Annotated in this window: 36 protein-coding genes; 19 read left to right on the forward strand and 17 right to left on the reverse strand. The window is 51.6% G+C overall.

Annotated features, from left to right (window positions below; all coding sequences use genetic code 11):
- A partial coding sequence (locus PKH29_05785; GenBank protein HNX14347.1) for a hypothetical protein occupies window positions 1-290 on the forward strand: 290 nt, incomplete at its 5' end.
- Window positions 291-606: 316 nt separating this feature from the next.
- On the opposite strand, the gene PKH29_05790 is transcribed toward PKH29_05785, so the two are convergent.
- The 3 genes from PKH29_05790 to PKH29_05800 form a co-directional block, all read right to left on the reverse strand.
- Complete coding sequence (locus tag PKH29_05790; GenBank protein HNX14348.1) at window positions 607-2,508, reverse strand: hypothetical protein; 1,902 nt, start codon at window positions 2,506-2,508, stop codon at window positions 607-609.
- A 245-nt stretch (window positions 2,509-2,753) separates the two neighbouring features.
- The gene (gene prmC, locus PKH29_05795; protein ID HNX14349.1) at window positions 2,754-3,584 is read right to left on the reverse strand and encodes a peptide chain release factor N(5)-glutamine methyltransferase; all 831 of its coding nucleotides are present in this window, start codon (window positions 3,582-3,584) and stop codon (window positions 2,754-2,756) included.
- Window positions 3,581-4,603, reverse strand: coding sequence for a DUF1385 domain-containing protein (locus PKH29_05800; GenBank protein ID HNX14350.1), 1,023 nt, complete (start codon window positions 4,601-4,603; stop codon window positions 3,581-3,583). Before PKH29_05800 ends, prmC begins: the two co-directional genes overlap by 4 nt.
- Before the next feature lie 190 nt (window positions 4,604-4,793).
- Here PKH29_05800 and PKH29_05805 point away from each other — a divergent pair, with 190 nt between their 5' ends.
- From PKH29_05805 to thiI, 6 genes are read left to right on the forward strand one after another with little or no spacing between them, the layout of a single operon-like run.
- A complete protein-coding gene (locus tag PKH29_05805; protein ID HNX14351.1) occupies window positions 4,794-5,459 on the forward strand; it encodes a thymidylate kinase in 666 nt (221 codons plus the stop codon).
- A 12-nt stretch (window positions 5,460-5,471) separates the two neighbouring features.
- Window positions 5,472-6,365, forward strand: a complete 894-nt coding sequence (locus PKH29_05810; protein ID HNX14352.1) for a phosphatidylglycerol lysyltransferase domain-containing protein — start codon at window positions 5,472-5,474, stop codon at window positions 6,363-6,365.
- Window positions 6,362-6,907 carry a DJ-1/PfpI family protein gene (locus tag PKH29_05815; protein HNX14353.1) on the forward strand — a complete coding sequence of 182 codons (546 nt, stop codon included), beginning with the start codon at window positions 6,362-6,364 and terminating at the stop codon, window positions 6,905-6,907. Before PKH29_05810 ends, PKH29_05815 begins: the two co-directional genes overlap by 4 nt.
- A 27-nt stretch (window positions 6,908-6,934) precedes the next feature.
- Window positions 6,935-8,071, forward strand: coding sequence for an endolytic transglycosylase MltG (gene mltG / locus PKH29_05820; GenBank protein HNX14354.1), 1,137 nt, complete (start codon window positions 6,935-6,937; stop codon window positions 8,069-8,071).
- Window positions 8,072-8,096: 25 nt separating this feature from the next.
- A complete protein-coding gene (locus tag PKH29_05825; protein HNX14355.1) occupies window positions 8,097-9,218 on the forward strand; it encodes a cysteine desulfurase family protein in 1,122 nt (373 codons plus the stop codon).
- A gap of 45 nt (window positions 9,219-9,263) precedes the next feature.
- A complete protein-coding gene (gene thiI, locus PKH29_05830) occupies window positions 9,264-10,448 on the forward strand; it encodes a tRNA uracil 4-sulfurtransferase ThiI (protein ID HNX14356.1) in 1,185 nt (394 codons plus the stop codon).
- Here the strand turns inward: thiI and PKH29_05835 are convergent.
- Window positions 10,438-10,854, reverse strand: a complete 417-nt coding sequence (locus PKH29_05835; GenBank protein HNX14357.1) for a hypothetical protein — start codon at window positions 10,852-10,854, stop codon at window positions 10,438-10,440. The two genes, thiI and PKH29_05835, sit on opposite strands and share 11 nt — an antisense overlap.
- Between PKH29_05835 and PKH29_05840 the strand changes: the two genes are divergently transcribed.
- The 3 genes from PKH29_05840 to PKH29_05850 all read left to right on the forward strand — a co-directional run bounded on the left by PKH29_05840 (window position 10,847) and on the right by PKH29_05850 (window position 12,999).
- Window positions 10,847-11,920 (forward strand): SpoIID/LytB domain-containing protein, encoded by a 1,074-nt coding sequence (locus PKH29_05840; GenBank protein HNX14358.1) that lies wholly within the window; start codon window positions 10,847-10,849, stop codon window positions 11,918-11,920. The genes PKH29_05835 and PKH29_05840 overlap by 8 nt on opposite strands.
- Window positions 11,921-12,041: 121 nt before the next feature.
- Window positions 12,042-12,575, forward strand: coding sequence for an RNA polymerase sigma factor (locus PKH29_05845; GenBank protein HNX14359.1), 534 nt, complete (start codon window positions 12,042-12,044; stop codon window positions 12,573-12,575).
- A 31-nt stretch (window positions 12,576-12,606) separates the two neighbouring features.
- Window positions 12,607-12,999, forward strand: a complete 393-nt coding sequence (locus tag PKH29_05850) for a hypothetical protein (GenBank protein ID HNX14360.1) — start codon at window positions 12,607-12,609, stop codon at window positions 12,997-12,999.
- A gap of 146 nt (window positions 13,000-13,145) precedes the next feature.
- Here the strand turns inward: PKH29_05850 and PKH29_05855 are convergent, their stop codons facing one another.
- Together PKH29_05855 and PKH29_05860 are read right to left on the reverse strand one after the other, a co-directional pair.
- Window positions 13,146-15,302, reverse strand: coding sequence for a pyruvate formate lyase family protein (locus PKH29_05855; protein HNX14361.1), 2,157 nt, complete (start codon window positions 15,300-15,302; stop codon window positions 13,146-13,148).
- A gap of 38 nt (window positions 15,303-15,340) precedes the next feature.
- On the reverse strand, window positions 15,341-16,177 hold the full coding sequence (locus PKH29_05860; protein ID HNX14362.1) for a glycyl-radical enzyme activating protein: 837 nt from the start codon (window positions 16,175-16,177) through the stop codon (window positions 15,341-15,343).
- 377 nt (window positions 16,178-16,554) lie between these two features.
- Here PKH29_05860 and PKH29_05865 point away from each other — a divergent pair, with 377 nt between their 5' ends.
- The 3 genes from PKH29_05865 to PKH29_05875 all read left to right on the forward strand — a co-directional run bounded on the left by PKH29_05865 (window position 16,555) and on the right by PKH29_05875 (window position 24,187).
- Window positions 16,555-19,707 (forward strand): exodeoxyribonuclease V subunit gamma, encoded by a 3,153-nt coding sequence (locus PKH29_05865; GenBank protein ID HNX14363.1) that lies wholly within the window; start codon window positions 16,555-16,557, stop codon window positions 19,705-19,707.
- Window positions 19,700-23,113, forward strand: a complete 3,414-nt coding sequence (locus tag PKH29_05870; protein HNX14364.1) for a UvrD-helicase domain-containing protein — start codon at window positions 19,700-19,702, stop codon at window positions 23,111-23,113. The genes PKH29_05865 and PKH29_05870 overlap by 8 nt, the downstream gene beginning before the upstream one ends.
- A gap of 141 nt (window positions 23,114-23,254) precedes the next feature.
- Entirely contained in the window at window positions 23,255-24,187 is a 933-nt protein-coding gene (locus tag PKH29_05875; GenBank protein ID HNX14365.1) for an alpha/beta hydrolase, read from the forward strand.
- Here PKH29_05875 and PKH29_05880 read toward each other — a convergent pair.
- Entirely contained in the window at window positions 24,159-24,602 is a 444-nt protein-coding gene (locus tag PKH29_05880) for a SpoVA/SpoVAEb family sporulation membrane protein (GenBank protein ID HNX14366.1), read from the reverse strand. The two genes, PKH29_05875 and PKH29_05880, sit on opposite strands and share 29 nt — an antisense overlap.
- Before the next feature lie 196 nt (window positions 24,603-24,798).
- Here PKH29_05880 and gpr point away from each other — a divergent pair, with 196 nt between their 5' ends.
- From gpr to PKH29_05900, 4 genes are all read left to right on the forward strand, one after another.
- Window positions 24,799-25,665: a GPR endopeptidase gene (gene gpr, locus PKH29_05885; protein ID HNX14367.1), complete on the forward strand. Its 867-nt coding sequence runs from the start codon at window positions 24,799-24,801 to the stop codon at window positions 25,663-25,665.
- A 134-nt stretch (window positions 25,666-25,799) separates the two neighbouring features.
- A complete protein-coding gene (locus PKH29_05890; protein ID HNX14368.1) occupies window positions 25,800-26,795 on the forward strand; it encodes a stage II sporulation protein P in 996 nt (331 codons plus the stop codon).
- A gap of 175 nt (window positions 26,796-26,970) precedes the next feature.
- Window positions 26,971-27,720, forward strand: coding sequence for a polysaccharide deacetylase family protein (locus PKH29_05895; GenBank protein ID HNX14369.1), 750 nt, complete (start codon window positions 26,971-26,973; stop codon window positions 27,718-27,720).
- Window positions 27,721-28,052: 332 nt separating this feature from the next.
- Complete coding sequence (locus PKH29_05900; protein HNX14370.1) at window positions 28,053-28,931, forward strand: class B sortase; 879 nt, start codon at window positions 28,053-28,055, stop codon at window positions 28,929-28,931.
- A gap of 124 nt (window positions 28,932-29,055) precedes the next feature.
- Here the strand turns inward: PKH29_05900 and PKH29_05905 are convergent, their stop codons facing one another.
- The 10 genes from PKH29_05905 to PKH29_05950 form a co-directional block, all read right to left on the reverse strand.
- Window positions 29,056-30,192 (reverse strand): sodium ion-translocating decarboxylase subunit beta, encoded by a 1,137-nt coding sequence (locus PKH29_05905; GenBank protein ID HNX14371.1) that lies wholly within the window; start codon window positions 30,190-30,192, stop codon window positions 29,056-29,058.
- 24 nt (window positions 30,193-30,216) lie between these two features.
- On the reverse strand, window positions 30,217-30,375 hold the full coding sequence (locus PKH29_05910) for an OadG family protein (GenBank protein HNX14372.1): 159 nt from the start codon (window positions 30,373-30,375) through the stop codon (window positions 30,217-30,219).
- A 200-nt stretch (window positions 30,376-30,575) separates the two neighbouring features.
- Window positions 30,576-31,151: a hypothetical protein gene (locus tag PKH29_05915; GenBank protein ID HNX14373.1), complete on the reverse strand. Its 576-nt coding sequence runs from the start codon at window positions 31,149-31,151 to the stop codon at window positions 30,576-30,578.
- Window positions 31,148-31,981 (reverse strand): carboxylating nicotinate-nucleotide diphosphorylase, encoded by an 834-nt coding sequence (gene nadC, locus PKH29_05920; protein ID HNX14374.1) that lies wholly within the window; start codon window positions 31,979-31,981, stop codon window positions 31,148-31,150. The genes PKH29_05915 and nadC overlap by 4 nt, the downstream gene beginning before the upstream one ends.
- Before the next feature lie 83 nt (window positions 31,982-32,064).
- Window positions 32,065-33,594: an L-aspartate oxidase gene (nadB, locus tag PKH29_05925; protein HNX14375.1), complete on the reverse strand. Its 1,530-nt coding sequence runs from the start codon at window positions 33,592-33,594 to the stop codon at window positions 32,065-32,067.
- A 31-nt stretch (window positions 33,595-33,625) separates the two neighbouring features.
- The gene (locus PKH29_05930; protein ID HNX14376.1) at window positions 33,626-34,534 is read right to left on the reverse strand and encodes a 2-oxo acid dehydrogenase subunit E2; all 909 of its coding nucleotides are present in this window, start codon (window positions 34,532-34,534) and stop codon (window positions 33,626-33,628) included.
- A gap of 18 nt (window positions 34,535-34,552) precedes the next feature.
- Window positions 34,553-35,647 (reverse strand): phosphotransferase, encoded by a 1,095-nt coding sequence (locus tag PKH29_05935; protein HNX14377.1) that lies wholly within the window; start codon window positions 35,645-35,647, stop codon window positions 34,553-34,555.
- Between the two features lie 87 nt (window positions 35,648-35,734).
- Window positions 35,735-36,508 carry a TatD family hydrolase gene (locus PKH29_05940; protein ID HNX14378.1) on the reverse strand — a complete coding sequence of 258 codons (774 nt, stop codon included), beginning with the start codon at window positions 36,506-36,508 and terminating at the stop codon, window positions 35,735-35,737.
- Window positions 36,502-38,439, reverse strand: a complete 1,938-nt coding sequence (metG, locus tag PKH29_05945; GenBank protein HNX14379.1) for a methionine--tRNA ligase — start codon at window positions 38,437-38,439, stop codon at window positions 36,502-36,504. Before metG ends, PKH29_05940 begins: the two co-directional genes overlap by 7 nt.
- A gap of 21 nt (window positions 38,440-38,460) precedes the next feature.
- Window positions 38,461-40,860, reverse strand: coding sequence for a glycogen/starch/alpha-glucan phosphorylase (locus tag PKH29_05950; GenBank protein HNX14380.1), 2,400 nt, complete (start codon window positions 40,858-40,860; stop codon window positions 38,461-38,463).
- A 190-nt stretch (window positions 40,861-41,050) separates the two neighbouring features.
- Here PKH29_05950 and PKH29_05955 point away from each other — a divergent pair, with 190 nt between their 5' ends.
- Both PKH29_05955 and PKH29_05960 read left to right on the forward strand, forming a co-directional pair.
- Window positions 41,051-41,869 carry a DNA glycosylase gene (locus PKH29_05955; protein ID HNX14381.1) on the forward strand — a complete coding sequence of 273 codons (819 nt, stop codon included), beginning with the start codon at window positions 41,051-41,053 and terminating at the stop codon, window positions 41,867-41,869.
- Window positions 41,870-41,993: 124 nt separating this feature from the next.
- Window positions 41,994-42,224 (forward strand): AraC family transcriptional regulator (locus tag PKH29_05960; GenBank protein ID HNX14382.1); only part of this gene is annotated, 231 nt, incomplete at its 3' end.

The following is a 42,224-nucleotide window of genomic DNA, read 5'->3' on the forward strand; positions in this document are numbered from 1 at the left end:
CCGTAGACGTCTTGGAGGACGTCGCTTTTGAAGACGCGGCTGTGGAAACAACCGATGACGCGGCTGTGGAAACAACCGACGACGCGGCTGTGGAAACAACCGACGACGCGGCTGTGGAAACAACCGACGACGCGACGGATTCAACCGACGGGACGGTGGATTCGACCGACGACGCGACAGACGATGCTGCCACTGACGAGGTCTCACTGCTCGTTGTCGTGCAGGCCGCAAACATGGTGATAACCATCATGAGCGCAAGCAGAACGACAAGTACCTTTTTGTTCATGTAAAAGTTCTCCTTTCGAAATCTCAGGCACAATGGCCTTGACTTCGCTATTATAACATAATTTAATAATTTATGAAAGGGTTTCCGAATTAATCTTATAAAAATCCTACATGCAAGAATATTTCCCCAACATTTATGAGCAAAAGGCGCATAAACCATCATTATCTTTGTCTATTCTGTACAAACGGAAGTGACGAAATTTGACGTTTTTATTGATATAGCCCTCCGTGATATGATTGCAGCAATAAAAATCAGAGAGCCCGGCAAAACGCCGGGCTCTCTTTGAAGACATTGGTAATCAGATGCGCCGTATCGGTTTATCAGGTGTAGGACTGATAATTGTTGACCCATCCCCAGGCCTGGTTGGCTTCCTTCAGGACTTTGTCGCCGCCGACGGCTGCCATGCTCTTCTTGTAAGTCGCGAAAAGCTTGTCAATCGTGATGCTGCTCTTCATAAATCCGTCAAAGAGGAAAGAGGTCTGATAGGAGGTAATCTCGCCGGAGTGCTTGACATAGGTCGGAGAATAGTTCTGAACGGCCTTGTAACCCTCGGGCAGGATGACGACGCGGCCCGCCGCAATCGCGGCCTGGGTCATCGCGGAGTTGTAAGCGATGGTGGCTCTTTGTCTTGCCAATGCTGCTGTTCTGCTTGTGCCTTCATTGAAGATAATGAATTTGGAAGCCGGATAGAGCTCGGTTTCAACGACGTTGCAGAGATTCGCGCTGCCATAGTAAACTTTCTTGGCCTCGTCGAAATACTTGCGGGTGTAGGTGCCGTCGGACTCTCTGATAATCGCTTTTCCGAGCAGGTTCTGATAGCTGTCAATCCATGCATCTTCAGAAGAATACAGAAGATCGACGAAGAAGTTGATGGTTTCAGCCGGCTGCGGAGTTCCGACCATCAGGCAATAGCCGCTTGCGCCTGCGGTGTTGGCCCAAAGCGCTTTGGTCTTTTTGCCGACCAGCTGGGTATCGACCCAGGTATCCTGGTTCATCTTGATCCATTCGCTGTAGCCGTCGCCGATCGCATCGGCATTGGCTGTTCCGAATTTATCCGTGAGCAGTTTATTGACCGTATACTGGCCCTGGTCGCGGAATCTCGCCTGATACAGGCAGAAGGAACCGACCTTGGCGGTCGCGAGCTGGTTGCGGATATCCGAGAAGCCGCTGTCAAAGGTGGATTTCGGAGTTAAGCCGTTTGCATAAAAGTAACGGATATACTCGATCGCCTGTCTGGCACCGTCTCTCAGAAGAGCGTCTTCAAAGCAGTTCGTGTCGGGGTTATAAGTGTAACCCATCGAGGAGTTCGGGTCGAACACCCAGGCATCGAATGCCGCAAAGATATTATAGGTAGAATAGAGGTCGCCGCCGAAGACAATCGGTATGACGCCGGTGACTCCCAGTTCCGAGCTTCTCTTGCCGAACGCGGTGATGATGTCTTTGAAGGTTCCGATGTCAAGGGTGTAGCCGACGTCCGCAAAACCCAGTTTCTTCAGCCAGTCATTGCGGATGCCCTGTGTCCACATGCCCATTTGCTGGCCCGGCAAACCCGCATTCCAGCCGTTCGGGACCGCCCAGATCTGGTTGCCGATCTTATAGACCTCACGGGCCGCTTTCGGCAGCATGTTCCAGGTTTTATTGTTCTTCAGGTATTCGTCCAGCGGATAAACAGCGTTTTCGTTGTACCATGCGAACATGTAAGACCAACCGTAGTTCTGGACAACACCGGTCAGTTCGCCCGCGGCCAGGCGGGCCGCATAAACGGTACCGACTTCGGTCTTGGTGATGCAGTCCTCACGGATCTTGACGCCGTATCTGGCGCTGAGGGTGTCGGCCCAGAGCTTCTTTTGCTCCAGGTTTTCCGTGGAATCGCCGAAATGCATTTCCTGGACGATTGTGATCGCCTGGGGCAGGTTCGGATAATCCGGGTTCGACCCGATCTTGGAGGATCCGGTCACTGTTGAGGTCTTGGAGGATGTCGCTTTCGACGATGCGGTTGAAGCAGCCGACGATGCGATTGACGCGGCTGACGAAGCGACGGATTCGACCGACGGGATGGTGGAATCGACCGACGAAACTGCAGATTGATTCGGTATGGACTCCACCGACGAACCCGCAGAAGACGACGGTTTTGAGGTCTCTGATGTCTTTCCGCTGCAGGCCGCAAACATGGTGAAGGCCATGACGAGCGCAAGCAGAATGACAAGTGCCTTTTTCTTCATGCGAAAAATCTCCTTTCACGACTGAGGCATTACGCCTCCGGATTGCCCGATTATAACATGTATAAACGAATGATGAAAGGAGATCGGTTTTTTTGCCATCCTAATCCTATATCGGAGTAATTTTGTGCATTTTGCGATTATAATGACGCAATAATCTCGATATTAATTGTGCATATTAGACAAATTAATCGTGATTACGCAGCTCCATATATGTACATGTCTTCCACGATGCGGCACTTCCGGTTTTATTTACCATTCCATGTTTTTACAGCCGTAATCACACGTATAATTCCCTGCGCATCTTTGCAGGAATCGGTATCAAACTCCGAAAAAATTTCCTCTGCCGCTTCAGCCTGCCCGATCCCAAGTTCCGCGCACAACGCTCCGCCGGCTTTCAGGCGCTCTTTGGCGAGAGAGGCAAGAACACGATAAAATTCCAGCCCGTCCGAACCGCCGTCAAGGGCGCATTTCGGTTCACGCTGTACCTCGCGTTGAAGCGAAGGAATATCTTCACTCGGAATATACGGCGGATTGCACAATATCAGATCGGGCTGCGGCAGATTCAATAATTTATTTTTACGCACATCCGCCCGAATGATCCGACAGTATTCATCTTCCGAGACATTTTCCCGGAGCATTTTCAAAGCCGCCGCATATTTTTCTGCAAAAAACACCTTTGCCTCGGGCAGCAATTTTCTCAGCCCCAAACCGACGCAGCCGCTCCCGGCGCACAAATCCCAGACGACTTTTGCCCTCGGAACGGCCTTTGCCCCGGCCCGGACAAGCAGTTCGGTTTCCGACCTCGGAATTAAAACGCCCCTGCCGACTTTTATCGTCAGGCCCATGAAGTCCTGCGTACCCAACAGATATTGCAACGGTTCTCCGGCGCTCCGTTTTTGGACCGCCTTTAAAAATTTAAAGGGATTTTTAACCTCAAAATCAACAGAAAGCTCTTCGGCGGAGCAGCAAAAAAACCGCTCGGCAAGCCAGCGCGCCTCGGCGGCGGCGTTCTCGACGCCGGCTGCTCTCAGCGTTTCTGCCGCCTCACGGCATAACTTTTTTGCGCTTTGCCTCATTTTGCTGATTCCGCAGGTTCGGGCCGATCGATTTCGGCTTTCACGGGCGGATCGACCGGAACGGTGATCTCGAGATTTAAAGTCGCCTGCAAAGAGGCAATGCCGACCTCGAGTATACCGTCGTCGTCCGGCTCCTTGGCTGTGATGCGCTGAAACCAAAGACCCGGGGCTGCGATGATACGGGTCAAAATATTGTCGTATTTTCCGCAGAGCTGTAAAAGCTCGAAGCCGATACCCATGATCACCGGCAGCAAAATCAGTTTTGCGCCGACCATGATCAGCCGGTCGAGCGCGGGAGAAGACGTGACGCCTTCAAATCGCACAAAGGTATAGATAATGATGCTGACGGCAAGCATTAAAAATAAAAAGCTCGTCCCGCAGCGGGGATGGAACCTCTTCTGCGCCCGCACATTCTCAACAGTCAGCGGAAGCCCTTTTTCGAAACAAAAAATCGTCTTGTGTTCCGCTCCGTGATACATGAATACATGCTTGACTTCTTTATTTAATGTACATAACAGCAGATAACTCACATAGATGACCAGTTTCAGTGCGCCCTCGGCAAGGCCTTTCCATCCGCCGAGAACGATGTGCTGATCAATGAGATTGACCAAAAACGTCGGAAGCCAGAACATCAAAAAAACCGCCGCGACGATGCCGAGCGCGCCGCCCAGCCAAATGGCCGCCGAAGTCAGCGTTTCGTCCCGTTTTTTCTGTTTCTCAGTCATCTTCCCGGTCTCTTCATCCTCGGGAAACGTCAGTTCGATTGAGCGATTCAAGGCTGAATAGCCGTCTTTCATCGATTCGATAAAGCCAACGATGCCGCGAATGACCGGTGCTCTCAGCCATTTGTGCTTATCCCGAACGCTGACGATCGGTGTTTTTTCGATAAAAAGTCCGCCGTTCGGAAGACGGACGACAAAAGCGCTCTGTTTGGTGGAATTGGCGCGCATCATAATGCCGCCCATCAGCGCCTGCCCGCCCACCGGGGCATAACAGACCTTTTTCTTCTCCTCTGACATGATTGATGTCCTTTCCGAACCGTAAAGCGGCGAAAATCACTCACGCCGGGCGGTCGCTTCTCAATTTTATCTGAATCTTACACGCTTGTCAATGGACAGGCAATGTGGTAATATAAGAAGCGGGTTGGAGTATGCACATGCCAATACGGCGTGTGCAAGTGCACCGATACGACGATCGGGAGGCCGAACGATGCCAAAGAGGGCGAGATTGATCGCATTTGAGGGCTGCGACGGAACAGGTAAAACTACGCAGGCGGCCCTGCTCACCAAGCGGTTGAAAGCAGAGGGATTCCGGGTTAAAATGCTCAAGTTTCCCAATTATGACAGCCCGTCCAGCGGCCCCGCAAAGATGTATCTGGACGGCGAACTCGCCAAAGACCCGAATGCAATCAGCCCGTATGCGGCTTCAATGTTGTATGCGGTCGATCGGTTCTGCTCATATCGCAGCGATTGGAAGAAGGATTATGAAGACGGCGTTTTACTGGTCAGTGACCGCTATACGACTTCGAACATGATCTTTCAGGGCGCGAAGCTGCATGACCCCGAGCGAAAAGCGTATCTTGCGTGGCTTAAAGACGCAGAATACGGAAAGCTTGGCTTACCCATACCCGATTTGGTGTTTTATCTTGACTTGCCGGTCGAAGTCAGTGAAAAGCTGGTCAGACAGCGCTCGGACAAAACGGGGCAGGGTGAGGACATCCACGAAATCGATTTAGATTACCAGCAAGCCGTGCATGATGCCGGACTCGAAATCGCACAAAACGAGGGCTGGACGGTCATCAACTGCGCTAAAAACGGACTGTTGATGCCGCCCGACGAACTGAGTGACATCATCCGGTCAAAGATTAAAAATTAGGAAGTTACTTATATGCAATTTGAGGAGGTCACCCTCTCACACCGTCCCGCTATCAACTCCATTGTCGCCGAGAGCGGAGAGCTCGGCTGCGAATACTGTTTCGGAAACTTTTTCATGTGGGCATGGCTCAATGACACCCGAATTAAAATCGGCAACAACTTTTTTGTCACCAAAGAATATATACCTTATAAGCGCTATCTTTGTCCTACCGGCAATCTCGAAGACGCCGAACTGCGGGATTTGATTTCGGCCTTGATTGACGATGCCAAACAAAACAATCACCCGTTTGCGATACACCGTGTGCGCAAGCAGTGCGTAGGTCGTATCCACGAGATGTACGGTGACCGGTTCGTCTTCACGCCGGATCGTGACGAGTTCGATTATATCTACAACCGTGAGGACTTGGCCAATCTGTCGGGCAAAAAGTACCATTCCAAGCGCAATTTCATCACCCGGTTCGAAACCGAAAATCCTGATTGGTCCTACGAGGACATCACGCGAAAAAACATTCCCGACTGCATGGAAATTTACCGCAAGTGGCTGTTGTTCCAAGTCGAAAATCCCGGCGCGGAAGTCGAATTAAAAGCACTGTCCCTCGGTTTCGACCACTACGAAGAACTCGGCTTCAAAGGCGGATTACTGCGCGTAAAAGGCGTTCCCGCCGCTTTTACTTTCGGCGAGCCGATCACAGAAAAATGCTTTGTGACCCACGCCGAAAAAGCCCTGCGCGAATACATCGGCGCTTACGCGATGATAAACCGCGAGTTCGCCAAAAACACCCTATCCGAATACGAACTCATCAACCGCGAGGAGGACATGGGCATCGAAGGCCTTCGAACCGCAAAACTGTCCTACCATCCGGTGATGCTTTATGAAAAATATATCATGACCGAGAGGAGCGAATGAACATGGTATATATCTTTATGGCCGACGGCTTCGAAGAACTCGAACTGATTGCTCCGGCGGATATGCTGCGGCGCGCAGGCGCGCAAGTCGCTCTGGTCGGCATCGGTAAAATGCAGATTACCTCTTCGCACGGTTTTAAAATCAACGCTGATCTAGCCGAGGATCTGGTAGATATGGCGAAAGCCGAGATGTTGGTTTTGCCCGGCGGCAGCGTCGGCACCAAAAACCTGATTGCAAACAATACCGTTAAAATCGCGGTCGAGACGGCAATTCAGAATAACATCTGGATCGGGGCGATCTGCGCAGCCCCGAGTTTACTGCAGCAGCGCGGATATCTGGACGGCAAAAACTTCACCTGTTATCCCGACTGCCAAAACGATTCGCTCGGCGGCCATTATACCGGAAATCCCGTTGAAATCTCGGGAAAGATCATCACCGCAAAGGGCGCGGGCGCAGCGCTTATGTTCGGCAAAGCGCTGACAGCGGCGCTCTGCGGCGTAGCGGCCGCCGAAAAGCTCTGCGCCGCCATGATGGTGCAGTGACACGCTTTTAATCATTCGGAGGGACTCATGAAACAGACACGCGAATTAAATTCTGCGGAAAAAGGAACTTACAAAGAACGGTGGCAGCGTTTCCGCCGCACCGCGATGGGCGATCTGACGGTTGCCCTGTTTTGGGTTGCCGGCGGCATTATCCTGGGCGCCTCGATGGTCGGATCCTTTTCAGACGTGTTGGGAATTATGAAAAACAGCACCCAGCGTGAGGTTCAGGTCAAAGCCGGCTGGTCAACGCTGGACATGGCTTTTGCGATGAAAAAGGCCGGCGTAATCAATCACCCGTGGGTGTTTGCGGTTTATACAATGCTCAACGACACGGACGGCACCTTTAAATCCGGCACCTATCTGCTTGACGGCGGCATGACCTACGATAAAATCATCAGTACCATCCAGCGCAAGCAGAGCAGCCAAACTGTCCGTCTCACCTTTACTGAAGGTATGAATGCCGCCGAGATCGGCGCTATGCTCGAGGAAAACAAGGTCTGTCTTAAGAGCGAATTCTTAAAAGCCGTCAACACCGGCGCTTATAATTATGATTTTATCCCCGCCGGCGGTGCCCAGAGCGGCAGATTCTACCGCCTTGAAGGATATCTGTTCCCCGATACCTATGATTTCTTTATCAACGAAAGCGTCGACTCGGTCATAAAAAAATTCCTGAATAACTTTAATTCAAAATTCACTGTAAAATTGCGCGAACGCGCGGCCGAGATGGGTATGACCCTCGATCAGGCGGTCACGCTGGCTTCGATCATCGAAAAAGAAGCCCCGGACGTGTTCGAGATGGCAAACGTCTCGGCGGTATTTCATAACCGTCTGCTCAAACCGCAGGCCTACCCGAAACTTCAGTCGAACGTGACGAGTTATTATGTCAAAAACGTCATCGACAAGGCACTGACTTTTACCGATCCGAGTTATACGCAGGTCTATGATACCTATGTCTGCAGCGGGCTTCCGGTCGGGCCGATCTGCAATCCGGGCGGCGCGGCGCTGACGGCCGCACTTTACCCGTCCGCAACCGATTATTATTATTTTGTCACCGACGCCGATGGAAATTTCTATTACGCAATGACCCTCTCCCAACACAATGCCAACATCAGCAAAGCAAGCAGAGTCGGCGCGAACATCGGCGGAACTTATACACACGACTGAGCAAAGTGTAAAAAAGGAAAATTCCATGCAAAAAATCTACCTCGACAACGCCTCGACGACACCTGTTTGTGCCGCGGCGCTTGAAAAATTCAATGAACTCTCCCGCGAAAATTGGGGAAACGCCTCAGCTTTGCACGAATACGGCCGCCGCACCGCACAAATTCTCACGGAATCCAGACGTATTTTTCTTGATCTCTTAGGTGACGGGGAATTGATTTTCACAAGCGGCGGTACCGAGAGCAACAATCTTGCGCTGTTCGGCGTCTGCGACAAGCACCGAAGCGGCAGAATCATCATCACGGCTGACGAGCACTCTTCTATGGCGAATCCCGCAAAACAGCTGCAGAGCAAGGGCTTCGAAGTGGTCTTCGTTCCATACGGCGGCGGGGAAGAGGCCTTTTTAAAAAGTTTTTCGGCGGCATTGACGCCCGATACGATCTTCTGCGGCGTCATGGCTGTCAATAATGAAACAGGTTTGATTTTTCCGGTCAAAAAAGCCGCCGCTCTCGCGCACAAAATCGCCCCGGACACTGTCTTTCACACCGATGCGGTGCAGGCGTTCTGCAAAATCCCGTTCAGCCCGAAAGCCCTCGGTGCCGATATCTGCTCGGTCAGCGGACATAAAATCGGCGCGTTTCAGGGCGTCGGTGCGCTTTGGATCAGGAAAGGCGTGAAACTCACCCCGCGTTTTTACGGCGGACATCAACAAAACGAATTGCGTCCCGGTACCGAGCCGATTGCTTTAATCGGGGCTTTCGCCGAGACAGCGAAACAGATGGCCGGAACTCTGCCCGAGCGTACCGAAAAAGCCAAGTCCTTTTTCGAGACGCTGCGCAGCCGGCTGTTCGGTACCGAAGTCCTGTTCAACGGCGCGTTCGGCTCGCCGTTCATCGGAAGCATCTCTCTTCCAAAAGTCCCATCAGAAGTTTTAATGCGGTTTTTGGAGGAGAAAGGAATTCTCGTCTCGGCAGGCGCGGCCTGTTCGGGCGGCAAAGTCAGTCCCGCCGCAGCCGACCTGATCGGCGAAAACGCCAAATACACCCTGCGCGTCAGTTTGGGCCTGCAGAACACCCCCGACGACGCCGCCGCTCTCGCGGCAGTCCTGATTTTAGCTCAGGAACGTTTTTCAAGGCAAATAAGAACTTAAATATCAGGCGGAAATCCCGCTGTTTTCATCGAATAAGGAGAAAAAATGCAGGAAGTATTATTATTAAAATTGGGTGAGACCATTTTAAAAGGCCTCAACCGCAATACCTTTGAGGACATGCTGCTGCGCAATCTGCGCCGTCGGCTGAAACGTGTCGGAACCTATAACGTCTCGTTTGCCCAGTCCACCTTCTATATTAACGCACTCAAAAACAAAGAGGGCGAACTCTCCGATATCGCCAAAGCCGAAGAGATCGCCGACCGGCTGTTCGGCGTCGTCACCGTGGCGAGAGCTGCCGTGGTCGAAAAAGATTATGAAAAGATCGCTGAGACGGCGGCAGAATATTGTGCCGGCGAGCTCTCCCGCGCCAAGACCTTCAAGGTCGCAGCCAAGCGCTCGGACAAGCGTTTTCCGATGAATTCCATGCAGATCTGCGCCGAACTCGGCGGTTATCTGCTCGATAAATTTTCGAATCTCAAAGTCGATATTCACAATCCCGAATTCATTGTCACTGTTGAAATCCGCGACTTTGCCGCCTATGTCCACTGCGGCAGCCATAAAGGGGCAGGGGGCCTGCCGACCGGGAGTTCCGGTAAAGGAATGATTTTGATCTCCGGCGGCTTGGACAGCCCCGTCGCCGCATGGATGATGGCGCGGCGCGGCCAGATTCTCGAAGCCATCCATTTCGAGAGCCCGCCCTATACCGGACCGCAGGCCGAACAGAAGGTCGTTGATTTGCTGCGCAAGGTCTCGCGGTATTCCGGCCGCATCAATCTGCATATCGTCAGTTTCACCGAGATCCAGGAAGCCATCGCGGATAAATGTCCCGAGCCGCTTTTCACGATCATCATGCGTCGCTTTATGATGCGAATCGCCCAGCAGCTGGCGATTGACACCGGATGCGAATGCCTCATCACCGGCGAAAGTCTGGGGCAGGTCGCAAGCCAAACCATCGGCGCGCTCGCCTGTACCGATGCAGTCTGCGAAATCCCGGTTTTCCGGCCTCTGATCGGCACCGATAAAGAGGAGATTATTCAGAACGCCCGAAAATTAGACACTTACGATATTTCCATTCTGCCCTACGAGGACTGCTGCACCGTTTTCACGCCAAAGCACCCAAAGACCAGACCTCATTTGGAGGAAATCGAGGCGGCGGAAGCGGCACTCGATATCGGGCGCTTAATTGAAAGTGCGTTTACGACGCTTAAGAAAGTCAATATCAATCCGTAAATAATTTGCCGACTGAACATTTGGGAGGTACATAGATTATGAGGGCGGGCTTAAAAATCATTTTAATCGTATTGGGCGCCGTGCTGATCACAGGCGGCTCGATCGCCCTTACCTCGCTGACCGGCAGCGGACAGCCCGTTTTCGCCCCGACCGGCATAAGCAGCGAATCGGAAAGCGAATCGGGATCCCGTCTTATTATCGCCCCCGCCTCGGAATTATCTTTGCCGAGTTCGGCCGTTTCGAGTTCAATTCCTTCATCGGCTCCCGAAAGTTCCAAAGCAAGCAGCAAAACCTCTTCCAAAAAATCCAGCAGCAAAGCCTCGGCATCTTCTTCAAAAGCCAGCGGGGTAACCACGTCGATCAGTTCGGTTCCGAGTGCCCCGTCGACCGTCAGCACTATGACCAAGGAAGAACGCTGGGCGTCTAAAATGGCGATTTTAAACGACTGGGATCAGTTCCAGAAGATGCTTGCCGACCCCGACAACGATTTCTGGGACGACGATGAATTCTGGGAGAGTGGTGAACAGGCCTATACGATACCCGAACCGCCATCCTCCCGAACCTCTTCCGTAACATCGGTCCCATCCTATTCCGACAGCGAGCGCCTCAAGGTCATGCAGACCGATAAAGTGACAACGCGAAACGGCAGCACGCTGACCACGGATACATATTACAACACCGTATTGCGCATCATCGGGGTCGAATTGTCCCCGTCCTATTCCGACGAGTGCATCAAAGCTCAGATGGTCGCTTCCTACACTTTCCTGCGCTATCATGCGGGTTACACGACCGTCCCTCCGACGGCGGCTTTGAAAGATCTGTCGGACATGAAGGCCTATTGGAAGGACGCGGGTATGCAGCGGCTCTATAAACTGCTCGAGGAAGTCGGCGGTTACATGCTGTTCATCGACAATCACCCGATCCTGTCGACCTACGGTGCAATCAACAACGGCATGACAAACAATATCGTGGACGTCTGGGGCGGAAGCGGCAAGGACGGCTACGGCACGCCCTATACCTATTTGGCAGGCGGTATCGACTGCAGTAAATGGGATGCCAAGGCCAAAGGATACGCCTCGGAAATCATGCTGTCCTCTTCGGTCGTCAAACAACAGCTCGAGGATTATTTCGGCTTTACGCTCGGCAGCGATCCCTCAAAATGGCTGGTCGTCACTAAGACCAATAGTTTCGGTTATGTAATGACCGTCTCGGTGGACGGCAAAGCAGCCATCACCGGGAAAGATCTGCGGGGCTTTGTCTTCACAAGCGCCCGCGTGGGGGTAAAGAATTCACTTCGCTCGACCTCGTTCACCGTTGAATACGATGCGCCGGCTGATATGTTTTATTTTAAAGTCAAAGGCTACGGTCACGGCGTCGGTATGAGTCAGGAGGGTGCACAGCAAATGGCTCTCGCCGGTTACAAGTGGCAGGACATCGTCAAGTTCTACTTCCCCGGAGTTACAATCGTATAAATTTTCGCAATGTTGGGGCGAACGCAGTTCGTCCCAACATTTTTTTATTTTCTTGCAATAAATTTTCATCTCTATCGTTATAACATCGTAGGGCTTTTCGGGACCTCAAAGGATGGTGAGCATGAATACCGATCAGAAAAACAAGCTCTTCGAGTTCTTCGCCGCGGAGGGCCGGAACCTGAAACGGTATGTAACCGGAAAATTACATAACTTCAGCGAGGCGGATGCCGAGGATATCATCGGCGATGTGATGCTGAAGCTGTTTACCCGTTCACAGCCGTCCGGTCCGCTCGATAATCCCGCCGGCTATGTCTATCGCGCCCTGAACAACAAGATTATCGACTACCGGCGGGCACAAAGCCGAACCGTATCGCTCGAAAGCTGTCTGGACGAGGACGGGGAACTCAATTTAATGACGCTTCTGTCTGACGGAACTCCCGGCCCAGAAAAAGAAGCCGAACGCAGGGACTTTATGCGGCGGTTTGGAGAAGCCATCGGCGGTCTCGACCCGAAGCAGCGCGCAGTGTTTATCGCGACCGAAATGGACGGCAAATCGTTCAAAGAACTATCCGAGCGCTGGAACGAACCGATCGGGACCCTGTTGTCCCGTAAGTCCAGGGCGGTAAAAACCCTCAAAAAAATCTTAACCGATTAAATAATGAACACATTAAAAAGGAGAATTTGATATGATCTGTTCAAAATCTAAATGGAAAAACATGCCCAAGCCTCTTCGGATTATCATTTGGACAGTTTTAGGAATTATCGGAGTCGTGGGGATGGGAATCCTCTTCGGCTTGGGCATTATGTGGCTTTGGAATTGGCTGATGCCGGCTATCTTCGGCCTCGGCGAGATCACCTACTGGCAGGCAATCGGCATTTTTGTTCTTGCGAAGCTGATTTTCGGATTCGGTTCCCACAGCGAAAAAGACAATTCCAAGCCCAAAAACGGCAAAAACAAGCACTGCGACGAGAGCGGATCCGATTGGACGGAGTATGAATCGTGGTGGGAAACCGAAGGCAAAAAGTCCTTTGAAAAGTATAAAGAACAAAAAACCGAAACTACAGAAAGTGAACAGTGAGCTTTAGTGAAGTCCCTTAAAAATCTAACAGCGGAATAAGCGGTAAGTTCAGATCGGATAAAGTAAAAAGTGACATTCCCGGCCTAAACAGCCAAAGGGAATGTCACTTTAAATTTCAAAATTTACATTCACACTATTAATTTTGATTAAATTGAATCCAGAATCCGGTCGACGACCAGCTGCCGGAATTCCGGCGAAAGCATCATGAAATAGGCGGTGAATCCGGTCACACGCACCACCAGATCGGGGTATTTATCGGGGTTTTTGTGCGCGTCTAAAATCTTGTCTTTTTTAATGATATTCACGTTGATCAGCGTCCCGCCCTGGTCGACATGCCCGGCAAGCAGTGCCATGACCTTTTCGATTCCTCCCTCCTCGGCTCTCAGACCGGGGTCGAGTTCGAGCTGCCAGGGCGCGGTGTTGCCGTAACCCGGTTGAATCGCAGCGATGCCGTTTGCGACGGCGGTTGCGGCGCCGTCGCGGCGGAAGTTGTTGTTGGGATTCGCGCCGTGCGTGATAGCGGCATGAGCTTTTCTTCCGTCGGGAGTCGCGCCGACCGCCGCGCCGAATTCCATAGTGTTAGCCCAGGAAAACCACCCGGGAATCAAAATACGGTCTTCGGGCATCGGGTAGTTGTGCACCGCTTCCGAAAAGGTCCGGCTGATCTTTTGCGCCCATTTGTCGCCGCGGCTGTTGCCCTGACAATACCGGTCGGACGATTTCAACATCAGTTGAATCCGGTCATACGGCGCGCCTTCGAAGTCATGCTCCAGCGCCTCGACCACCTGACCCCAGGTCAATACTTTTTCATCTTCTATGCGCTGCTGCAAGGCGGCGAACGAATCGGCGACCGTACCGAGCGCCGCGCCGTCGACGCACAGGTTGAAATATTCGGCGCATTCCGTGATATCCAGCCCCTGTTCGAGAGTGTTGTGCATCATCAGATCGAGCACCAGTTCGGGCATATATTTGTGCATATGTTCGAGGTGAAAATTGATGCCCTGCGCGGTCGTGTCGATGGCAATATTCAGGTGGTATACAAAACGCTCCCACAGCTTTTCCGTCGAGGGGTCGGGCTCTTTTGAAATCTCATTAAATGCCACTTCAAAGACCTTTGCCGCGTTGATTTTAATCGTATCGTTAAGGGTATATTCGGTTCCGGGCATCGCGTTCCAGTGACAGCCGACCGCGACCCGGTCGCAGGCCATCTGCGGGGTCATTTTGCGGTTTTTCGCAAACCCCATCAGCCCTTTGTCGCCCGAAAACCGGGGCCACCCGTTACCGTCCTCAAACAGATATTCCACGCCCCTGCGGAACAGCTTGGGATTGATACCGTCGTAAAGCCGGATCGTGATATTAGCTGAGGTGTTCAGCCAGTGCCCGGCTTCGAGCATCAAAAATGAGAGCTCGTTGGTCTGGTCTTTTCCGTCGGCATCGTGCCCGCCGATCTGGTAATAATGCGGATTGAGCAGCATCAGATTAGCCAGGATGAAAGTCGCCTTGTCATCATCGAGAATTCCGGCGGCTTTGTCGCGCAGATAAAACGGATAGAGGAACCGGTCGATCTGCATGCCCGCGCCTTCGCTGTTGTAAGTCCATCCCGCATTCTGGAACCACCCCATCCACTGGCACATCTCCAAAAAAGTATAGGGCTCACGCTGCATCAAATTCACGTTGCAGTCATACATCTCTTGCAGCGTTTTGAGCAGGTCGGGGTCGGTCTCGGTATCGATCAACTTTTGAATCACAGGCAGATGACGCCCGATATAGCGGATAATCGCCTTGACCACGCGTATCTCGGCGTCATAAAATTCGTAATGTGACGCATCATTCAGCGCCCGATAATGTTCAAGCTTTTTCAGCAGCCCCGGAAATCCCAATTCGGCTCCGATGGTGTAATCAGGCGCGAAATGCTGGTTCGCGCCGATGCCGCTGATGATGTTATATTTTTCTTGATTCTCTTTCAAATGGTCGAAAGAGGCGATGAATTCGGGCCAATATCTGATATATTTGACGCCGGCCAAATCCTGCAGTATATAGGTGTGCCGTCCGGCTAAAATTTCGACCGGATCGACATAAGTAGGACACTCATCGAGTAATTTGGCTAAATTGACCGAAAACTCCTCGGCTCCGCAAAAAGCGCGGTCTTCCCCGGCCAGAACCGGCTCGAAATGAAACCCCTCCGGCAGCGGAATGCCGCCGTTGTCGTCGACGTCTTTATACCCTCTTTGCACGATTTTTTCGAGCGTATGTTTAATTTTTGTCTCGTGCAGCTGCGCAGCTCTCTCCCGATATGTTGCCATTATTTTTTACGCCTCCGAATTTTCAATTCAGATTTATTTTATTCCGCGATTTTGATGTTGGCAAAGCGGAAAGGAATCTTATATTTTTGAACCATCGGCCCCAACATCGCCTTGATCGCGGCTTTGTCGGGAACTTTGAATTCTTTTATAAACTCGATGTTTTCTACTTGCTTGCTCAGCCCGAGCGGGTGATAGGGAAGGACTTCGTAATAATCCAGATTCTTTAATCCGGCTGCAAATTTCACGATATGTTCGAGTTCCTCCGCCGCGTCGTTGACACCCGGAATCACCGGCGTTCGTAAAACAATTTTTGCCCCTGCCCGGTCGAGCTTGATTAAGTTTTCTTTTACGCTCTCATTGGAAACCCCGATATACTTGATATGTAGTTCCTCGTCATAGGCCTTTAAATCGATCATCCAGACATCGACAAGCGGCAGCGCAGGTTCCATCACTTCAAACGGCAGCGAAGCGTTTGTCTCGATACCGCAGCGAATGCCGTGCTCTTTGGCGGATTTGAGCAGCTCCATTAAAAACTGCGGCTGCATAAACGGCTCTCCGCCCGAGAAGGTCACTCCCCCGGTATTGCCATAATAGGGCTGATCGGCTGCGATTTCCTCGATCACTTCCCCGACGGTCATCTCTTTGCCGCATAAAATCCTCGCGCCGGAATAGCACCCCTCGGCGCAGTGTCCGCAGTGCAGACAGAGTTTTGGATTGAACACATATTCGGGATAAGTATGGATGGCCTCGGGGTTGTGGCACCACGCACAGCGCATGTTGCAGCCCTTTAAAAAAACGGTTGTCCGAATCCCCGGCCCGTCATGCACCGACGTCCGCTGGATGTTCGAAATCAGACCGCTGAGCTGACCCTCCATGTTGCTGAACCCTTTGCCTTTCCGATGATTATTCATTCACTCATACTCTATGCAGGCAGAGATCATGATCATATGATTTCCGCCCTATAAAACGGAGAAATGGACGGCGTCCTTAGTTTAGCACAACCCCGATTTCTTCGCAAGAAGTATTAAAAACGCACTTTGCGCAACATTTTGCAAGGGGAATATACTTGAATCCTGAAAGAGGAAAGCTCCTCTGTCGGCTCCGAAAGATTAAAGCCGTAATCGATTAATTCCTCTCGTTCTGCATTCTAAATTCTGAATTTATCTCTATGTCCCCCTCCCGCCTCATGCCTCCCTTGAAACGCACTCCGGAAATGTGGTAAAATGGAATCAGCAATTATGGAGGATAGGGAATGCTCAAATTCATCGTCGGCCCCGCGATGTCGGGCAAGACATGGGAAATACAAAAACAAGCTGCCGAACGCGCCAAACAGGGCGAAAAGGTGCTGTTTATCGTGCCCGAGCAGTTCGTCTTCTCCAGCGAACAGATGCTGTTAAAAGCGGGCGGGGAAGGGTTTATGCGCACCGCCGAGGTAACGTCGCTTTCTAAATTGGCGCACAAACTCGGTGCCGACGGCTGCAAAATGGCCGACGCCGCCGCCAAGCAGGCGCTGATGTCGCTTGCGGTTTCGCAGGTCTCGGACGAGTTGACGATCTATAAAAAGCAATCTGCCCGCGCTGATTTTATCTCGATGGCGCTCGCTTCAATTCACCGCTTGAAACGCGCCGGGCTCGACGAAACCAAACTGCACGACTTGTTTTTACGCGCCAAAAGCCCCTTTTTAAAACAAAAACTCTCCGATCTCGCGCTGCTCTCGGGCGCATATAACGCCGTGATGGGCGATAAATACTTCGACCCCGACGACGATATGAAGCGGCTGGCGCAGATTCTCGAGACCGATAATCCTTATAAAAACGCTTACATATTCTTTGACGCTTTCAAAGACTTCACCGGCGTGGAGTACGATGTTTTGCGCCCCTTAATCCGAGACGCAAAAGCGGCGATATATACCTTTGCCTCCGACCGGGAGAGCTTTTTAAAATGCGACGGCTGCGTACTTTTTTCCACTGTCGACCGCACCGCCTTAAAGCTCATCGAGCTCTCCGGCGAACCCTCCTATGAGATCCAATATCTTGACAATACCCATTTTGGCAATCAATTTCTTCCCGCTCTGGAACGAGCTTTCCGCACCGGGGGAACCGTTGATGTCCCTTACGACGGCAGCTTCACTGTCCGATGCTGCTCCGGCCCGGTCGAGGAAGCCGACCTTGTCGCCCGAGAACTCGAAAACCGCGTCAGAAGCGGCAAAATCCGCTATTGCGACGCGGTGATCATCGCCCGCGACTGCAAACCGCTGCAGGGGATTCTTGACCGCGCGCTTGCCAAATACAACATCCCGTTTTTTTGGGACAACCGCAAGCCGCTCTCAGCCTCGCCGATCTTCCGTTTTCTGCGCAGCGCGCTCGAAGTTGCCTGCGGAGATGGCGCAAAGCTGCTCGGTTGTCTCAAATCCGGCTTTTTCGACCTCGACCCGCAAGCCGTCTGCAAACTTGAAAACTACGCCACGGAAAACGGCAAGCGGACGCTCTCGGAATTTCGCAGCCCCTGGCCCGACCCCGAAATTGATCGAATCCGCGCCTCCGCCATGAAACGGCTTGATGCGCTCGCTGTCGGCATTGAAAAGGCAGACGCGCTCGGTTTTGCCGCGGCGATCTATGAATTTTTACAAAACAGCGGCGTGCGCAAACGCTTTGACGAGCTCGCCGAACTCGAGAAAATCCCGCGTCTCGAGGCCATCATGACCGATCCCCGGCGCGCTTACAATACCCTGATGACACTGCTCGACAGCTTTGTCGCCGCGCTCTCTCAAAACGAGGCGCTGCCCAAGCTGAGTAAGCGCCGCTATTGCGATATTTTGACGCTGATGGCCGACGCGATGACCATCGGCGAAATCCCCGCGCACATCGACTGCCTGCAAGTCGGCGATGCTGATTTGATCCGCCCGGCATACGCCAAAGCCGTGTTTTTGATCGGCGCAAACAGCGGCGTCTTTCCCGCCGACCCCTCGGAGTTTCAGCCGTTTTCCGCAGCCGAGAGCCGCGAACTCGCCGATCTCGGCGCCGATCTTGCCGACGAACCCGAACGTCAGGTCTCGGATGAAGATTATCTGGTTTACAGCGCGCTGTTTTGCGCCCGCGAGTCGATTTACGTAAGTTATAATTTAACGAACCTCAGCGGCACCGAGCGGCTGCAGCCCTCCCCTTTTGTGCGCCGTCTGCTCGAAATCGCTCCCGAGGCCGCAAAAACCCCGGAGCCCGATTTCGCGGAGCGGGTTTTTAACCCCGAACAAGCCGCTCTGCTATTAACCGAAGCCGACCCCGTTAAACGCGCTTCTCTGGAAGCGGCGCTCCGGCAAGCCGGTTACGGTTCGACGGTCGACGCTATAAAAGTCAGCGCCGAATACGGCAAAAATCAACGCGCTCAAAACGCCTCCGCATTGTTATTCGGTAAAAAAATGCAGCTCTCCCCGTCGCAAGTCGAGAGTTTTTCCAAATGCCGCTTCGCTTATTTTTGCAATTACGGCCTCGGAGCAAGACCCATCCGGCAAAAAAAGCTCGATGCCATCCAGTGGGGTACCGCCGTCCACTATGTAATTCAGCACCTGTTTGAACAATACCCGCAGGGCGTCACCGCTCTGCCCGACGAGATCTTGAAAACCGAGATCGAGCGCCTTTTGGACGAGTCAATGAAACAGCTCCTGCCGCCCGATTTTGCCCCGAACGGCGAGGTAAAATTCTTTCTCAAAAAGCTCAAATCCGGCTTGCTCAATGACGCGCGCCGCATCTCGCAGCACCTTGACAACAGCAAATTTGCCGTCGTCGGCTGCGAAATCGAGATTGGTCCCGATAAAGAGATTCCGCCCTTGGATTATATATACGACGACACAACCGTAAAACTGCACGGCAAAATCGATCGGGTCGACCGCTACGACACTCCCGATGGGAAATCGTATCTGAGCGCGATTGATTATAAGACCGGAACAGTCGATTTCAAGGTGAGTAATCTGACCGAAGGCAGCCAAATACAATTGGCCTATTATCTCAAGGCCCTTTGCGCCGACGGCAGCAAATACAGCGGCTGCATTCCCGCTGCCTTTTTCTACTTTCCCTTAAACGTCAAACAATCCGCCGCTGATTCCGAACAGAAAGCGGACGATACCTCAAACAAATTCATTCCCCTGCAGGGCTTTGCGCGCGACAACGAGGCGCTTGCAGCTCTCGGAGGAACGGAATTTTGCAAGAGCGTTAAAGCCAACGGCATGGATATGGAGAGCGCTTTCGATACAGTTGACGGTTTGGTCATGGGCATGGCACAAAAACTCTCCGACGGCGATTTTGCCGCCGTGCCTTTAGATGCCCGTAAATGCCCTTACTGCGATTATTACCGGCTGTGTTACCGTCAAGAGGGTACCGAAAACGGAGAGGAGGGCGACGACGATGAGTGAGCGGCTTCCGAATCTCGAACAAGATCGTGCCATCGGTTTCGAGGGCGGAAATTTGCTTGTCAGTGCGGCAGCGGGAAGCGGAAAAACCAGCACCCTGACCGCTCGTGTGCTGCGCAAAATTTTAAAAGATGAAAACCCCATCGACATCGACCGGATGCTGATTGTCACCTTCACGCGCGCGGCCGCTGCCCAGATGAAAGATAAAATCGCCTCTGCGCTTTCCAAAGAGAAGACCCCGCGCGCAAGCCGCCAACAGATTTTATTGCCGATTGCGCAGATATGCACCATCGACGCGTTCGGGCTGTGGCTGATCCGGCAGTATGGCTCAGCAATCGGTCTGCCTGTCAACGTCTCGCTTTCACCTGAGGAGCGTGTCAAGCTGCTTGAAGAGGAAGTCCTCAGCGCTTATATTACCGAAAAATTCGACTCCGGCGACACGGATTTTTTGCGTTTCGCCGGTGCGGTCACCGAAAAAGACAGCTCTAAATTGTTTTCAGCCATTCAAGGCCTTTCAAACTTCCTGCAGCCCCTGCCCGATCCCGCTTTTTACTTAAAACAACAGCTTAATAAATATGACAGCACTTTTTATTCCGAGCAAGCGGCTTCTGCCGTCCGCGATATAATAAGTAAAATTATCGAAAAATGTCACAAATTTTTACCTCTGACTGAAAAACATCAAGATTATATTCAGAAAATGGCTGAAACCGCTGAATCTGGGTTAAGTATGAATTATGAGGGTTTACTTAACGTTCAATTCAAAGGCCTTCCCGACAACTCGACAAAACCTTCTAAAAATCCATCAGCAAGATTGTTTTCAGTACTCGGAAGATATAAAGACAGATTTTCATCTGTCAGAAAGAAGTTATTCACAACCCCGCCCGTTCGGCTGACCGACGAGAGCGCTGCTGTCAAAGCGCACCTTTCCACGCTGTTTAATCTGACGCTCGGCTATCTGGTAAAATGCGCCGAAGTCAAAAAAGAGCGTGAGGTTTTCGGTTACGCCGACATTACGCGCTTTTGCGCCGATTTGCTGTTCACCGTCGACGAAAACGGCACTCCGCTTCCCACCGAATTGGCCAAACAGGTCGCCGGGAAATTCGACGAGATCATGATCGACGAGTTTCAAGATATCAATGAACTTCAATTCGCGATTTTTACGGCGATTTCGAGCGGAAACAACCTCTTTATGGTCGGCGATATGAAGCAGTCGATTTATCGTTTTAGAAACGCTTCTCCGCAGGTGTTTCATCGCGTTTCCAAGCGAAGCAAAAACGCCGAAACGGGCGGAACCGATGTTTTAATTCCGCTGACCAAAAACTACCGCTCCGAAAACGCCGTAATCAACGCCGTCAACTTTGTTTTTTCACAGCTCATGCATGAACGCTCCGCCGAAATCGAATACGACCGAGACCAGCATCTTCTCTGCCGTTATGAAAACCACGAAAACATGGGACTGGTTAAATTCTGTCCGGTTCAAGTCGGGGAAGACACCGATAACATCATTGCGGAAGCGGATGTCATTGCCGCCGAAATCCGGAAACTGATGCAGACCGGCGTTCAGACCGCCGACGGATTGTTAAAGCCAAAGCTCTCCGATTTTTGCATTCTCACATCCAAAAACGCCGACTGCGTCCGCATCTCTGACCGCCTGACCCGATACGGATTCGACAACTACTGCATGTCCGAACCCGGCTTTTTCGATCTGCCGGAAGTCAAAGCGCTGCTGCATGTGCTCTGGGCGACCGACAACCCGCTCAACGACCTCGCGCTGCTCTCCGCCGCGCTCTCCCCGGTCTGGCATTTCAGCCCGGACGAACTCGGCACCATCCGTGCCGAATATCGCAATCAACCACTGTTTTCCTCCCTCGAATGCGCATCTCGAAGCGGCAAGCCCTACGCCGAAAAGTGTGCCAAGATGCTTTCCGACCTCGATTTATTGCGCCGATACAGCACGATTCTGCCGCTCGGGGAACTGATTTCCTGCGCGGTCGAGCTGACCGGGTTCGAAGCCACCGCCGCCGCGATGGACAGCACCGCCCATAACAGCGCGAAAAATATCGCGCAGCTCATCCGCTACGCCGCCGATTGGGATGCGCGCGGCGTCGACCTGCCGACGTTTAACGCGCTTGTCGCTAATGCTGTCGCCAACGGTCGTTCTCCGGAGAGTGGCGGCGCAATTCCCGCTGAGGCGATCACAATCAGCACGATTCATAAGAGTAAAGGGCTCGAATTCCCGATCTGCTTTTTGGCCGGAACGAGCGAAAAATTCAATTCGAAAACCAGTACTCCCGGCCTTGCGGTCGATCTCGACGCGGGCATTTCCGCTGTGATTCCGACTTCCGGCGGTGCGGGACGCTATAAGCCCCTTGCTTTTAAAGTGATCAACCGCGCCCATCGGCAAAAAACCCTCGCAGAACAGCTGCGCTTGTTATATGTCGCCATGACACGTGCCAAGGTGGCTTTAATCATCACCGCCGCATACAAAGACCCCGTTGAAGAAATCGGAAAAATCGCACAAAAGGCTGACGGAGCGGATGGCAGCGAAATTTTCGAAAGCGGCGGTTCGTTTGCCGATTGGCTGATTCCCGCTTTGCTGCATCATCCCACCTGTACCGCTTTGCGCCAAGCCGCCGAAATCGATTTTGACAGGATCGATACTTCCGGCACCGTTTTAATCGAATTTACAACACCCGAAAAAACAGAGCAAAAATCGGAGGCCGCAGCCGTCGGGGCTGAACCCGATCCCATTCTCATACAAGCTCTGACCGACCGCTTGAATTATATCTATAAATACGCTCCCCTGACCGTGCTTTCATCCAAATACACGGTCACCGAAATTGCTGAAGGTAAGTACAACACTGAGCTCGCTGTACCCCGGTTTCTTGCGGGAGAGAGCGGCACGAGTTACGGCACCGAGATGCACGCGTTTATGCAGATGTGCGACTTCAAGGTCAAAGATGCTAAAATTGAAGCCGACCGGCTTTATCGGGAGAGAAAGCTCTCTAAGCGCGCTTTGGAAATGCTCAATTTCGACGCCGTCAACAAATTTTTATCATCACCGCTCTGCGCCGAACTTACCGCCGAGGGCGTCTCCGTCGAGCGCGAATTTGACTTTATCTCCACGATTCCGCTTTCCAAGGTCACCCCGATTGCGAGAGATTTTGCAGATCAACCGGTCACTCTTCAGGGCTGCGCCGATCTGATCGGCGTCCGAAGTGACGGCTTAATTCTGGTTGATTATAAGACCGATGCGCTTACCGACGCTGCGCAATTCCTTGCACGCTATAAAACCCAGCTTGACCTCTATGCCGATGCGCTCTCGCGCATCTTTAATCTGCCTGTGCTGAAAAAGTCCATCTGGTCTTTCAAACTCGGAATGGAGATAAATATTCCTTGCGAACTTTAACGCAGGAAGGAGCGTCGCTCTCTGCATCGCGGGCACACACGCAGGCGTGACCCAGCATCAAATTACCCGCCGCAGCGGTACCGCACCTCGTCACTCTTCACGATTCATTTTTACTTAACTTTTTTATAAGGTGGTATTAAAATGCAAAAATCCGAGCTCTCCTACCCGTCCAAAAACGGCGTCGACACCATCCGCGCTTATATCTGCCTGCCTGAAACGAAACCAATCGGCATTGTTCAAATCTCCCACGGAATGTGCGAATACTTTGAGCGGTACGAGTGGTTTTGCGAATTTTTATGTAACAACGGCTTGATCGTGTGCGGTAATGATCACCTCGGCCACGGGAAAAGCGCGAAAACCCCATACGATCTCGGTTATTTCGCCAAAAAGGACGGATGGAAGTTTCTTTCCGAGGATGTTTACACGCTGACCGGGATTGTCAAAAAGCAATACCCGAATCTGCCTTACTTTGTGTTCGGGCACAGCCTGGGCGCGTTTATCGCCCAGGCCTATCTCAATGCTTACGGCGGCGAACTTGACGGTGCGATTATCTGCGGAACCGCTCCGAAAAATCCGATATCCGGCATCGGCAAAATTATCACAAAGGTGTTCGCCTTGTTTAAGGGCGATCATTACCGCAGCGCTTTTGCCAAAAATCTCGCAAATGGCGGCTTTTTAGACCGCTGCCCCGAAAAGCGCACCGAAAACGACTGGCTGACCAAAGATACGGCAGTTGTGGATAAATACTGTGCCGATCCGTTTTGCAATTACACCTTTACGGTCTCGGCTTATTATGACATGGCAAAATTAAACGAGTATATTAATAAACCTAAGGGCGTCGCCAACGTGCCGAAGGATCTCCCGATCTTTATGATTTACGGTGCCGAAGACCCGGTAAGCGCATACGGAAAAGGCCCCGCAGGTTTCGCGGCGCTTTTGGAAAAAGCCGGCTGCACGCGGATCTCGATCAAATCATACGACGGCGACCGCCATGAACTCTTGAACGAACTCGACCGGGAGCAGGTCGCCCGCGACATCTTCGACTTCATACAAGGCCGAATATCAGAGCGATGACGCCGTAAGTCACCGAAAACAGTGTCCCGTAGACGATTACAGGCCCCGCGATGTTAAAAATCTTAACGCCGGTTCCGAAAATCAATCCCTCGCTCTTGAATTCCATCGCAGCACTGACCACCGAGTTTGCAAATCCCGTAATCGGTACAAGGGTCCCGGCTCCCGCAATATTACCGATCTTGTCAAACACATTCAACGCCGTCAGCAAAGCGGCTAAAAAGATTAAAAACACCGAAGCGACCGCCGATGCGCTCTTTTTATCCATGCCGTTCGCCATTGCGAAATCAAACGCCCCCTGCCCGAGGCAGCAAATAAATCCGCCGATTAAAAAGGCAAAAAAACAGTTTTTAATGAGATTGGTTTTAGGCGCGTTGTCTTTGACCAGTTTATCATAGGACTGCGGCGTGTGCTTCATCAAAATATCCTCTCTTATAAATAAATTTTAACCTGAACGGTTGAGCGTTCGGGCTTTCTTTTATATTTTATCTTTTTACTTCCCATAAATTCATTTTAATAGTTTCATCAGAGCGTTATGCCTGTACGACGTTATTCAAACTGCATAAATCTTTTCCCTGCGTGAACAATACCCGAAATGAAAGCGGGGGATTATTTTGAAAAACATCGACCTTGCCGTCGAGTGCAGCGAAGTTCGCGGCGTGCCTGAAGGCGTTCAAGTAAAAAAGGAGGACGGTGAAGGATGCCGGATCAACGTGATTTCGGTCACAACCGAGGATGCGGCACAAAAACTCGGTAAGCCCATCGGCAAATATGTGACGATTGAATTCGACGAAGAACCCGGCGACAACGAATCGCTGCTCGCTTTATCCAAAGAAGTTGCAAACCAGCTCTCGTCGATGCTGCCGAAAGATGGCGATATCTTATTCTGCGGACTCGGCAATCGCAATATCACACCCGACGCGCTCGGGCCGATCGCCGCAGAGAAGGTGCTTGCCACCAGGCATCTTCCGAAAGATATCCCCGAACTCAAAGGCCTGCGGCCGGTCAGCGTTTTTTCGGCGGGTGTGCTTTCTCAAACCGGTATCGAGACAGCGGAACTGCTCAGCGGCGTCGTCAGTAAGACGAAACCCGCCGCGGTCGTTACGTCGGATGCATTGGCCGCCCGGCGGCTTTCGCGGCTGTCGCGCACCGTCCAGATCAGTGATACCGGCATCGCGCCCGGCAGCGGCGTCGGCAATACCCGCACCGCCATCGATGAAAAAACTTTGGGCTGCCCGGTGATCTCCATCGGCGTGCCGTTGGTCGTCGACGGCGCGACACTGGCCTGCGATCTGTTCGGAATCGATGAAGAAAAACGCGAGGATACCCGTAAGCAATTGCCCGAATCGGCGGAACGGATGATGGTGACCTCACAGGAGATTGACAAGACCGTTGATGCGGTCGGTCGGTTGATCGCGCTTGCGTTTAATTTAGCGGTACAACCCTCCATGGACCCCGAAACCTTGTTGGAAATGTCCTGATTTTTTAAACCTTACCTCTTCACTCTTCACTACCTCTTCACTGATATTCATATCCCTGCTTGTCCGCGCATATCCCTTTTATTACGGGAGGGACGAATATGCATGTTCGAAATACGAAAGGATTATTGAAATTTTTGTCCGTAGTCATCGCGCTTGCCGTCATTGTCGCGGCGCGAAATCCACTCTGGGATTTCTCGAAGAAATTGGCTGTTGCCGCAGCCCGGCTGCAGGTACCGGCTGCTCCTGAAACCGTGGAAACCGCATTGACCGAGCCGTCGGAGGAATCCGAATTTTCTGATATCTCCGTACTCTCCGAGGTTTCGGAGCTCGGGGATGACGGCCTTGATCCGATCGAGGAGACGCTGATGGGACTGACCGGCTCTGACGTCGAATGCGATGGCGTGACTTTATCCAATCTCACCGACGGGCGCACGATCAACCTCGGTACCTATTTGGCACAGAAGCCGGTCATCGATGTGGTAAAAAACGGCAGGCCTCAGATTTTAATCATTCACACTCATACGACCGAGGGCTATCTTCAGGAGGAGAGCGGGGCCTGCTCCTCCGACTATACGGGCCGTGAACTTGATCAGGATAAAAATATCGTCGCGGTCGGAACCGTGATCGCCGACGCGCTCAGCGAGGCCGGTATCAACACAATCCATATCACAGACATCTTTGATGATCCGGAATTTAACGGGGCTTATGACCGTTCTGCTGAAGCCGTCAAAAAAATGCTGAAAAAATACTCTTCAATCGAGATGGTCATCGATGTCCACCGCGACAGCCTGTCAAATGCTGACGGTACGCGCGTCAAGCCGACAGCGGAGATCGACGGCAAAAAAGCAGCGCAGGTGATGATTGTCGCCGGCTGCAACGAGGACGGAGCGCTCGAATTTTTGAATTGGCAATATAATCTGCGGCTCGATGTCCGTCTGCAGCAAGCAATGAACGAACTTTATCCCGGCCTTGCGCGCCCGATTTATTTCGTCGCGAGACGCTATAATATGCATCTGACTAAAAACTCAATGCTCGTCGAGTTCGGAACCGAAGTCAACACGCTCGGTGAAGCGTTGTATTCAGGGCGGCTTTTTGCAAATTCTCTTTTGAAAACCTTGGACGATTTATAAAAATTATTACACCATGTTTCTATTTATTTGACATCTTCATTTGTCCTCGCTGCGGAGATAATAAATTCGTTCTGTCATGCAGCAACGAATTGATTGACAGTGTGAATTAATTTAAGTTTCGAATTTATAAATTCGTCTTTAAAATTAATATTAAGCCGTGAGGTGAAAATGATTGATGTTTAAAAAACTGATTTTAAGTATATTCCTGATTTCTGTCCTTCCGGCTCAGGGCCTTTCGAGCCAGGGACTCAGTTGGTACCCGAACAGGATCAAAGGCGTTCCGATTCCGTCCGTAATGCCCGAAGCGAGCGCTTTTTTCAATAAATACAATGCCGTCTTTATGGGCAATTCAACTGAAAAAAAGATATACCTGACCTTCGACTCGGGATACGAAAATGGCTGTACGGCCATAATTTTGTCGACACTCAAGCAAAAAGGCGTCAAGGCTGCCTTCTTCCTGGATGGCAACTACCTGCGCCGGAATCCCGGGCTGGTCAGAGAGATGGCTGCGGACGGACACCTGATCTGCAATCATACGCTCAAACACCCGGATATGGCCAAATTCACTGATTTTGAGTTATACAAGATGCAGCTGCTCGAATGGGAGGCGCTTGCCCAGCAGGTCGGGGTCAAAACCTCACCGATTTACCGTCCGCCATCGGGCCGCTTCTCCGAACTGACCCTCTCCTTTGACAAAGAACTCGGATATAAAACGGTGTTTTGGAGCGCTGCTTATGCCGACTGGGACCCCGCCAAGCAAATTCCGGAGCAGAAGGCCCTTACGATCATAAAAGAGCGTACCCACAACGGCGCGATTGTGCTTCTTCATTCGGTCTCAGCAACCAATGCCGCAATTCTGGGTGCCTATATCGATTGGCTTGTCTCGGAAGGCTATTCTTTCGGCTCACTCAACGAGTTTCTGTAAAAATGCAAGGATGCACCCATATGCGTTTGTATGTTCTGACATCATGGTGCAGGCCGCCTCATTAAGATCTTTAACCCAAAAACAAACCGCCGAGTGTTTTCACACGCGGCGGTTTGCAAATGGCTAAAATACCAATAACATCCTGCTATTTCTTAATCTTTTCTGCTTTTCAGTTGAAAAACTTCACTATTCCGTTACACAAAAAACCTCATAAAAAATATTGCCAACAGCGAAAAATTATGGTACACTTTTCACTAAGCTCGCTATTGGAGGTTTCTATGACATCTGAGGTGAAGTGTCGATTCTCACGGGATTTTTTTGCAAAAGCTGCCATGCTTGCAGTGCTGGCCGCTGCGTTCGCGCTGTTCGGCTGCGGTGAAAAGACCCTGCCGGCAAGCATCCCGACCGAGTTGCCGAAAATGGCTCCCATCGACACCCTGACGAATCTTGACCTCGACCCCGCTTACTGTGCGCCTCAAACCGAAGCGCTGGCTCTGACCGAACAGCTGACCGCCAAGGCAAAGTCCCTCCAGCTCGAACCGACTCCGACCAAAGTGGTTAAGGCGTCTTCTTCGGGTTCTTCCGGCTCCTCATCCAGGCCAGGCATTTCCACGCTGAAAGGCATGACGCTCGACCAAATCTATAAAATCAACAAAGACATCTACGGCAAAGTCCGGGTTCCGGGTGCGGGAATCTATGAGCTGGTCGTTTTGACGAAAAACGAATTGGATTATTACCGCTATAATTTTTATAAAGTCTATGACCGCTACGGCACGATTTTTGCCGACAATCAGACCCACCGCGACTCCCTTGACCGCAACACTGTGCTGTACGGCCACAATCGAGGAATGTATTCGCAAAACTACAAGATGTTCGGAACGCTGACCTATTTCCGCAGCAAGAGTTTCACCAAAGACAATCCCTATATCTATCTCGAGACCTTCCACGGCAATTATAAGTTCCAGATCTTTTCGGTGCAGCTGCGCGAGGACTATATCCCCGCTGACCGTTATATCGAAAACTATATGCGCACCGACTTCGGCACCGATGAGCAGATGGCCGAATACCTCAACGTCATGAAGTCAAAATCGATGTTTGATACGGGAGTGAGTGTCTCCGGTTCCGATTACATCATCACGCTCGTCACCTGTGTCTATGATTTTGAAGGCGCTAAGCTCGTCGTCATGGGCAAACTGATCGGAAAGTATTGATTATAAAAGCCGAAAGGGCAGTGCGCAGTTAAAAATAAAAATATAGTGACATAAACGCGGGGGCATAAAACAGCCACCCGCGTTTTTAATGTTATTGCCTTGTATAAAAAAGTCTTCTCTGTTTTCACGAACCGAACAAGGACAGTAAAACACCGGCAGCGACCGCCGAGCCGATGACACCGGCTACGTTCGGGCCGATGGCATGCATTAGAAGCCAGTTTGCCGGATTTGCCTTTTGCCCTTCGATATGAGAAACCCGTGCCGCCATCGGAACCGCAGAAACACCTGCCGATCCGATCAGAGGATTGACCTTGCCTTTGGAAAGCCAGCACATCAGTTTTCCTAGTAATAAGCCGCCGACGGTGCTGAAGATGAATGCTAGCAGCCCCAACCCGATGATCTTCAATGTCTCGGGGCGCAGGAAAGTCTCTGCTTTTGCTGTTGCTCCGACCGTAACGCCGAGGAAAATTGTAACGATATTAATCAAGGCGTTCTGTGCCGTATCCGATAACCGCCCCACGACTCCGGATTCCTTGAACAGGTTACCGAGCATCAGCATTCCGATCAACGGCGCGACCGAGGGGAGAAGCAGTACACATAAAACGGTGACAATGATCGGGAAACAAATTTTTTCTGTTTTGGAAACCGGCCGGAGCTGCGTCATAACGACTTCGCGTTCTTTTTTTGTCGTCAGCGCACGCATAAGCGGCGGTTGAATCAACGGAATCAGCGCCATATAGGAATATGCGGCGATCGCAATCGCGGGAAGCAGTTCCGGTGCCAATTTGGTCGTCAGATAAATAGCGGTCGGACCGTCAGCGCCGCCGATGATCGCAATGGATGCCGCATCGCCCGGTTTGAAGCCCAACGCCGCCGCGAGTACAAAGGCGACGGCAATGCCGAACTGAGCGCCCGCACCCATAAATATACTGCTCGGCCGGGCGATCAGCGGGCCGAAATCCGTCATCGCCCCGATTCCGAGGAAGATTAACGACGGGTAGATCCCCAATTTAACGCCCTGGTACAAATAATACAAAAGCCCTCCCGTCTGGCTATCCGTCGCCTCACCCATCAGACCGGCCAGCGGCAGATTGGCAAGCAGCATTCCGAAAGCAATCGGAAGCAGCAAAAGCGGTTCGAACTTTTTGACGACGGCAAGATAAATCAATATAAAAGAGACAGCAATCATAATGAGATGCCCCCAACTCAGGGCAGCGAAACCCGAACTCTCCCACAGATCCCTCAAAGCATCAACAAACATAATAACCTCCCCGTAATTTTTTGACTATTTATTCTCGGGCGCCGCAGAATCTTTATTCTTGGTCCCGCCGATTTTCGACATCACCAGCGAAAACAGTTTAATGCAGACATAAAGGCCTAAAAGGACCGCGAAAACCACCGCCATCAAAAACAACGCGTCACCGATACTCTCGAATACAGACATACAAAACCTCCTTAAAAAATAAAATAGGGCAGCGACTTCAAAGCGAAGCCCCACCCTAAGCTACAGATCTTGAAAACAGCACCGCCAACGATGGCTGTCCAACCGGAAAGACCTATTCAATTATGCCCAATTTTACTGCGTTTTAAAATCAATATCAATCCTTTTTAATTAAATTATAATGGACTTATCTTTAATCTTTTTTATAACCCGACCGTCTCAATAAATTCACGGATCACTCTGTTTCTGTCTTTCGACATCTCATAATACGGCAGACCGTACTTTCTGCACTGTCCCCGTAATAAACAGCTCTGCTCGACCATATCGGCACAACCCATTCTCAACTCATCTTCGGGTTTATTATATGTATATTCCTCCGGCGTATCGTATTTTTTCAACAGAGCATACCGTTCTTCGGACGTGACATCCGCCGTGATGAAATAGAAAATATCACAAAAAGCCGGGTCGATATATTTTACAAAATCCTCAGGCAATAACTGATAAACGTCGATCACAAGCCCACGTTCGTATTTTTCATATTCTTCGCTTGCAAACATGGCATTGATGAAAGGCGCGATTTTGCCGCTGATGGTATATAACTTATCAATAGAAGATCGATTGGCATAGGTGTCAATTCCGAGCTGCGGAAAACAACGCTCAAACCCCGCGTTGACCGCATCAAAACAGAGATGCTGGTAGCCGTATTTTTGGGCGAGCAGATGCGCGGCGGTAGTCTTTCCGGCGCGCGGCACTCCCGCAATAATGATATTCTTTTTCAAAACCGAAGGGAAATATCCATTGCTTTGACTGTGTGGGTCAGCGCCCCCATCGATATCAAATCCACACCGGTCGCCGCAACTTGAGAAAGGTCCTTCTCATCCATATTGCCGCTGGCTTCGGTCAGCGCTTTTCCGTCGACAATGCGCACCGCGTCGGCCATCTGCTGCAAATCCATGTTGTCGAGCATGATGATGTCGGCCTTGACCGCGAGCGCCTCGCGTAACATCTCTTCGTTTTCGACTTCAACCTCAATCTTCAGCGTGTGCGGAGCGTTCGCCCGTGCGGCGTTTACCGCAGACGCAATACTCCCTGCCGCTTTGATGTGATTATCCTTAATTAAAACACCGTCGGCAAGATTGAAACGGTGGTTGCTTCCTCCGCCGACCTTGACCGCGTATTTTTCAAACACCCGAAGACCCGGTGTGGTCTTGCGCGTATCAACGATTTTCGCTTTGGTTCCCGCGACTTTGGCAACACACCCGGCGGTGTAGGTTGCGATGCCCGACAGATGCTGTAAAAAGTTCAACGATACCCGCTCGGCGGACAGCAGCGAAGCTGCGAACCCGCTGACAATCGCAATGATATCGCCCTTTTTCACTTTGTCCCCGTCACAGATGTTCGGCGTAAAAGTGGTACGGCTGTCAACGGCAGCAAACACAGCCCGAACCACATCGAGTCCGCAGATTACACCGTCCTGCTTGGCAATAAAGCTGCCGCTCGCAGTCATGTCTTCGGGTATCGTGGCGCGTGTGGTGATATCTCCGGTGCCGATATCTTCGGCGAGTGCCGCCCGAACACTTGCTTCAACGATATTCCTGTCGAGTTTCATGGTGTTGACTCCTTTCGCGTCGTCCGCCACATAATTACATCTGTAGAGCGGACATAGGCATCCCACTCTACATTATTTTATAATCAATTATCTGTCCGATAATGCGCCCCGATGCTTTCTTTGCGCGAAATCGCCGCAGTTAAAATCGCCTCGGCGACCGTCAGCATGTTCACCGTCTCGGTACCCCTGACGGATGAGAGATCATAACCGGCCAACTGCTCCCGAATTGTGACGACAAGCCCGAGCGCTTCTCCCATATCTTTGCCGTTGCGTAAGATGCCGCATTTCTTGGTCATCGCCACACGGATCTGGCTGCGCAGTGTGTGCAGATCGAGATCGCACGGGGTAAGATTTTGCGGTTCGGGCAGAATCGGTTGATGCTGCGGCCGGCTGTTCTTGCTGATGTGCAATGCGCATCGTCTGCCGAATACAATACATTCCAGAAGCGAATTCGAAGCCAGCCGGTTAGCGCCGTGCACGCCGGTGCAGGAGGCCTCGCCGACGCTGTAAAGCCCCGGCGTATTGGTCGCGCCGTCAAGGTCGGTCTTTACTCCACCCATGAAATAATGCTGCACCGGGATGACCGGAATCCAGTTGACCGCGATGTCGATGTCATAGTCCATGCATTCAGCGTAAATGGTCGGAAAACGCTTCTGCAAAAATTCGCGGCTCTTTGAAGTGATATCGAGATAGACATTCGGAAGATCGTATTTTTGCATCTGCATAATGATTGCCCGTGAGACCACGTCACGCGGGGCGAGATCCGCCATCGGATGAACGTCTTTCATAAACGCCTCCCAGCGGCGGTTGCGCAGCACAGCGCCCTCACCGCGCAGCGCTTCGGAGATCAGAAAATACCGGCCGCCTGCACCCGGGTGAATCAGCGCGGTCGGGTGAAACTGGACAAACTCCATGTTATCCACTTTTGCCCCGGCCCGAATGGCTGCCGCAATCCCGTCGCCGGTGGCGGCGATGGCATTGGTGCTGTTGCGGTAGATCCTGCCGATTCCGCCCGATGCAATCACGGCGTTCGGCGTTTTGATGAGGATATTCTCTCCGTCTTTTTCGATCAGTATTCCCGCGACCCCGCCGTCCGTTCCTTCGACGATGTCGATGAGCATGGCGCGGTCTAAAATCGTAATATTGCTCCGCTCATGAACACGGGCAAGCAGCGTATCGGTCATATGCTTGCCGGTAGCGTCGCCGCCGCAGTGTAAAATACGGTTGCAGCAATGCGCGCCTTCGCGGGTGATCGAAAGTTTGCCCTGTGCGTCCTTGTCGAACGGCACGCCGAGGTCGGCCAGCCGAACCATGTTTTCGGGTCCCTCGGACACGAGCGTCATCACGGCTTTTTCATCACAGATGCCCGCCCCGGCGACCAGCGTGTCATGCACGTGATTTTCGACGCTGTCTTCTTTCAGCGTGACTGAGGCGATGCCGCCCTGGGCGTGAATGGAGTTTGACTCCTCCTCGCCGAATTTATTCAAAATAACAACCCGCAGCTTCTCGTCTATGTTCAATGCGCAGTAAAGTCCCGCGACGCCCATTCCGATGATTGCGACGTCGAATTCCAATGTCGTCCCGGGTGTTTTTTTACAATACAGATACTTCATTGATTTTCCACTTCTTCCGGTTTTCGCTTGATTATTTTATTCTCGGGCTCTCGATCTCGTCGTCATACTTGACTTCATGCGGCGGGCGGAGCAGTTGTTCGGGTTTGAGCAGCAGCTTTCTGAAATAGCGCATCGAGACCGCGTAATAATGACCGTCACAGATGCGTTCATCGGTGACTATGCGCAGCCGCAAGGTTTTATCAACCGTTTCATTTCCTTCGTCGTCTCGGACGTTTTCGCGCTTTTTCTTACCCATCGCCACAAAAAGCGAAGCGGTTCCGAATTCATAAAGATGATGATAGACCGAATCGATTCCGAGTGATCCGATGTTTGTCAGCCAAGCTGAGGTGTGCCATGGACTTGCCTCTTCAAGGGCTTTGGGCAGCATTCCGTGTCTGTCGAATCTGTACATCAGATTGACAAAAGGCCGCTTGACCCAAGAGGGGATATTACCCAATATCTTGGCCGTTTTGTCCGTCTCGTTTTCAGCGTCGGTCGGTTTTGAGGCCTCTACCTCTGCCTCACATTTGCGCACAATGTCTGCAATGATATCTTCCGGTTCGAATTCCGGCTTTATCACTGTTTCGCCGCCCTTGTCCGAAAGACCTCGTTTGATGGCAATTGAAATCTTGATACTGTTGTGGGCATAGAGTTTGTTATGAACGATAAATCGATTTAGATATGGGCGCTGTGAGATCTGACGCACCATCGCGGCAATTAAAATATACATGATTGAGATACCGGGGATGTCCTGGGCATGCGTTTTGATAAACGCCTCCATCCCGGCAAGAGGAATCTCATCTTCAAACAGGACTTGAGAATCTATCCTTGTGCGAAGTATATACGGCACAAGGTCCATGACCGGATCAGCCGGTTTGACCCGCCAGCCGTCACGGCGGTCCCGCCTGCGTTTTTTAAACTGTTTTTGCAAATTTCCCATTATAATCGTCCCTCAAATCTACATGTATTTTCGAATGATTTTTTCCATATTTGAAAACTTTTTCTCAATATCTTTTGCTAAAGCAATTTGGCAGCGGGTACGCACGAGGTTGTGTTCGGGGTAGTTGAGCTTAAAATAAGGGTCGCCCGACAGATAATCGGTGCAGAACCGGATTGCCAGTTCTACTGTCATCATCAGCGCGCCGGTCGGGAGCGACATCAATTCAGCTTCGTTGAAACTCTCCCGTAAAACACCGACATAGCCCTTTGCAAACGCCTCGTAATATTCAAGCGAAAGGGAGGTCTTGGAGGTATCCGGCTCATCCTCAAGCGAGGTGTTGGCCGCGAACCGAATCGCGTCGCCGAAATCGTAGGCCGAAAGTCCCGGCATGACAGTATCCAGATCAATGATCGCGGCCGGCATTTGGGTAGTAATGTCGATTAAAACATTATTGTATTTCGTGTCGTTATGTGTCACGCGAACCGGCAAAGTCCCGTTTTTACGCATATCGGTCAGCTTGCGGCAAAACTGTTTCTGTGACTTAATATAATCTATTTCCGTTTTAATATTTATATCCTTTGCGCGTCCGGCACGATCGGCATCTAAAGCCGCCTCGAACGCCTCATAACGCTTTTGCGTATCGTGAAAATTCGGAATCGTCTCGACGAGCGCAGCCATGTCATAGTCTGCAAGCATCTCCGCAAAATTCCCGAAGGCTGCGCCGGCGGACGTCAAAAGCCCGGTATTCGGCACGCTGTCATAAGTCACGGCATTACCGATGTAATCATACATGCGCCATACGCTTCCGTCCGAAAGGGTATGGCAGAGTTTCCCTCTGCCGTCGCTGTAAAAGTTCAAAACCTGTCTGCGGCAGTCCAGCCCTTTTTCCCTGCATTTTTCGCGCAGATGCGCGGTCACGCCTGCGATGTTTTTCATCATGCCGTCAGGGTCTCGGAAGACGTATGTATTGACCCGCTGGATGATATATTCTTTTCCGTCCGAAAACTTCACGAGATTGGTCTGATTAATGTTGCCTGTCTTGATGAGGGAGTGGCTGACCGGCTCGCCCGTGACTCCGAAAGCGCGGGCGGCCTCGAGAATCTGTGTTTGCATTTACAGAAATCTGCCTTTCGTTATATAAGTGATGTATTGAATGTTTGCTCGGTTTGGAGATTGCGGCTCATTCGATATGAATCCACCTCAATTTATTTTGAAAAGGGTCTTTGCGTTTTGAGCGGTAATCTGAACGATTACTTCAGGGGTAATTCCTTTGATCTGCGCCAGTTTTTCGGCGACGAGCGGTAAAAGCGACGAGTCGTTGCGTTTACCTCGAAAAGGGGCAGGAGCCATATAGGGGCAGTCGGTCTCGAGCAGTATCCTGTCAAGCGGACAGAGCGCGGCGGACTCGACGGCGCGGCGGGCGTTTTTAAAAGTCACGACCCCGCCGAAACCGAGGTAAAACCCTTTTTTCAGAAAAATCTTCGCGATCTCGGGCGACTCCGAAAAGCAGTGCAGCACCGCCGCTCCTTTATATGCGCCTAACGTCTCAACCATGTCTGCGGTCGCGTCCCGGCTGTGAATTACAGCTGCTTTCCCGAGTTTTTGCGCCAGTTCGAGCTGCCGGTTAAATAACTCCTTTTGCTTTGCTTTATCAAATCCGGGGTAGTGGTAATCGAGCCCGATCTCTCCGATTGCTGCGCATTTTTCATCAGAAGCCAGTTTTTTAATCTCCGTAAGGTCATTCTCTCCGACTTCATTGGCGTGTTCGGGATGAATACCCGCCGCAAAGTGAAACTGCGGATATTTGTGCGCCAGTTCCTTTGAATTTCGACTGGTTTCGACCCGCTCGCCGCAATTCAATACCCATTTTACACCCGATGTAAAGATTTTTTGAAGGACTTCTTCTCTGTCGCGGTCAAACGCGCCGTCGTCATAATGCGTATGGGTATCGAAAATACCGTCTAAATTTAACACAGCTTTGCGCCCGCAGGGATGCCGTCGTCGAGCATCAAAAGGTTCAACACACCGTCCTTTTCGGCTGACAGCAGCATGCCGTTCGACTCTTTTCCCATCATCTTGCGCGGCGGCAGATTGGTGCAGGCCACCACGGTTTTACCAATGAGTTTCTCCGGCTGATAATATTTCGCAATGCCCGAAAGAATCTGTCTCGGAACTCCCGAGCCATCGTCGAGCTTGAACTGCAATAATTTATCGGATTTTTCGACCTTTTCGCAGGCGATCACCTTGCACACGGTCATCTCGACTCTATGAAATTCGTCAATCGTCACCTGCGGTGTCTCGGGTTCTTGTTTTATCGCGGGTTTTTGGGTCTTCTCGGCCACTCTTTCTGCCAGCGTCTTCTCGTCAAAGCGCGCAAATAACGGGGCCGCCGGTTTGGTCAAAACGCCCGCTTTCAGTCCGCCGAAGGTCTCGACGCTCTCCAAGGTATCGGCACAGCCACCGAGCTGTTCAATCATATTCTTGCTTGCATCGGGGATAAACGGCGCATATAAAACAGCAATAATTCGGATGCACTCCATCAGATTATAGAGCACCGCGCCGAGCCGCGCTTTGTCGGCCTCGTTTTTGGCGAGCGTCCAGGGTGCGGTCTCGTCGATGTATTTGTTGCTTCTGCGGGCAAGTTCCATCACGGCAGACGCTGCGTCTGCGATGCGCATCTCATCCATCAGTTTGCGGTACTCAGAAACGGATTTTGCTGCAGCCGCTTTCAAATCGGAGTCGGGGCCTTCTTCGCTTGCAGGGGCAGGTACGATTCCGTCAAAATATTTCCCTGCCATCGCGACCGTGCGGCTGACCAGGTTTCCGAGCGTGTTGGCCAGATCGGAATTATAACGCGAAGCAATGTTCTCCCAGGTAACGTTACCGTCGTTTGCATATGGCATCTCAGCCAGCACATAATAGCGTGCTCCATCGGTGCCGAACAGGTCGGCGACATCGTCGGTATAGATCACATTCCCAACCGATTTGCTCATCTTATCGCCTGCCGTCAGCAGCCACGGATGCCCGTATACCTGCTTAGGCAGCGGCAGCCCGAGCGCCATCAAAAAAATCGGCCAGTAGAGCGTGTGAAAGCGCAGAATGTCTTTGCCGATGATATGCACATCGGCAGGCCAGTATTTTTCAAAAAGTTCGCCGGTATTGCCATCGGGATTATATCCAAGTCCCGTGATGTAGTTGGACAGCGCGTCAACCCAGACATAAACCACATGCTTCGGGTCAAAATCGACCCCAACGCCCCATTTAAACGAGGTACGGGTGACGCACAGATCTTTCAGGCCCGGTTTTAAGAAGTTGTTGATCATCTCTTTTTTACGCGCTTCCGGGACGATGAAATCGGAGTTTTCTTCGATATGTTTCATCAGCCGGTCGGCGTATTTACCCATGCGGAAAAAGTAGGACTGCTCCTTGACGCGCTGCAGGGGTCGTCCGCAATCAGGGCAGACGATGCTTCCGTCCGCGATTTTCTGTACCTGACTCTCGGTATAAAATGCTTCATCCGGCTCGCAGTACCAGCCCTCGTATTCGGAAAGATAGAGATCATCCTGCCCGTAAAACTTGTTGAAAATCTTCTGCACGGCGGCCTCGTGATCGGGATCGGTGGTACGGATAAACCGGTCATAGGTAATCCCCATTCGATTCCACAGTGTTTTAATATCGCCGGAGATCTTATTGACATATTCTTTCGGCGAGACAACGGCCGCCTTGGCGCAGTCCTCGACCTTCTGCCCGTGTTCATCGGTACCGGTCAAAAAATAGACATCATAACCGCAGGCGCGTTTATAGCGCGCGACGGCGTCAGCCATGATCGCCTCATAGACATTGCCGATATGCGGCATTTTCGAGGCATACATGATGGATGTCGTAATATAATAAGGCTTTTTCATCCTTGATGGCTCCTCATCGTTTTATTTGATCGGTTTCGCGCCCCAGATGTCCGCCGCGTACCGTTCAATCGAGCGGTCGGACGAGAAGCGCCCGGCTTTTGCGATGTTCATGATTGACATCTGCATAAAGCGCATTCGGTCGTCATAGATCGTGCGCATTCGGGCCTGAGCGTCCTTATAGGAGGCGAAATCGGCCAAGACCATATACGGGTCATGGTTGACGAGGTTGTCATAGAGATTTGCAAACGTGCAGTCGCAGACGCCCTTCTTCAAAATATCTGTCAGCGTTTTTAAATCCGGATTGTTTTTAACAAGGTCCGCAGGTTTATAATCGGCCTTTTTCGCTGCCGCTTCTTCGGCGTTCATGCCGAAGATGAGGATATTTTCCGCGCCGACAGCCGAATAAATTTCCACATTCGCGCCGTCCATCGTGCCGAGCGTCACCGCGCCGTTCAGCATCAGCTTCATGTTGCCGGTGCCGCTCGCCTCGGTTCCGGCGAGTGAAATCTGTTCGCTGACGTCAGCAGCGGGCATCAGGGCTTCCGCCATTGTCACGCGGTAGTCCTCCAAGAAAACCACTCGCAGCTTGTCGCGCACTGCCGGGTCGAGCTCGCATAACCGCGAGATTGCCGATATCAAACAGATGATCTCCTTAGCCGTCTGGTAACCCGGCGCGGCTTTTGCGCCGAACAAAAAGGTCTGCGGAATCACATCCTCGTCGGGATGTTCCTTGATCCAAATATAGCGCGATAAAATATGCAGCGCGTTCATATGCTGACGCTTATATTCATGCAGCCGTTTGACCTGAACGTCGAAAATCGAGTCGGGGTTTAAAGGGCGCAGCCCGCTCTTGGCCACAAGATTAGAGAATTCCAGTTTGTTGGCGCGTTTGATGTCATAAAGCCGGTTCAAAACGCTCTCATCGCGCGCATACGGAGTCAAATCGGTCAGCCGGTGCGCGTCGGTTTTAAATCCGTCGCCGATCAGTTCCGAAACTAACCCTGTCAGACGCGGATTGGCCTGGCAAAGCCAGCGCCGGTAGGCAATGCCGTTCGTGACGTTTTTGAACTGCTCGGGATGATCTTGATAAAAATCATTAAACAGATGGTCGCGCAGAATTTGGGTGTGCAGTTTCGAAACGCCGTTGACGCTGTGGCAGACCGCGCAGCAGAGATTCGCCATGCGCACCTGCCCATAGCTGATGATCGCCATGCGCGAGACCCGGTCGAAATCCGGTTTCTCAGCCCAGAGCTTTGCGCAGTAACGCCGGTTGATCTCGGTGACGATCTGATACATCCTCGGCAACCTCTGACGGAACAGATCCTCGGGCCAGGTCTCGAGCGCTTCGCCCATCACGGTGTGGTTGGTGTAGGCGATCGTGCGCTCGGTGATGCTCATCGCGGTGTCCCAGCCGTAGCCGCAGTCGTCCATCAAAATTCGCATGAGTTCGGGAATCGCGAGCGCCGGATGGGTATCGTTGATGTGAATCGCGGCCTTTTCGGGCAGCGCATCGACCGGATGACCCTCCGAAATATGCTTTTTGATAATATCCTGCAATGAAGCCGACACGAGGAAATATTGCTGCCTCAGCCTCAAACTCTTGCCCTCGGGCAAATTATCAGACGGATACAATACTTTTGAAATGACTTCCGCCATTCCGCTTTGCTGCATCGCAGACATAAAATCTCCGTTGTTAAAGGCCTTCATGTCAAAGCCTTTGGCAACCGCGCTCCAAAGCCGGAGCACCGCGACCCCCTTGCCGCCGTTTCCGACCATCATCAGGTCATGCGGAACCGCGAGCACCGAATTATATCCGGTGTAATTTTGATGGCGGTAGCCCTGTTCGTCCCAATAGTCGTTTACGCTGCCGTCAAAACGTACCTCAACCTGTTCGTCGGGGCGCGGGGTCAGCCAGACCTCGCCGCCGGGCAGCCAGTCGTCGGGCAGTTCGGTCTGCCATCCGTCGACCAGCTTTTGGCGGAAAATCCCGTATTCATATAAAATCGAATAGCCGGTCGCGGCATAACCAAGCGACGCCATCGAGTCCATAAAGCAGGCAGCAAGGCGCCCCAATCCGCCGTTTCCGAGCCCTGCGTCAGGTTCGCATTCATAGATCGCGGAGAGTTTTACACCCATGTCGGAGAGCGCTGTATCAAATACCTCGGTCAGCCCGAGGTTGTACAGCGAATTTTTAAGCGACCGCCCGAGCAAAAATTCCATACACAGGTAATTGATCCGTTTGACGCCCTGTTTGCTGCATTTTTCGTTGAACTCGGCACGGTTTTGAGCTATAATGTCATTGAGATAAGCAGCTGCGGCGCGGTAGTACTGGTCGTCGGACGCGGTTTTGGGGTTGACACCGTATTCCGTATCGAGCCGTCTTTTGATCTCATTGATTACTTCATTTTTGGTCGGTTTCATAAAATATACGCTCGTTTCCCGGCTTTCAGAGGACTTCAAGCCGTTTGGAGTCGGAGAAATCAATCTTCCGTTAATAGGTTATGCGTTCGTCATACATACCGATAACAAGTTTGAACAGATGATGTTATATCCGCTCATCCAACATTATATAACAAGACCCGTAAAATTTCAACAAAAGGAGCTCTGAAACATGATTTCCCCTGCTCCCAGCAATTTAAAAATAAAGATAAACTGCTTTTCACTTGCTCATACCCTTGGCTGCGGTCAGTGTTTTCGTTTTGACCCCGTGGGCGGCGATTCCGATCATTGGCGCGGTATCGCAAACGGACGGGTGCTTGAAGTGTCTCAAAACGGGGACGAACTGACATTTTTTAATATGAGCAAAACCGAATACGAAACCGTCTGGACGGATTATTTTGATTTGAACACCGATTACTTCGCAATCCATACCGCGCTCTGTTCCGATCAGACGCTCAAAACCGCCTGCGATTTTTGCGGGGGGATTCATATCATGAAACAAGACCCCTGGGAGGCGCTCTGCTCTTTTATTTTCTCCCAAAACAACAACATTCCGCGCATCAAAGGCCTTGTCTCGCGGCTGTGCGAACATTTCGGAGACCCCATCGACGGCGGTTTTGATTTTCCGAGCCCCAAAAGACTCGCTGAGCTTTCCCCCGAAGACCTCGCTCCCGTGCGCTGCGGATTCAGGGATAAATACATACTCGATGCCGCGAAAAAATTCGCTTCCGGCGAAATCAACCCAGCAAAAATCGCTTGTCTCTCTCTTAAAGAAGCACGCAACGAACTCATGGCCATCAACGGCGTCGGCCCGAAAGTAGCAGACTGCGCATTGTTGTTCGGCTTTTATAAACTCACGGCGTTCCCGACCGACGTCTGGGTCAAACGCGCGATGGCAGACCTCTTTTCCGACGGCTTACCTTCCTGCGCCCACCCCTATGCCGGCATTGCCCAGCAGATTATATTTCATTATTACAGGTCACACGCGTAGGGGCGAATCATATTCGCCCGCTTCACTGATAACGTTTCGGCAGATTTGACATCACACCGCACGAAAAATCAGGAAAAGTAAGCTGAAAACCGATAGAATCACAACATACGGAAGGAGGCTGCGAATGGATTGGATCACGGGAATCCAGCGGGCGCTTGACTATACGGAAGCACATCTGACAGACGATATTGATTATGAAGCGATTGCGAAACAGGCCTACTCGTCTTCGTTTCATTTCCAACGGATGTTTGCGATGCTCTGCGGATACGCGCTCGGCGATTATATTCGTATGCGGCGTCTCACTTTGGCGGCCGAGGAGTTAATTCGGACAAATGACAAAGTGATTGATATTGCT

Source organism: Oscillospiraceae bacterium (genome assembly GCA_035353335.1).
Taxonomy (GTDB): domain Bacteria; phylum Bacillota; class Clostridia; order Oscillospirales; family JAKOTC01; genus DAOPZJ01.

Coding starts and splice junctions, on each gene's coding strand:
- PKH29_05860 (HNX14362.1), bottom strand. CDS start 16,177: ATGGAGGGTCAGCTCAGCGGTCTGATTTCGAACATCCAGCGGACGTCG.
- thiI (HNX14356.1), top strand. CDS start 9,264: ATGCAGGAAGTATTATTATTAAAATTGGGTGAGACCATTTTAAAAGGC.
- PKH29_05840 (HNX14358.1), top strand. CDS start 10,847: ATGACCAAGGAAGAACGCTGGGCGTCTAAAATGGCGATTTTAAACGAC.
- nadC (HNX14374.1), bottom strand. CDS start 31,981: ATGAAACTCGACAGGAATATCGTTGAAGCAAGTGTTCGGGCGGCACTC.
- PKH29_05865 (HNX14363.1), top strand. CDS start 16,555: ATGCTCAAATTCATCGTCGGCCCCGCGATGTCGGGCAAGACATGGGAA.
- PKH29_05935 (HNX14377.1), bottom strand. CDS start 35,647: ATGCAAACACAGATTCTCGAGGCCGCCCGCGCTTTCGGAGTCACGGGC.
- PKH29_05800 (HNX14350.1), bottom strand. CDS start 4,603: ATGTCAGAGGAGAAGAAAAAGGTCTGTTATGCCCCGGTGGGCGGGCAG.
- PKH29_05900 (HNX14370.1), top strand. CDS start 28,053: ATGCTTGCAGTGCTGGCCGCTGCGTTCGCGCTGTTCGGCTGCGGTGAA.
- PKH29_05850 (HNX14360.1), top strand. CDS start 12,607: ATGATCTGTTCAAAATCTAAATGGAAAAACATGCCCAAGCCTCTTCGG.
- PKH29_05950 (HNX14380.1), bottom strand. CDS start 40,860: ATGAAACCGACCAAAAATGAAGTAATCAATGAGATCAAAAGACGGCTC.
- PKH29_05910 (HNX14372.1), bottom strand. CDS start 30,375: ATGTCTGTATTCGAGAGTATCGGTGACGCGTTGTTTTTGATGGCGGTG.
- PKH29_05880 (HNX14366.1), bottom strand. CDS start 24,602: ATGAAGCACACGCCGCAGTCCTATGATAAACTGGTCAAAGACAACGCG.
- nadB (HNX14375.1), bottom strand. CDS start 33,594: ATGAAGTATCTGTATTGTAAAAAAACACCCGGGACGACATTGGAATTC.
- PKH29_05815 (HNX14353.1), top strand. CDS start 6,362: ATGAACATGGTATATATCTTTATGGCCGACGGCTTCGAAGAACTCGAA.
- PKH29_05895 (HNX14369.1), top strand. CDS start 26,971: ATGTTTAAAAAACTGATTTTAAGTATATTCCTGATTTCTGTCCTTCCG.
- PKH29_05930 (HNX14376.1), bottom strand. CDS start 34,534: ATGGGAAATTTGCAAAAACAGTTTAAAAAACGCAGGCGGGACCGCCGT.
- PKH29_05790 (HNX14348.1), bottom strand. CDS start 2,508: ATGAAGAAAAAGGCACTTGTCATTCTGCTTGCGCTCGTCATGGCCTTC.
- PKH29_05825 (HNX14355.1), top strand. CDS start 8,097: ATGCAAAAAATCTACCTCGACAACGCCTCGACGACACCTGTTTGTGCC.
- PKH29_05810 (HNX14352.1), top strand. CDS start 5,472: ATGCAATTTGAGGAGGTCACCCTCTCACACCGTCCCGCTATCAACTCC.
- PKH29_05955 (HNX14381.1), top strand. CDS start 41,051: ATGATTTCCCCTGCTCCCAGCAATTTAAAAATAAAGATAAACTGCTTT.
- PKH29_05805 (HNX14351.1), top strand. CDS start 4,794: ATGCCAAAGAGGGCGAGATTGATCGCATTTGAGGGCTGCGACGGAACA.
- PKH29_05905 (HNX14371.1), bottom strand. CDS start 30,192: ATGTTTGTTGATGCTTTGAGGGATCTGTGGGAGAGTTCGGGTTTCGCT.
- metG (HNX14379.1), bottom strand. CDS start 38,439: ATGAAAAAGCCTTATTATATTACGACATCCATCATGTATGCCTCGAAA.
- mltG (HNX14354.1), top strand. CDS start 6,935: ATGAAACAGACACGCGAATTAAATTCTGCGGAAAAAGGAACTTACAAA.
- prmC (HNX14349.1), bottom strand. CDS start 3,584: ATGAGGCAAAGCGCAAAAAAGTTATGCCGTGAGGCGGCAGAAACGCTG.
- PKH29_05845 (HNX14359.1), top strand. CDS start 12,042: ATGAATACCGATCAGAAAAACAAGCTCTTCGAGTTCTTCGCCGCGGAG.
- PKH29_05875 (HNX14365.1), top strand. CDS start 23,255: ATGCAAAAATCCGAGCTCTCCTACCCGTCCAAAAACGGCGTCGACACC.
- PKH29_05870 (HNX14364.1), top strand. CDS start 19,700: ATGAGTGAGCGGCTTCCGAATCTCGAACAAGATCGTGCCATCGGTTTC.
- PKH29_05855 (HNX14361.1), bottom strand. CDS start 15,302: ATGGCAACATATCGGGAGAGAGCTGCGCAGCTGCACGAGACAAAAATT.